At 62.2% G+C, this 56,769-nt stretch carries 52 protein-coding genes (2 of these 52 only partly in view); 26 read left to right on the top strand and 26 right to left on the bottom strand.

Features of this window, described 5'->3' with window-relative positions; genetic code table 11:
* A protein-coding gene (locus tag AC1RMG_RS13815) for a hypothetical protein (protein ID WP_011062706.1) crosses the window boundary here: on the top strand, positions 1-50 show its 3' portion. The gene continues 139 nt to the left of window position 1, outside the view; only the last 50 of its 189 coding nucleotides appear in the window; its start codon lies off the left edge, out of view; its stop codon occupies positions 48-50.
* 101 nt (positions 51-151) lie between these two features.
* Here the strand turns inward: AC1RMG_RS13815 and AC1RMG_RS13820 are convergent, their stop codons facing one another.
* The 7 genes from AC1RMG_RS13820 to AC1RMG_RS13850 form a co-directional block, all read right to left on the bottom strand.
* The gene (locus tag AC1RMG_RS13820; RefSeq protein WP_011062707.1) at positions 152-691 is read right to left on the bottom strand and encodes a DUF2058 domain-containing protein; all 540 of its coding nucleotides are present in this window, start codon (positions 689-691) and stop codon (positions 152-154) included.
* A 26-nt stretch (positions 692-717) separates the two neighbouring features.
* On the bottom strand, positions 718-1,551 hold the full coding sequence (gene mazG / locus AC1RMG_RS13825; protein ID WP_011062708.1) for a nucleoside triphosphate pyrophosphohydrolase: 834 nt from the start codon (positions 1,549-1,551) through the stop codon (positions 718-720).
* Between the two features lie 24 nt (positions 1,552-1,575).
* Complete coding sequence (gene relA, locus AC1RMG_RS13830; RefSeq protein ID WP_011062709.1) at positions 1,576-3,819, bottom strand: GTP diphosphokinase; 2,244 nt, start codon at positions 3,817-3,819, stop codon at positions 1,576-1,578.
* Between the two features lie 122 nt (positions 3,820-3,941).
* Positions 3,942-5,294, bottom strand: a complete 1,353-nt coding sequence (gene rlmD / locus AC1RMG_RS13835) for a 23S rRNA (uracil(1939)-C(5))-methyltransferase RlmD (RefSeq protein ID WP_493169431.1) — start codon at positions 5,292-5,294, stop codon at positions 3,942-3,944.
* Positions 5,294-6,196 (bottom strand): cysteine synthase CysM, encoded by a 903-nt coding sequence (gene cysM, locus AC1RMG_RS13840; RefSeq protein WP_011062711.1) that lies wholly within the window; start codon positions 6,194-6,196, stop codon positions 5,294-5,296. Before cysM ends, rlmD begins: the two co-directional genes overlap by 1 nt.
* 117 nt (positions 6,197-6,313) lie before the next feature.
* A complete protein-coding gene (locus AC1RMG_RS13845; RefSeq protein ID WP_011062712.1) occupies positions 6,314-7,669 on the bottom strand; it encodes a sensor histidine kinase in 1,356 nt (451 codons plus the stop codon).
* Positions 7,656-8,378: a response regulator transcription factor gene (locus tag AC1RMG_RS13850; protein WP_011062713.1), complete on the bottom strand. Its 723-nt coding sequence runs from the start codon at positions 8,376-8,378 to the stop codon at positions 7,656-7,658. The genes AC1RMG_RS13845 and AC1RMG_RS13850 overlap by 14 nt, the downstream gene beginning before the upstream one ends.
* Before the next feature lie 219 nt (positions 8,379-8,597).
* On the opposite strand from AC1RMG_RS13850, the gene AC1RMG_RS13855 reads away from it, so the two are divergent.
* From AC1RMG_RS13855 to AC1RMG_RS13870, 4 genes are all read left to right on the top strand, one after another.
* Positions 8,598-11,351, top strand: coding sequence for a response regulator (locus AC1RMG_RS13855; protein WP_011062714.1), 2,754 nt, complete (start codon positions 8,598-8,600; stop codon positions 11,349-11,351).
* Between the two features lie 63 nt (positions 11,352-11,414).
* Positions 11,415-12,404, top strand: a complete 990-nt coding sequence (locus AC1RMG_RS13860) for a 2-hydroxyacid dehydrogenase (protein WP_011062715.1) — start codon at positions 11,415-11,417, stop codon at positions 12,402-12,404.
* Between the two features lie 90 nt (positions 12,405-12,494).
* Positions 12,495-12,932, top strand: a complete 438-nt coding sequence (locus tag AC1RMG_RS13865) for a hypothetical protein (protein ID WP_011062716.1) — start codon at positions 12,495-12,497, stop codon at positions 12,930-12,932.
* Positions 12,929-13,333 carry an META domain-containing protein gene (locus tag AC1RMG_RS13870; RefSeq protein ID WP_019094589.1) on the top strand — a complete coding sequence of 135 codons (405 nt, stop codon included), beginning with the start codon at positions 12,929-12,931 and terminating at the stop codon, positions 13,331-13,333. Before AC1RMG_RS13865 ends, AC1RMG_RS13870 begins: the two co-directional genes overlap by 4 nt.
* A gap of 143 nt (positions 13,334-13,476) precedes the next feature.
* Here AC1RMG_RS13870 and AC1RMG_RS13875 read toward each other — a convergent pair whose 3' ends face one another.
* Positions 13,477-13,941 (bottom strand): TlpA disulfide reductase family protein, encoded by a 465-nt coding sequence (locus AC1RMG_RS13875; RefSeq protein ID WP_011062718.1) that lies wholly within the window; start codon positions 13,939-13,941, stop codon positions 13,477-13,479.
* Positions 13,942-14,080: 139 nt separating this feature from the next.
* On the opposite strand from AC1RMG_RS13875, the gene arsC reads away from it, so the two are divergent.
* The 7 genes from arsC to AC1RMG_RS13910 all read left to right on the top strand — a co-directional run bounded on the left by arsC (position 14,081) and on the right by AC1RMG_RS13910 (position 20,988).
* The gene (arsC, locus tag AC1RMG_RS13880; protein ID WP_041119496.1) at positions 14,081-14,434 is read left to right on the top strand and encodes an arsenate reductase (glutaredoxin); all 354 of its coding nucleotides are present in this window, start codon (positions 14,081-14,083) and stop codon (positions 14,432-14,434) included.
* Entirely contained in the window at positions 14,431-15,036 is a 606-nt protein-coding gene (gene wrbA / locus AC1RMG_RS13885; protein ID WP_041752480.1) for an NAD(P)H:quinone oxidoreductase, read from the top strand. Before arsC ends, wrbA begins: the two co-directional genes overlap by 4 nt.
* A complete protein-coding gene (locus AC1RMG_RS13890; protein ID WP_077934632.1) occupies positions 15,029-15,451 on the top strand; it encodes a DUF2069 domain-containing protein in 423 nt (140 codons plus the stop codon). Before wrbA ends, AC1RMG_RS13890 begins: the two co-directional genes overlap by 8 nt.
* Positions 15,452-15,554: 103 nt before the next feature.
* A complete protein-coding gene (locus AC1RMG_RS13895) occupies positions 15,555-16,226 on the top strand; it encodes a DNA-3-methyladenine glycosylase I (protein WP_011062722.1) in 672 nt (223 codons plus the stop codon).
* A 452-nt stretch (positions 16,227-16,678) separates the two neighbouring features.
* Positions 16,679-17,344, top strand: a complete 666-nt coding sequence (gene pmrG / locus AC1RMG_RS13900; protein WP_053159789.1) for a lipopolysaccharide core heptose(II)-phosphate phosphatase PmrG — start codon at positions 16,679-16,681, stop codon at positions 17,342-17,344.
* Between the two features lie 243 nt (positions 17,345-17,587).
* Complete coding sequence (gene arnT, locus AC1RMG_RS13905) at positions 17,588-19,339, top strand: lipid IV(A) 4-amino-4-deoxy-L-arabinosyltransferase (RefSeq protein WP_401026836.1); 1,752 nt, start codon at positions 17,588-17,590, stop codon at positions 19,337-19,339.
* 113 nt (positions 19,340-19,452) lie between these two features.
* Positions 19,453-20,988 carry an ArnT family glycosyltransferase gene (locus tag AC1RMG_RS13910; protein ID WP_342400506.1) on the top strand — a complete coding sequence of 512 codons (1,536 nt, stop codon included), beginning with the start codon at positions 19,453-19,455 and terminating at the stop codon, positions 20,986-20,988.
* A gap of 44 nt (positions 20,989-21,032) precedes the next feature.
* Here AC1RMG_RS13910 and ttcA read toward each other — a convergent pair whose 3' ends face one another.
* Positions 21,033-21,857, bottom strand: a complete 825-nt coding sequence (ttcA, locus tag AC1RMG_RS13915) for a tRNA 2-thiocytidine(32) synthetase TtcA (protein ID WP_011062726.1) — start codon at positions 21,855-21,857, stop codon at positions 21,033-21,035.
* 291 nt (positions 21,858-22,148) lie between these two features.
* Between ttcA and AC1RMG_RS13920 the strand changes: the two genes are divergently transcribed.
* Positions 22,149-22,751, top strand: coding sequence for a Yip1 family protein (locus AC1RMG_RS13920; RefSeq protein WP_011062727.1), 603 nt, complete (start codon positions 22,149-22,151; stop codon positions 22,749-22,751).
* 151 nt (positions 22,752-22,902) lie between these two features.
* Positions 22,903-23,397, top strand: coding sequence for a SprT family zinc-dependent metalloprotease (locus AC1RMG_RS13925; RefSeq protein WP_011062728.1), 495 nt, complete (start codon positions 22,903-22,905; stop codon positions 23,395-23,397).
* Between the two features lie 33 nt (positions 23,398-23,430).
* Here the strand turns inward: AC1RMG_RS13925 and AC1RMG_RS13930 are convergent, their stop codons facing one another.
* Both AC1RMG_RS13930 and AC1RMG_RS13935 read right to left on the bottom strand, forming a co-directional pair.
* Positions 23,431-24,612 carry a CaiB/BaiF CoA transferase family protein gene (locus tag AC1RMG_RS13930; protein WP_493169435.1) on the bottom strand — a complete coding sequence of 394 codons (1,182 nt, stop codon included), beginning with the start codon at positions 24,610-24,612 and terminating at the stop codon, positions 23,431-23,433.
* A 147-nt stretch (positions 24,613-24,759) separates the two neighbouring features.
* Entirely contained in the window at positions 24,760-26,091 is a 1,332-nt protein-coding gene (locus AC1RMG_RS13935; RefSeq protein WP_011062730.1) for a dicarboxylate/amino acid:cation symporter, read from the bottom strand.
* A gap of 333 nt (positions 26,092-26,424) precedes the next feature.
* On the opposite strand from AC1RMG_RS13935, the gene AC1RMG_RS13940 reads away from it, so the two are divergent.
* Positions 26,425-27,423, top strand: a complete 999-nt coding sequence (locus AC1RMG_RS13940) for an AraC family transcriptional regulator (RefSeq protein ID WP_041752486.1) — start codon at positions 26,425-26,427, stop codon at positions 27,421-27,423.
* A gap of 4 nt (positions 27,424-27,427) precedes the next feature.
* Here AC1RMG_RS13940 and AC1RMG_RS13945 read toward each other — a convergent pair whose 3' ends face one another.
* The 3 genes from AC1RMG_RS13945 to AC1RMG_RS13955 all read right to left on the bottom strand — a co-directional run bounded on the left by AC1RMG_RS13945 (position 27,428) and on the right by AC1RMG_RS13955 (position 30,170).
* Positions 27,428-28,774 (bottom strand): ATP-binding protein, encoded by a 1,347-nt coding sequence (locus AC1RMG_RS13945; RefSeq protein ID WP_011062732.1) that lies wholly within the window; start codon positions 28,772-28,774, stop codon positions 27,428-27,430.
* On the bottom strand, positions 28,771-29,448 hold the full coding sequence (locus AC1RMG_RS13950) for a response regulator (protein ID WP_011062733.1): 678 nt from the start codon (positions 29,446-29,448) through the stop codon (positions 28,771-28,773). Before AC1RMG_RS13950 ends, AC1RMG_RS13945 begins: the two co-directional genes overlap by 4 nt.
* Positions 29,449-29,567: 119 nt before the next feature.
* Entirely contained in the window at positions 29,568-30,170 is a 603-nt protein-coding gene (locus tag AC1RMG_RS13955) for an outer membrane beta-barrel protein (RefSeq protein WP_015636661.1), read from the bottom strand.
* Between the two features lie 145 nt (positions 30,171-30,315).
* Between AC1RMG_RS13955 and AC1RMG_RS13960 the strand changes: the two genes are divergently transcribed.
* Together AC1RMG_RS13960 and AC1RMG_RS13965 are read left to right on the top strand one after the other, a co-directional pair.
* Positions 30,316-31,107, top strand: a complete 792-nt coding sequence (locus AC1RMG_RS13960) for a dienelactone hydrolase family protein (RefSeq protein WP_053159795.1) — start codon at positions 30,316-30,318, stop codon at positions 31,105-31,107.
* Positions 31,108-31,200: 93 nt separating this feature from the next.
* Positions 31,201-31,926, top strand: coding sequence for a 4'-phosphopantetheinyl transferase family protein (locus AC1RMG_RS13965; RefSeq protein WP_053153285.1), 726 nt, complete (start codon positions 31,201-31,203; stop codon positions 31,924-31,926).
* 13 nt (positions 31,927-31,939) lie between these two features.
* On the opposite strand, the gene AC1RMG_RS13970 is transcribed toward AC1RMG_RS13965, so the two are convergent.
* Together AC1RMG_RS13970 and AC1RMG_RS13975 are read right to left on the bottom strand one after the other, a co-directional pair.
* Complete coding sequence (locus AC1RMG_RS13970; RefSeq protein WP_019094599.1) at positions 31,940-33,550, bottom strand: ATP-binding protein; 1,611 nt, start codon at positions 33,548-33,550, stop codon at positions 31,940-31,942.
* Entirely contained in the window at positions 33,547-34,269 is a 723-nt protein-coding gene (locus tag AC1RMG_RS13975; RefSeq protein ID WP_011062738.1) for a response regulator, read from the bottom strand. The genes AC1RMG_RS13970 and AC1RMG_RS13975 overlap by 4 nt, the downstream gene beginning before the upstream one ends.
* Before the next feature lie 786 nt (positions 34,270-35,055).
* Between AC1RMG_RS13975 and AC1RMG_RS13980 the strand changes: the two genes are divergently transcribed.
* On the top strand, positions 35,056-37,947 hold the full coding sequence (locus AC1RMG_RS13980) for a ribonucleoside-diphosphate reductase subunit alpha (protein ID WP_011062739.1): 2,892 nt from the start codon (positions 35,056-35,058) through the stop codon (positions 37,945-37,947).
* A 259-nt stretch (positions 37,948-38,206) separates the two neighbouring features.
* Here AC1RMG_RS13980 and flgE read toward each other — a convergent pair whose 3' ends face one another.
* The 6 genes from flgE to AC1RMG_RS14010 all read right to left on the bottom strand — a co-directional run bounded on the left by flgE (position 38,207) and on the right by AC1RMG_RS14010 (position 43,233).
* On the bottom strand, positions 38,207-39,550 hold the full coding sequence (flgE, locus tag AC1RMG_RS13985) for a flagellar hook protein FlgE (protein ID WP_011062740.1): 1,344 nt from the start codon (positions 39,548-39,550) through the stop codon (positions 38,207-38,209).
* 29 nt (positions 39,551-39,579) lie between these two features.
* A complete protein-coding gene (gene flgD, locus AC1RMG_RS13990; protein WP_011062741.1) occupies positions 39,580-40,308 on the bottom strand; it encodes a flagellar hook assembly protein FlgD in 729 nt (242 codons plus the stop codon).
* A 15-nt stretch (positions 40,309-40,323) separates the two neighbouring features.
* The gene (gene flgC / locus AC1RMG_RS13995) at positions 40,324-40,767 is read right to left on the bottom strand and encodes a flagellar basal body rod protein FlgC (RefSeq protein ID WP_011062742.1); all 444 of its coding nucleotides are present in this window, start codon (positions 40,765-40,767) and stop codon (positions 40,324-40,326) included.
* Between the two features lie 3 nt (positions 40,768-40,770).
* Positions 40,771-41,178, bottom strand: a complete 408-nt coding sequence (gene flgB, locus AC1RMG_RS14000; RefSeq protein ID WP_011062743.1) for a flagellar basal body rod protein FlgB — start codon at positions 41,176-41,178, stop codon at positions 40,771-40,773.
* A gap of 251 nt (positions 41,179-41,429) precedes the next feature.
* Positions 41,430-42,257 carry a protein-glutamate O-methyltransferase CheR gene (gene cheR / locus AC1RMG_RS14005; protein WP_011062744.1) on the bottom strand — a complete coding sequence of 276 codons (828 nt, stop codon included), beginning with the start codon at positions 42,255-42,257 and terminating at the stop codon, positions 41,430-41,432.
* A gap of 43 nt (positions 42,258-42,300) precedes the next feature.
* The gene (locus AC1RMG_RS14010) at positions 42,301-43,233 is read right to left on the bottom strand and encodes a chemotaxis protein CheV (protein ID WP_011062745.1); all 933 of its coding nucleotides are present in this window, start codon (positions 43,231-43,233) and stop codon (positions 42,301-42,303) included.
* A gap of 75 nt (positions 43,234-43,308) precedes the next feature.
* Here AC1RMG_RS14010 and flgA point away from each other — a divergent pair, with 75 nt between their 5' ends.
* The 4 genes from flgA (at position 43,309) to AC1RMG_RS14030 (ending at position 45,898) form a co-directional block, all read left to right on the top strand.
* The gene (flgA, locus tag AC1RMG_RS14015) at positions 43,309-44,070 is read left to right on the top strand and encodes a flagellar basal body P-ring formation chaperone FlgA (RefSeq protein WP_011062746.1); all 762 of its coding nucleotides are present in this window, start codon (positions 43,309-43,311) and stop codon (positions 44,068-44,070) included.
* A 151-nt stretch (positions 44,071-44,221) separates the two neighbouring features.
* Positions 44,222-44,539: a flagellar biosynthesis anti-sigma factor FlgM gene (gene flgM / locus AC1RMG_RS14020; RefSeq protein ID WP_011062747.1), complete on the top strand. Its 318-nt coding sequence runs from the start codon at positions 44,222-44,224 to the stop codon at positions 44,537-44,539.
* A gap of 48 nt (positions 44,540-44,587) precedes the next feature.
* The gene (locus AC1RMG_RS14025; protein WP_011062748.1) at positions 44,588-45,055 is read left to right on the top strand and encodes a flagella synthesis protein FlgN; all 468 of its coding nucleotides are present in this window, start codon (positions 44,588-44,590) and stop codon (positions 45,053-45,055) included.
* Positions 45,056-45,151: 96 nt separating this feature from the next.
* Positions 45,152-45,898 (top strand): flagellar brake protein, encoded by a 747-nt coding sequence (locus AC1RMG_RS14030; RefSeq protein WP_123431321.1) that lies wholly within the window; start codon positions 45,152-45,154, stop codon positions 45,896-45,898.
* 60 nt (positions 45,899-45,958) lie between these two features.
* Here AC1RMG_RS14030 and AC1RMG_RS14035 read toward each other — a convergent pair whose 3' ends face one another.
* Complete coding sequence (locus AC1RMG_RS14035) at positions 45,959-47,332, bottom strand: MFS transporter (protein WP_011062750.1); 1,374 nt, start codon at positions 47,330-47,332, stop codon at positions 45,959-45,961.
* A gap of 72 nt (positions 47,333-47,404) precedes the next feature.
* Positions 47,405-48,646, bottom strand: coding sequence for a glutamine synthetase family protein (locus tag AC1RMG_RS14040; protein WP_169892267.1), 1,242 nt, complete (start codon positions 48,644-48,646; stop codon positions 47,405-47,407).
* A 319-nt stretch (positions 48,647-48,965) separates the two neighbouring features.
* Between AC1RMG_RS14040 and AC1RMG_RS14045 the strand changes: the two genes are divergently transcribed.
* Positions 48,966-49,910, top strand: coding sequence for a LysR family transcriptional regulator (locus tag AC1RMG_RS14045; RefSeq protein WP_161466145.1), 945 nt, complete (start codon positions 48,966-48,968; stop codon positions 49,908-49,910).
* Here the strand turns inward: AC1RMG_RS14045 and AC1RMG_RS14050 are convergent.
* Both AC1RMG_RS14050 and AC1RMG_RS14055 read right to left on the bottom strand, forming a co-directional pair.
* Complete coding sequence (locus tag AC1RMG_RS14050; RefSeq protein WP_493169438.1) at positions 49,898-50,587, bottom strand: sensor histidine kinase; 690 nt, start codon at positions 50,585-50,587, stop codon at positions 49,898-49,900. The genes AC1RMG_RS14045 and AC1RMG_RS14050 overlap by 13 nt on opposite strands.
* Complete coding sequence (locus AC1RMG_RS14055; protein WP_015636670.1) at positions 50,584-52,188, bottom strand: tetratricopeptide repeat-containing response regulator; 1,605 nt, start codon at positions 52,186-52,188, stop codon at positions 50,584-50,586. The genes AC1RMG_RS14050 and AC1RMG_RS14055 overlap by 4 nt, the downstream gene beginning before the upstream one ends.
* 538 nt (positions 52,189-52,726) lie before the next feature.
* Here AC1RMG_RS14055 and AC1RMG_RS14060 point away from each other — a divergent pair.
* The 3 genes in view from AC1RMG_RS14060 to AC1RMG_RS14070 are tightly spaced (at most 7 nt apart) and all read left to right on the top strand, a layout consistent with a single transcriptional unit that may run on beyond the window.
* Positions 52,727-55,051 carry a hypothetical protein gene (locus AC1RMG_RS14060; protein ID WP_492575165.1) on the top strand — a complete coding sequence of 775 codons (2,325 nt, stop codon included), beginning with the start codon at positions 52,727-52,729 and terminating at the stop codon, positions 55,049-55,051.
* Positions 55,042-56,283: a hypothetical protein gene (locus AC1RMG_RS14065; protein ID WP_123472880.1), complete on the top strand. Its 1,242-nt coding sequence runs from the start codon at positions 55,042-55,044 to the stop codon at positions 56,281-56,283. Before AC1RMG_RS14060 ends, AC1RMG_RS14065 begins: the two co-directional genes overlap by 10 nt.
* Before the next feature lie 7 nt (positions 56,284-56,290).
* Positions 56,291-56,769: the 5' portion of a DUF1266 domain-containing protein gene (locus AC1RMG_RS14070; protein ID WP_072442765.1), read on the top strand. 181 nt of this gene lie beyond the right edge of the window; only the first 479 of its 660 coding nucleotides appear in the window; its start codon is at positions 56,291-56,293; its stop codon lies beyond the right edge, outside the window.

The raw sequence follows: 56,769 nt of genomic DNA on the forward strand, positions 1-56,769 counted from the left end.
AGGCTGAATTGGAAAAACTCGAGCAGAACCGCGCGCCCCAGAGCTCCTGACTCGACCTCAGTGCCGGAGTGCCGGGATCTCCACGCGGATCAACGGCCTCCCCCACAAACGACAAACCCCGCCATGAGCGGGGTTTGTCGTTATTCAAGGCTTACCACATCAGATCGTCGGGGATCTGGTAGGCCGCGTACGGATCATCTTCATCCGGCGCCTCGGTGGGCGTATTGAGCTGCACGATACGGCGCGGGTCGCGCTCCTGGATCTTCAGCGCGGCTTCCCGCGGAATCACCTCGTAGCCGCCGCCATGGTGGACGATGGCCAGGGAGCCGCTGCTCAGCTTGTTGCGCATGAGGGTATTCACCGACAGGCGCTTGACCTTCTTGTCGTCGACGAAGTTGTAGTAGTCCTCGGTGTTCAGCTTGGGCAGCCGCGACACTTCGATCAGTTGCTTGACCTGCGCCGCGCGGGCTTTCTGCTCGGCCTTTTCCTGTTGCTGACGGTTGAGCTCCTGGTCGCGCTTGACCTTCTCGGCCATGGCTTCCTGGGCCGCACGCTGCTGGGAGTCATCGAGTTCGATCTGGCCTTTGTGGGCCAGACGCTGCTGCTTCTGCTTGTCTTTGCTGACCTGCTTGGCCTGCTTTTGGTTGACCAGCCCTGCTTTGAGCAACTGGTCGCGAAGGGAAAGGCTCATGGTGCTTACTCACTTAGGCAACGGCCTCAGCCGCAGCTGGGCAAATTCTTTTCCTGACGTTTGGCTTCGCCCCACAGGGCATCCAACTCTTCGAGGGTGCAATCTTCCATGGGACGGGCAGTGTCGCGCAATGCCTGCTCGATAAATCGGAAGCGTCGGTCGAACTTGGCGTTGGCACCGCGCAGGGCGGTTTCCGGGTCGACCTTGAGGTGCCGGGCCAGGTTGACCACGACAAACAGCAAGTCGCCGATTTCATCGGTGATCGCCGCCGCATCGTTGTCGGCCATGGCTTCCAGCACTTCATCCAGCTCTTCACGAACCTTGTCCACCACCGGCAGGGCTTCGGGCCAGTCGAAACCGACCTGGGCCGCACGCTTTTGCAACTTGGCGGCGCGGGACAAGGCCGGCAAGGCCACCGGCACATCATCGAGCAAGGACAACTGCTGGGGAGCCTCGGACTTCTCCGCGCGCTCCTCGGCCTTGATCTGCTCCCAACGCTCCTTGACCTGGTCTTCATCGAGCCGCGGGATGTCCAGCGGCGCGTACAGGTCCCCGGTGGGAAATACATGGGGATGCCGGCGGATCAGCTTGCGCGTGATGCCGTCCACCACCGCGTCGAACTCGAAACGCCCCTCCTCCCGGGCCAGCTGGCTGTAGTACACCACCTGGAACAGCAGGTCCCCCAGCTCGCCCTGCAAGTGGTCGAAGTCGCCGCGCTCGATGGCGTCGGCCACTTCATAGGCCTCTTCCAGGGTATGGGGGACGATGCTGGCGTAGTTCTGCTTGATGTCCCACGGGCAGCCGTACTGCGGGTCGCGCAGGCGCGCCATGAGGTGGAGCAGGTCTTCAAGGCTGTACATCAGTTCATCCATTTCATACAGGCATCAGGGGGTCCGGTTGCGCCGGGTCTCGATGATGTTTGGCAACTGGGAAATCCGCCCCAACAGGCGACCCAACGCGTCCAGCCCCGGGATCTCGATAGTCAGGGACATCAACGCGGTGTTGTCCTCCTTGTTCGAGCGGGTGTTGACCGCCAGCACGTTGATCCGCTCGTTGAGCAGCACCTGGGACACATCACGCAGCAGGCCGGAACGGTCGTAGGCGCGGATGATGATATCCACCGGATAGGTCAGCACCGGCACCGGCCCCCAGCTGACCTGGATGATCCGCTCCGGCTCGCGCCCGGCCAATTGCAGCACCGAGGCGCAGTCCTGGCGGTGAATGCTCACGCCGCGGCCCTGGGTGATGTAGCCGACGATCGCATCCCCCGGCAATGGCTGGCAGCAGCCGGCCATCTGGGTCATCAGGTTGCCCACGCCCTGGATCTGGATGTCGCCACGCTTGCCCGGCTTGTAGCCGGCAGCCTTGCGCGGAATCAACTCCAGTTGCTCGTTGCCCCGCTCCGGCTCCACCAGTTGCTGGGCCAGGTTGACCAGTTGCGCCAGGCGCAGGTCGCCCGCGCCCAGGGCGGCGAACATGTCCTCGGCGATCTTCATGTTGGCCTTCTCGGCCAGCTTGTCGAAATCCACCTGTGGCAGGCCGAGTCGGCTCAGTTCGCGTTCCAGCAGGGTCTTGCCGGCGGCGACGTTCTGATCGCGGGCCTGGAGCTTGAACCAGTGGACGATCTTCGCCCGCGCCCGGGACGTGGTGACATAGCCCAGGTTCGGGTTCAGCCAGTCGCGGCTCGGCGTGCCGTGCTTGCTGGTGATGATCTCCACCTGCTCGCCGGTCTGCAGGCTGTAGTTGAGCGGCACGATGCGCCCGTTGATCTTCGCGCCCCGGCAGTTGTGGCCGATCTCGGTGTGCACCCGGTAGGCGAAATCCAGCGGCGTGGCGCCCTTGGGCAGGTCGATGGCGTGACCGTCGGGGGTGAAGATGTACACCCGGTCCGGTTCGATATCCACCCGCAGCTGTTCGGCCAGACCGCCGATATCCCCCAGTTCCTCGTGCCATTCGAGCACCTGGCGCAACCAGGAGATTTTCTCTTCGTAATGGTTGGAGCCGGACTTGACGTCGGTGCCCTTGTACTTCCAGTGCGCGCAAACCCCCAGCTCCGCCTCTTCGTGCATGGCGTGGGTACGGATCTGCACTTCCAGCACCTTGCCCTCAGGGCCGATCACCGCCGTGTGCAACGAGCGGTAGCCGTTCTCCTTGGGGTTGGCGATGTAGTCGTCGAACTCTTTGGGGATGTGCCGCCACAGGGTATGCACGATGCCCAGCGCGGTGTAGCAATCGCGCATTTCCGGCACCAGCACCCGCACCGCGCGCACGTCGTAGATCTGGCTGAATTCCAGGCCCTTGCGCTGCATTTTGCGCCAGATGGAATAGATGTGCTTGGCCCGCCCACTGATGTCGGCGTTGACCCCGGTGGCCTTCAGTTCGTTCTGCAGCTGGTTCATCACGTCGCTGATGAAACGCTCGCGATCCAGGCGCCGCTCATGCAGCAGCTTGGCGATCTGCTTGTACTGCTCGGGCTCCAGGTAACGGAAGGACAGGTCTTCCAGCTCCCACTTGATATGCCCGATACCCAGGCGGTGAGCCAGGGGTGCGTAGATGTCGAAGACTTCCCGGGCAACCCGGTTGCGCTTCTCTTCGTCGGCGCTTTTTACCGCTCGAATCGCACAGGTACGCTCGGCCAGCTTGATCAGTGCAACCCGCACGTCATCTACCATGGCCACCAGCATCTTGCGCAGGTTTTCCACCTGGGCCTGGGTGCCCAGCACCAGGGACTGACGGGGGCTGAGGCTGGCGGTAATGGCCGCCATGCGCAAGACGCCATCGATCAGCTTGGTGACCACCGGACCAAACCGCTGGCTGACCGCCGGCAACTGGATCTGGCCCTCGCGGACACCCCGGTAGAGTACCGCGGCAACCAGGGAGTCCTGATCCAGCTTGAGATCGGCGAGGATCTCGGCGATCTCCAGGCCCGTGCTGAAACTCGACACGTCCTCGGGGCTGAGATTCTTCGTTGCTATGTGCTGCAGTTCCGCCTCGCGAGCGAACTCGCAGGCTTCTTTCAAGGCTTCACGGTCCAGTGCCATGTCGACGCTGACCGTATGATCGAGCCATGCCTCGAGATTGATACTGCCGTCGGTGTTGATCGGCTGGTGCGCTCTCACCTGTACCATCTTGCTTTACCTTCCCTACGACGCACATTCAATGCGTCAAATCGCTGACCTTCAACGCTCGGGTGCGGCTCGCAGGGCCAGCGCGCCACTCCCGAAAGACCAGTCGGATTAGACAAGCCATCCTAGCTCGCTTCAAATAACGCCATGGCCTCGACATGCGCCGTCTGAGGAAACATATCGAGGATCCCGGCACGTTTTAATCTATAGCCCTGCTTGATCAGTTCGACCGTGTCACGAGCCAAAGTTGCCGGATTGCATGACACGTACACCAACCGCTTGGCACCCAGGGTCGCCAACTGGCGGACCACCTCGAAAGCACCGTCGCGGGGTGGGTCCAAGAGTACCGCAGAAAAGCCTTCATCAGCCCACTCGGCAGCGCTCAGAGGTTGGGATAAATCGGCTTGAAAAAAGCGCGTGTTATGCAAATTGTTGCTGGCGGCATTCTCCGCGGCGCGCGCCACCATGGTCGCCACGCCCTCTACCGCCACCACTTCCCGCACCTGTCGGGCCAACGGCAAGGCGAAGTTGCCCAGGCCGCAAAACAGGTCCAGCACCCGCTCATCAGCTTGCGGCGCCAGCCACTCCAGGGCCTGGGCGACCATCGCTTCATTGACTCCCGCATTGACCTGGATGAAGTCACCCGGCCGATACGCCAGGTGCAGGTCCCAGGTCTCCAGGCGGTAGCCCAGAGCCTGCGATGGATCAAAGGGTTGCGGCTCGCCTTCACCGTGCAGCCACAATTGCGCCTGATGGAAATCGCAGAAGTCCTTGAGGATCGTCAGGTCGCTGTCGGACAACGGCGCCATGTGGCGCAACAGCACCGCCAGGGCCGAACCGCTGAACAACTCCACATGCCCCAGTGCCTGAGGCTTGCTCAAGCGTCGCAGCATGGCGGGCAAACGGTTCATGACAGGTTGCAAGGCCTGTACCAGCACCGGGCAATCGTCGATGGCGACAATGTCCTGGCTACCGGCAGCGCGAAAACCCACCTCAAGTTGCTTGCCCTTGGCGTCCCAGCGCACCGCCACCCGGGCGCGGCGCCGATAGCCGAACTCGGGACCGCTCAAGGGGGCGGCCCAGGCCTCGGGCTCGACACCCGCGACCTTGGACAACTGCTCGGCGAGCATGCGCTGTTTCAGGGCAAGCTGTTCGTCATGGGGCAAATGCTGGACACTGCAACCGCCGCAACGCCCGGCATGGGCACAGGCCGCCGGGCGACGCAGATCACTGGCGTTGAAGATACGCTCGGCACGGGCCTCCACCACTTTGCCGTGGCTGCCCAACACCCGAGCTTCGACTTCTTCACCGGCCAGGGCACCGCTGACAAACCAGGTACGCCCTTCGACAAAGGCAATGCCACGGCCGTCGTTGGCCAGACGCTGAATCGTCAAACGCTGCTTCTTGCCCACTGGAATCTGCGGCGCCCGGCTACCGCCCGCCGGCTGGAAGCGCAGGCCTCTCTCGTGCTTAGCCATCAATTGGGCGCATCGAAAATGCCGGTCGACAGGTAACGATCGCCACGGTCGCAGATGATCGCGACCATGACTGCGTTTTCCACTTCCCGGGACAGGCGCAGCATCGCTGCCACCGCACCGCCGGAAGAGACGCCACAGAAGATCCCTTCTTCACGGGCCAGGCGCCGAGTCACGTCTTCGGCCTCGCTCTGGGCCATGTCGACAATCCGGTCGACCCGACTGGCCTGGTAGATCTTCGGCAGGTATTGCTCGGGCCAGCGGCGAATGCCGGGAATGGCCGAGCCTTCCATCGGCTGCAGACCGACGATCTGCACCGCCGGGTTCTGCTCCTTCAGGTAACGCGAGGTGCCCATGATGGTGCCGGTGGTGCCCATCGAGCTGATGAAGTGAGTAATGCTGCCCTGGGTCTGGCGCCAGATTTCCGGGCCGGTGCCGCTGTAGTGGGCCTCAGGGTTGTCGCCGTTGGCGAACTGGTCGAGCACCTTGCCGCGGCCTTCGGCCTGCATCCGCTCGGCCAGGTCACGGGCGCCTTCCATGCCTTCTTCCTGGCTGACCAGAATCAGCTCGGCGCCGTAGGCGGTCATCGCCGCCTTGCGCTCGGCGCTGGAGTTGTCGGGCATGATCAGGATCATCTTGTAGCCCTTGATCGCCGCAGCCATGGCCAGGGCGATGCCGGTATTGCCCGAGGTCGCTTCGATCAGGGTATCGCCGGCCTGGATCTGCCCGCGCAACTCGGCGCGGGTGATCATCGACAGTGCCGGACGGTCCTTGACCGAACCCGCCGGGTTGTTGCCCTCGAGCTTTAGCAGCAGGGTATTGCTGGTGGCGCCGGGCAGGCGCTGCAGGCGGACCAGGGGGGTGTTGCCGACGCAATCGGCGATGGTTGGGTACTGCAAGGTCATGGCGTATTCGCAATCCAGACTGCGGGGGCGCCTATCATACCGGCAAACGACCGAGCGCCATATCACGCAAAGTGCGAGCCTTATGGCTTATTGGAATAAGGCAGCCCAGGGCAAGCCTCAGGCCGCCAGCAGGCGCACGTGGATGCGCAAGCCCTGGGCCAGGTTCTGCGCCCACAACTGCCCACCCTGACGCCCTACGGCATTGCGGGCGATGCTCAGGCCCAGGCCGAAACCGCCATCCCCCGGTCGCGACCCATCCAGACGAGTGAAGGGGGCGAAGATCCTTTCCAGATCCTCTTCAGCCACCCCCGGCCCTTCGTCATCCAGCCACAGGTGCCAGTACTTGCCGTCGCGCTGGCCTCCGAGGCTGACCCGTGCTCCGGCCGGAGAATGCCGAATAGCGTTGCGCAGGATGTTTTCCAGGGCCTGGGCCAGGGTATTGAGGTGCCCGCGAACCCAGCAATCGGCCTCCAGCTCGCAACGCAGCTGCTGCGCGGACCAGCCACTCTCGAAGCAGGCATTTTCGCTGAGCATCTCCCACAACGCCTGGACCTGGATCTGCTCTTGCGGCAGTGGCGCACGCTCGGTGTCCAGCCAGGCCAGTTGCAGGCTGTCCTCCACCAGGCGCTGCATGCCGTCGACCTCCCGCGCCAAGCGTTCGCGCAGCGCGGCAAGATCACGCTCGCCATCGCAGGCCACGCGCAGGCGGCTCAGGGGGGTGCGCAACTCGTGGGACAGGTCCCGCAACAACTGCTGCTGCACCGCCACGGTACTCTGCAGACGTTCGGACATCTGATCGAACGCCCGTCCCAGTTCGCCCAGCTCGTCCCGACGCTGGGTGGTTTCACTGGACAGCCGCACGTTCAACTGCTCCGCCCGCCAGGCGTTGGCCTGCTCGCGCAACTGGTTCAGCGGCACCACCAGCAAGCGATACAGGCCGACACACAGCAACAAGGTGAACAGCCCGGGAATCACCCCATTGGTGATCACCTGCCAGAACACCCGGTAGCGCCCCGGCATGAAACGTTGCGGCAACTCGATCACCAGGCTGCCCAGGGACGGATCCTCGGGAAAGGGTACTTTCAGCCACGGCAGGCCCCGGGCGTGCCGGCTCACCGGCCAGTCGGCACCGCGCAGGAAGGTCAGGCGCTGGGCCTCCGCCGGCGTCAACGGGTAGCTGCTCAGGGATTGCAGGTCACTGCCAATCACGCCGATCCAGGTTTTCTCGCGGCTGGCGATCTGCTGGATCCAGGCATCGACACCGGCACTCTGGCCGCCCTTCCAGGCCTGCTCGGCCTCGCGGGCGTAGCTGCCCAAGGTGGCTCTGGCCTCATCGGAGAGGTAGAGGTTCTTCTGCTCCACATAACGCCCCCAGGACCAGCTCAGCCAGATCATCAACAGGCAGAAAGCTACCAACAGGCACGCCAGCTTCCAGAACAGCGAATGCCGCCCCGGCAGATCAGACCAGTTCATCTAAGGCGCTCAGCACATAACCCTTGCCCCACACGGTTCGCAGCTCACGCTCGCTGTAGCCCAGCGCCTTGAGCTTGCGACGGATCTGGCTGACATGCATGTCCAGGCTACGGTCGTGGGCCGCATAACCGCGTTGCAGTACATGCTGATAAAGGAAGGCCTTGCTCAACACCTCGTCGCCATTGCGGTGCAAGGTATCCAGCAGGCGGTATTCACTGCGGGTCAGGCCGGCCCATTGCTCGGCAAAGAACACGTCGCTGCGCTCATCGTCGAAGCGCAGGCTCTGGGCCAGGCTGACGGGTACCGGCGGCATCGGTCGCCGGTCCAGGGCGACCCGGCGCAGGATGGCCTCGATGCGCACACGCAGCTCGGCCATGCTGAATGGCTTGGGCAGGTAATCGTCGGCCCCCAGGCGGAAACCGCTGATTCGGTCGGCTTCCGCTCCCAGGGCGGACATCAGCAGCACCGGCGTGGAATGGCTCTGGCGAAAGTGCGTGAGCACTTCCAGGCCATCCATTCCGGGCAACAGGATATCCAGCAGCACCACATCGAAAGGTCGGCGCCGGGCAATGCCCAGCCCTTCCGGGCCGTTCTGGCACCAGGTCACGGCAAAGCCACAATGCTCCAGTTGCTCGCGCACATAGGCACCCAGCACCGGGTCATCTTCAATGGTCAGAATACGTGGTGGCTCAACAGATACGGGAGTCATTGACTTCTGCAAGTGATTCTCAGTTGGGCGATTATTCAAGATTGCCCGGATCGCGGCAACCAGTGCCTTGGTCGCAGCCCGGCTTCAGGCATTTCAGGCGACGGCCGCCCTGGCGCAATTTGCCAAGATCAGCCCCCGGCAAATCGTTACACTGCGCAGGTGGCGCATCACGGACGTGCCCGTAGACCTTTCAAAACAGCGTGGAAGCAGGAGAGTTGCGTGCTCAAGAAACTGGGAATCAAAGGCCGCGTACTGTTGCTGACCTTGTTGCCAACCAGCCTGATGGCTTTGGTGCTGGGCGGCTACTTCACCTGGATGCAGCTCTCGGACCTGCAGACCCAGCTCCTGCAGCGTGGCGAGATGATCGCGGAACAACTGGCCTCCCTGGTGGCCCCGGCCATGGGCAACCACAACACCCAGATGCTCGAGCGCATTGCCACCCAGGCGCTGGAACAGCAAGACGTGCGCGCCGTATCGCTCCTTGCCCCGGATCGCAGCCTGCTGGCCCATGCCGGCCCCAGCATGCTCAACCCGCCTCCCGCCGGTAACAGCAGCCACATGATGCAACGCTCCGGCAGCGACGCGACCCGCTATCAACTGCCGGTCTTCGGCCGGCACCGCAACCTGGCCGGCGACCTGATTCCCGATGAGTCCGACCGCCTGCTGGGCTGGGTGGAACTGGAGCTGTCCCACAGTGGCATGCTGCTGCGCGGCTACCGCAGCCTGTTCGCCAGCCTGCTGTTGATTGCCGCCGGGCTGGCCGGCACCGCCCTACTGGCAGTGCGCATGGGCCGCACCATCAACAACCCGCTGACCCAGATCAAGCAGGCCGTGGCGCAACTCAAGGACGGCAACCTGGAAACCCGCCTGCCACCCCTGGGCAGCCAGGAGCTGGATGAGCTGGCCTCGGGCATCAACCGCATGGCCAGCACCCTGCAGAATGCCCAGGAAGAATTGCAGCACAGCATCGACCAGGCCACCGAAGACGTGCGCCAGAACCTGGAAACCATCGAGATCCAGAACATCGAGCTGGACCTGGCGCGCAAGGAGGCCCTGGAGGCCAGTCGGATCAAGTCGGAATTCCTGGCCAACATGAGCCATGAAATCCGTACACCGCTCAACGGCATTCTCGGCTTCACCCACCTGTTGCAGAAAAGCGAGCTGACACCACGCCAGCTGGACTATCTGGGCACCATCGAGAAATCCGCCGACAGCCTGTTGGGCATCATCAACGAGATCCTCGACTTCTCGAAAATCGAAGCCGGCAAACTGGTGCTCGACAGCATCCCGTTCAACCTGCGGGACTTGCTGCAAGACACCCTGACCATCCTCGCCCCGGCCGCCCACGCCAAGCAGCTGGAACTGGTGAGCCTGGTCTATCGCGATACGCCGCTGTCGCTGGTGGGCGACCCGCTGCGGCTCAAGCAGATTCTTACCAACCTGGTGAGCAACGCCATCAAGTTCACCCGCGAAGGCACTATCGTCGCCCGGGCCATGCTGGAAGAAGAACACGAAGACAGCGTGCAACTGCGCATCAGCATCCAGGACACCGGTATCGGCCTGTCGAACCAGGATGTGCGCGCCCTGTTCCAGGCCTTCAGCCAGGCTGACAACTCGCTGTCGCGGCAACCCGGCGGCACGGGACTTGGGCTGGTGATTTCCAAGCGCCTGATCGAACAGATGGGCGGCGAGATCGGTGTCGACAGCACCCCGGGCGAAGGTTCGGAGTTCTGGATCAGCCTCAACCTGCCGAAAACCCGCGACGACGCCGAGGACCTGCCCGGCCCGCCGCTGCTGGGGCGGCGCGTGGCGGTACTGGAAAACCACGAGCTGGCGCGCCAGGCCTTGCAACACCAGTTGGAGGACTGCGGCCTGGAGGTGACCCCGTTCAATACCCTGGAGGCCCTGACCAACGGCATTACCGGCGTGCACCAGAGCGAACAGGCCATCGACCTGGCGGTATTGGGCATCACCACCAACGACATGTCGCCGGAACGCCTGAGCCAGCATATCTGGGACCTCGAACACCTGGGCTGCAAGGTCCTGGTACTGTGCCCGACCACCGAACAGACACTGTTCCATCTGTCGGTGCCCAACCCTCACAGCCAGTTGCAGGCCAAGCCCGCGTGCACCCGCAAGCTGCGCCGGGCCCTGTCCGACCTGGTGACCCCGCGCCGGGCTCGCAGCGAACCGGAGGAAACCCTTTCCAGCCGCGCGCCGCGAGTGCTGTGTGTCGATGACAACCCGGCCAACCTGCTGCTGATCCAGACCCTGCTGGAGGACATGGGCGCCAAGGTGCTGGCGGTGGACAACGGTTACGCCGCGCTGAACGCGATCCAGACCGAACCCTTCGACCTGGTAATGATGGACGTGCAGATGCCCGGCATGGACGGCCGGCAGAGTACCGAGGCGATCCGCCAGTGGGAAAGCGAGCGACACGGTACGCCGCTGCCCATCGTCGCCCTTACCGCCCACGCCATGGCCAACGAGAAGCGCGCCCTGCTGCAAAGCGGCATGGACGACTACCTGACCAAGCCCATCAGTGAGCGCCAACTGGCCCAGGTGGTGCTGAAATGGACCGGCCTGGCCCTGCGCAACCAGGGCCCGGAGCGGGCCAGCGAGCGCCCGGAACTGGGGCTGGAACTGCAGGTACTGGATCAGGACGAAGGCCTGCGCCTGGCCGCCGGCAAGGCCGATCTGGCGGCGGACATGCTGGCCATGTTGCTGGCGTCCCTGGACGCCGACCGCGAAGCCATCAAGGCAGCGCGGGCCGCCAATGACCAGAACGCCCTGATCGAACGGGTCCACCGCCTGCACGGTGCCACCCGCTACTGCGGTGTGCCGCAATTGCGCGCCGCCTGCCAGCGCAGCGAGACCCTGCTCAAGCAGGAAGATGCCAAAGCCTTTGCCGCCCTGGATGAACTGGACCACGCCATCGGCCGCCTGGCTGCCGAAGCGCGGACCAACGCCTGACCCAGGGCAAGACCTGCCCGGCGCCCAGCCGCCATGCTGGGCGCCCCGAACAAGGATGCAGCCATGCGTACGATTCTTTTCAGCAGCCAGAACTACGACCGCGAGAGTTTCCTCGGCGCTCAACTGCCAGCAGGCATCGAACTGCAATTCCAGGCCGCACGCCTGAGCCTGGATACCGCCGCCCTGGCTGAACGCCATGAAGTGGTCTGTGCCTTTATCAACGACGACCTCAGTGCCCCGGTACTGGAACAGCTGGCTGCCGGTGGCACCCGCCTGATCGCTCTGCGCTCGGCCGGCTACAACCACGTCGACCTGAGCGCGGCCCAGCGCCTGGGGCTGGATGTGGTACGGGTCCCGGCCTATTCCCCCCATGCGGTCGCCGAACATGCCGTGGCCCTGATCCTGGCGCTCAACCGCCGCCTGCACCGGGCCTACAACCGCACTCGCGAAGGCGACTTCACCCTGCACGGCCTGACCGGCTTCGACCTGGTGGGCAAGACCGTGGGCATTGTCGGCACCGGCCAGATCGGCGCGACCTTCGCCCGGATCATGGCCGGCTTCGGCTGCCAGCTGCTGGCGTACGACCCCTTCCCCAATCCCGCCGTAGAAGCCCTCGGTGCCCGTTACCTGGACCTGCCCGAGCTGCTGGCCCAGTCGCAGATCATCAGCCTGCACTGCCCGTTGACCGAGGACAGTCGTTACCTGATCAACCAGCAGAGCCTGGCCCACATGCAACCGGGAGCAATGCTGATCAACACCGGGCGTGGCGGCCTGGTGGACACCCCAGCGCTGATCGAGGCGCTCAAGAGTGGCCAACTGGGCTACCTGGGGCTGGATGTCTATGAAGAAGAGGCGCAATTGTTCTTCGAGGACCGCTCCGATCTACCCCTGCAGGATGACGTGCTGGCGCGGCTGCTGACCTTTCCCAACGTGATAGTCACTGCGCACCAGGCGTTCCTGACCCGCGAAGCCCTGGCGGCCATCGCCGAGACCACCTTGCACAACATCGCCAGCTGGGCAGCTGGCCAGCCGCAGAACCGGGTCCACGGCTGAAATCCGCGCCACGGGCTGATCGAAGGTCACCTGCCCGCAACCTGCGCCGCAGGGGCCCGTGCTAGCATACGCGGCAGATTTGGAGGACCCATGGTCGAACACGATTTCCGCTACAACCTGATGAACCCGCAACACACCCTGATCGAATGCCGTGCCCTGGTGCCCGGCCGCTATCAAGTCACCGGCAACGGTGGCTCGATCCGTACCGACGACGTGCTTCTGGTCACCCTCAAGGGCAGCAAGGACCTCTCCATGCGCCTGACCGTGGACACCGTGCGCCACTTGATCAACCCCGTCGGCCAGTGGGTCGCCGTGGCGCGTGGCCCGGTATTCGGCGAACTGGCGATCCACCAGTGGCAGGTCAATTGCGACAGCTGCGACGCCACCCTGGACTTCGAGTTCGCAGTGGATGCCAAGCTGGGCAGCAAGGCCCAGAAGCCTGCCGCCAGCGCGCGCATTGCCGAGCTCGGCTGGCGTAGCGAGGGTGAGCATCACCGCTGCCCGAAATGCCAGCAGGCCGGCCAATGAAACGCCTGATACTGACTGCGGCGCTGGGGGCCGGCCTGCTGGGCTGCGCCGCCGAGCCGCTGAAGTTGCAGCAGGATCGCAGTTACGTCCTGGAATGGATTGGCGAGCGTCCGCTGATCGATTACAGCCACCTGACCATCACCCTCGGCGAGGACGGTCGGGCCTATGGCAATGGCGGCTGCAACCACTGGTTCGCGCCCTACACCCTGGACGGCGAAAAACTCAGCTTCGGCAAGGTCGGCAGCACCCGCAAACTCTGTGCACCGGCGTTGATGGAGCAGGAGCGGCGCTTCCTTCAGGCGCTGGAAACCGTTGAGCGCTGGGACATCTCGCCGATCGAGCAGGTGCGGTTCTGGCCTGCCGAGGGCAAGCCGTTGCGCTGGTGGCTGGAAGAAGGCTGATAGTGCGCTAGCCGCTGCCGAGCCCGCGAGGCTGCGAACGGGACTCCAGGATGTTCCTGGATGAATCTCTGGCGAGTTTCAGGCCCCCCGCGTCACTTGAGGGCGCTCGCACTGCGCGGCAGCGGCTCCAGATCCTCGCGCCCTCAATGCCCGCGCAAGGCCTGCAGTTTCGCCAGCACACCGGCTGCAGTCTGCTCGCCCATCATCTGCTCACGTACCTTGCCCTTGTCGTCGATGATGTAGGTCACCGGCAGCGCCTCGCTGCGTGGCAGATCGAAGAGCTCCGCGGGGTTCCGTGCCAGCACGGTGAACTTGATCCCCAGCTTCTCGCTGGCGCTCTTTAGCTCTTCACCCTGCACATTGTCGAAGTTGACCCCCATCACCGATGCCGACTGCCCCTTGAGCTGCTCGTTCAGGGCGTTGAGTTCCGGGATCTCGGTACGGCAAGGCCCGCACCACTCGGCCCAGTAGTTGAGCACCAGCCACTGCTTGTCGATACGCTCGGCGGCGACTTTCTGGCCATACTGGTCGACCCCGTAGTCATTGCCACAACCGCCCAGCAGCAGGGTTGTGATGATCGCCAATACCGCCGCCAATTGCCTTGCCATGCGCTGTTTCCTGTCTTGAAAGATGTCTTGAAAAATAACCGTCGACCCAGGGTCGCTGCGACCTAACGACTCCCAAGGTTCAGGAGTGCCCGTCGCGCGGGTAGAATAGCCGCCACCTTACGCAAGATGCGACCCGCACATGACCGATCTGACGCTTTATCACAACCCGCGCTGCTCGAAATCCCGCGGTGCGCTGGAACTTCTGGAACAACGCGGCCTGGCCCCGACCGTGGTCCGCTACCTGGAAACCCCACTGGATGCAGCCCAGTTGCGCAGCCTTCTGGCCAAGCTCGGCCTCAGCGCGCGCCAGCTATTGCGCACCGGCGAGGACGAGTACAAGACCCTCAACCTGGCCGACCCGAGCCTCAGCGAAGAGCAACTGGTCGCCGCCATTGCCCAGCACCCGAAACTCATGGAGCGGCCGATTCTCGAAGCCGGCGACAAGGCCATCATTGGCCGGCCGCCGGAGAACGTGCTGGAGATCCTGCCTTGAGCGCGCCCTATATCCTGGTCCTGTACTACAGCCGCAACGGCTCGACCAACGAGATGGCCCGGCAGATCGCCCGCGGCGTCGAGCAGGCCGGCCTGGAGGCTCGTCTGCGCACTGTCCCGGCGATCTCCGCGGAATGCGAGGCGGTCACCCCGGACATCCCCGACAGCGGCGCCCTGTACGCCAGCCTCGACGATCTGAAGCACTGCTCAGGCCTGGCCCTGGGCAGCCCGACCCGCTTCGGCAACATGGCAGCGCCGCTGAAGTATTTTCTCGACGGTACCAGCAACCTCTGGCTGACCGGTGCCCTGGTGGGCAAGCCTGCCGGCGTGTTCACCTCGACCGCCAGCCTGCATGGCGGCCAGGAAGCCACCCTGCTATCGATGATGCTGCCGTTGCTGCATCACGGCATGCTGATCACCGGCCTGCCCTACAGCGAGTCGGCCCTCCTGGAAACCCGCGGTGGCGGCACCCCGTATGGCGCCAGCCACCATGCCGGAGCAGATGGCAAGAGCCCACTGGACGAACACGAGATTGCACTGTGCCGGGCCCTGGGCCTGCGTCTGGCGAAAACCGCCCTGCGACTGGAGAACGGCCGTGGCTAAGAAGCCGAAGATCCTGCCCCCGGTGGAATGGCTGGAGCCCCGGGTCCGCCTGATGCGAATCCTCAGCCTGGTCTGCTTCTTCGGCCTGGTGGGGCTGCTTTGCGGGTATTACCTGCTGGTGGCCGATCTGCACGGTGCCCGCCCCTGGGTCATCCTGCTGATCGAGCTGGTGCCGCTGCTGCTGATGGCCCCCGGCATGCTCAGCGGCAGTGCCCGTGGCCATTCGTGGATGTGCTTCGTGGTCAACCTGTACTTCATCAAGGGCGCCCTGGCGGCCTACGACCCGAACCGCCAAATGTTCGGCCTGCTGGAGATGTTCGCCAGCCTGGCCGTGTTCACTTCGGCGTTGCTCTACGTGCGCTGGCGCTTCCAGCTTAATCGCCGGCTCGCGGGCGAAGGCGCCAGCCCGGCCTGAATACGCCCCAGGTTCCCCGGCCCCCGGGGAACTTGTAATGCCGCCAAAGGCCCCAACCTTGGTCAACAGACTTTCCGACCCTCCCGACCGTCCCGGAGCAGGCATGCACGATTACAAATGGCTGAATGAATACTGTCTCAACCGCTTCGGTTCCGCTGCGGCTCTGGAAGCCCAGTTGCCCACCCCGGCCAGCGACGACTACCTGCGCGCATTGAGCGCCGACCGCTACCTCTCGACCCTGGCCCTGCGGGTTTTCCGCGCCGGCCTCAAACACAGCCTGGTGGACGCCAAATGGCCGGCGTTCGAGCAGGTGTTTTTCGGCTTCGATCCGGACAAGGTGGTGCTGATGGGCGCCGAGCACCTGGAGCGGCTGATGCAGGACACGCGGATCATCCGCCACTTGGGCAAGCTCAAGAGCGTGCCGCGCAACGCGCAGATGATCCTCGATGTGCAAAAGCAGCACGGCAGCTTTGGCGCCTTCATCGCCGACTGGCCGGTGCAGGACATCACCGGGCTCTGGCAGTACCTGGCCAAACATGGCAACCAGATGGGCGGGCTGTCTGCCCCGCGCTTCCTGCGCATGGTGGGCAAGGACACCTTTATCCCCACCTGGGACGTGGTCGCGGCCCTCAATGCCCAGAACATCATCGACAAGGTGCCCAGCAGCAAACGCGACCAGGCCCTGGTGCAGGAAGTATTCAACCAATGGCAGCAGGAGAGCGGCCGGCCACTGTGCCAGCTGTCGGCAATGCTGGCCTACACCGTCAATCACTGAGCCGCCCGCTCCCCGGCATCACTTCCTGCCCGAAACAACGGGCAGGAAAACCTCCCTTCTCATGCCCGCCCTCCAGCCCAAGCTGACAATAAGCTGAACTAAACGCGAGGATTTTTCATCCGCTGTTTTTTATCGGATAAAGTTCGCCTCGCACTTGCCTCAACGATAAAAACGAAACTCCGGGAATAACCTCCCGAAGCCATCTGACGTGCATAACCGGATAACAAAGCAGCGTTCGGGCCAACAACCTGAACAAAGGCTGTCCGGTTTTAAAAGAACTGCCGTCGCCCATTCGTTTTTTTCACATTGCTTTCACTCTTCGCCCACCTGGCCCGACCTAAATTGGCCCCAGTTGCAGTGCGGGTTCCAGTGACTGCATGTCGTTCGTCTTCAACGCACCAGTTCCAACCCGAATACCCAACACTCGGCAAAAACCTACTCAGGTACACCACGTGCTCAACACCGCTGAATCCGGCACTGGCAACAAGCCCCCCCGAACCTGGCGAATCGTCGGTGGCGTCTGTGCGGCGGCCCTGGCAATCCTGGTCAGCGGCTTTGTCCTGTGGCCCATCACGCCTCGCGACCTGGGGGTCGGCAACCAGATGCAGCAGGCCAACATCTACCGTCACTGGCAAGGGGGCGAAGTGATAGTCCTGGTCCGCCATGCCGAGCGTTGTGACCGCTCCGCCAACCCCTGCCTGGGGCCCGCCGATGGCATTACCCAGCTCGGAAGCCACAGCGCCAGCGACCTGGGACGAGCCTTTCGCACCCTGGGCATGGCCGCCACCGATGTCATCAGCAGCCCCGCAACCCGCACCCGGCAAACGACGGAATTCATGTTCAACGGTGCGGCGCAGACCCAGGACTGGCTGGCCACCTGTGACGAGCATTTCCAGCAGACGATCAAGGCGCACAAGTCACTCAAGCGCAATCTGATCCTGATAACCCACAGCGACTGCATCAGCAGCCTGGAACGCCAGCTGGGCTACCCGCACGCCCTGGCCAGCGAATACACCAGCTCGCTGTTTATCACCCTGGATCCGCAAGGCCACATGCAAGTACTGGGAACCCTGGATGCGGGCAGCTGGCAGCACGTACTTGATCAACCCCTTGAGTAACTTGTAACTATTTTTAACAACATGCCAACAGACTTTATTAGGGGAAGCGACACACTTGCCGGCTAATTAATTGACTTAACAAGTTTCTGTACTAATAAGAAACGGACAGCCGCATTTATAAAAAAATTCTCAAACAAATGAATGCTGCCCGCTGAAACTTCGCGAACTTGGAAAAGCCAGCAGGTCGACAAAATTGACGCTTTGTCAGCAACCCCCAGCAAATAACGAAATCGCTATCGGCCAATGACTTCGAGGATACAAATGCACCGCACTTCGCCGCCCCCCGCTTATGGAACAAGCGCCCCGCCGTCCGGCTTTACCCTCGGCGCAAGTACAACCAGCACTCTCCAGCGCTGGGCACTTCCTCTGTTGCTCGTGGCCTTCGGCCTGTTCTACCTGCTACCTCTGACCAGCCACGGCCTGTGGATTCCCGACGAGACCCGCTACGCCCAGATCAGCCAGGAAATGCTACTCAGTGGCGACTGGGTGGCGCCACACTTCATGGGCATCCGCTACTTCGAGAAGCCCATCGCCGGCTATTGGTTGATCGCCATCGGCCAGGCGGTCTTTGGCGACAACCTGTTCGGCGTGCGCATTGCCTCGGCCCTGAGCACCGGCCTGAGCGTACTGCTGGCCTACCTGATCACCCGTCGCATGTGGAGCGACCCGCGCAAGAGCTTCGCCGCCGCCTTGCTTTATATGAGCTTCGGCCTGATTGCCGGGCAAGCCGGATACTCCAACCTTGATCCGCAGTTCACCTTGTGGGTCAACCTGAGTCTGGTAGCCCTGTGGTTCGCCCTGGACGGCCGAACCACCCGCGAACGCCTGCTGGCATGGGCCGGGCTGGGCGTCGCCTGTGGCATGGGCTTCATGACCAAGGGTTTCCTGGCCTGGCTGTTGCCGGTACTCATCGCCCTGCCCTACATGATCTGGCAACGCCGTCTGGGCGAACTGCTGCGCTACGGGCTGGTGGCCGTGCTGGTAGCGATCGGCATCAGCCTGCCCTGGGTACTGAGCATCCACGCCCACGAGCCCGACTTCTGGCGCTTCTTCTTCTGGCACGAGCACATTCGCCGCTTCGCCGCCGACAACGCCCAACATACCCGCCCCTGGTGGTTCTACCTGCCGCTGCTGGTGGCCTCCAGCCTGCCCTGGGCAGCCCTGTTGCCGGGCACATTCATGCAAGCCTGGAAAGACAAGCGCCAGGCTCCGACCGGATTCCTGCTGCTGTGGTTCCTGCTGCCCCTGGCATTCTTCAGCCTGAGCCGCGGCAAGCTGCCAACCTACATCATGCCGTGCCTGCTGCCGCTGGCCGTGCTCATGGGCAGCGCCCTGATCGACCGTATCAACGCCAGCCAGGGCCGGAGCATCCGCATCAACAGCCTGCTCAACCTGCTGATCGGCGTGGCGGCCATGGTGGCCCTGCTGTACATCCAGCTCACCCGGCCGGTCTACGGCCACAACGAGATGCTCAGCCTGTCCCTGGTGTTCATCATGCTGATGGGCTGGATCATCGCCAACCTGCTGCCGGCCGCCCGTCCGCTGCAGTACTGGGCGGCCCCGGCCCTGGGCATCTGGTTGCTGGTGGCCCTGCTGCCGGCGGGCATGCCGGGGTTCATCGTGCATAACCAGATGCCGGACCAGTTCATCAAGGAACATATCGAGGAGCTCAGGCAGACCAAGACGCTGCTGAGCAATGACCTGGGCGCCGCCTCGGCCCTGGCCTGGCGCCTGCAACGCCCGGAGGTGACGCTGTACAACACCGAGGGCGAATTGAAATATGGCCTGGCTTATGCTGATTCGGCGCAGCGCAAGGTAAGCATGGCCGAGGTCGGGCAGTGGGTCAGCGAGGCCCGCAAACAGGGTTCGGTGGGTGTGGTGATGCGGGTCAAGGACGTGGTGGAAAGCGAGGAAGTGGCGCTGCTGCCGCCCGGAGGCAAGCGCTATGAGGAAGGCAATATGCTGGTCCTGATCCTGCCACAAAGCCAACCCTGACCCTGGGTACCCTTGTAACGACAGCGCCGACCACGGTTGGCGCTGGCTTTTCTTCACGCTTCGATGCCCTGGATGGCTGCGACTTTTCCCACCGCCGCTCTGGAAATCCATCTATGAATCTGTTTCGCAGCGAACGCGGGGCCCTGGCCCTGCTGCTCGGCGTGTCTGCCTTGATCCTGCTGCTGGGCCTGGGCTCCCGTGAACTCTGGGGGCCGGAGACCCGCTGGGCCAACATCGCCTTGCAGATGTTGCAGAGTGGCGACTATTTCGACCCTTACCTCAAGGGCGCTCCCTACTACGACAAGCCCCTGCCCTCCTACTGGCTGATTACCGCCAGCGCCTGGCTGATGGGGGGCCTGGGGCACTGGTCGCTGCGCCTGTCCTCGGTGATCGCCGCATGGCTGAGCATCTGGCTGGTTTACCTGATCGGCGAGCGGCTGTTCCACAAAGGCACTGGGCTGATCGCCGGCTGGATGCTCGCCACCACCTTCTATTTCGCCTTCTGGGCGCGGGTGGCCACGGCCGACATCCTGACCGTCTGTGGCGTATTGGCTGCAGTGTGGTGGTACTGGCGCGGCCCGGAAGATACCCGCCTGGGCCGCTATACGGTGTTCTTCCTGATACTGGCGGCGACCTCGCTGCTCAAGGGGCTGATCGGCTTCGTCCTGCCGGGGCTGATCCTGTTGCCACACCTGCTGAGCCAGGGGCGCTGGAAACGCCACCTGAACCTGCGCCTGTTGCTGGCCTTGAGCATCGCCGCGCTGTTCTACATGGTGCCCTTCGTTCTCTCGCACCTGTACGGCGCTCCCAGCTACGGGGAAAGCGGCCTGAGCCTGGTGTTTCGCGAGAATGTGGTGCGTTTCTTCAACCCCTTCGACCATGTCGGGCCGATCTACACTTACCTGATCTACCTGCCGGCCTATACCTTGCCCTGGGCGCCCTGCTGGATCCTCGGTCTATGGCTGGCGGCCCGGCACTGGCGCCAGTTGCAACCCAATGAACGCTGGCTGGTGTGGGCCCTGGGGCTGCTGTTCCTGTTCTTCACCGCCAGTGGCAGCCGGCGCAGCTATTACGTTCTGCCCCTGGTGCCCTTCGCTCAGTTGCTCGGTGCCTGGTGGCTCAACCGTCGGCTGCAGCTACGCCAGGCCGCCGGCAAACCCGTTTCCCGTGGCTGGCCCCTCGGCTTCTCCTGTGCGGCCCTGGTCATGCTGCTGGTGCTGGGGGTTGCCTACCCCTGGAGCAACAGCGGCGGGGGGGTGATGCAGTTCAGCGCCGATACCCGGGCTGCCGCGAGCCGGATCGCTCCCTGGAATCAATGGCGGATGGTCATGGTGGAAATCGATAACAAACTGCCGATGTACCTGCAGAACCAGGGCGCACCCTTCTACTACGTGGCAGAAACCGCGGACTTCCCGCGCAACGGCAGCAGCGCGGACTTCATGGCCTGGCTGGACAAGACCAGTGGCCAGCACTGGGACCCGCAGCGCACCCTGATCTTCGTCCAGCAGAGGCACGATGAACCGCTGATGCTGGGGTATCTGGGCGAGGATCATCAACTGGTCCGCACCATCCCGACCAACGGTGAGCGCCTGGCCAAGAAACCGGCGCAAGGCAGCGTGGCCTTCATTCCCCGCATGCCGGGGAGCTGAATGACCGGGCTGCGCAAGCGCAGCACGGATTCACCAGGATCGGATCAGAGGTTCACCACATTGACGAAACGCGGCGTGGCGCTGTCGTCGATGCGCAGGCTGGTGAAGTCGAACAGATTGCGGTCCGCCAGTTGCGAGGGGATCACGTTCTGCAGGCCGCGGAAGATGCTTTCGGTACGCCCTGGAGTCTTGCGCTCCCATTCCTGAAGCATCTCCTTGACCACCTGGCGTTGCAGGTTCTCCTGGGAACCGCAGAGGTTGCACGGGATGATCGGGAACTGCTTGAGGTCGGAATAGGCCTGGATGTCCTTCTCGCTGCAGTAGGCCAGCGGGCGGATTACCACGTTGCGCCCGTCATCGGCCAGCAGCTTGGGCGGCATGGCCTTGAGCGAACCGTTGTAGAACATGTTGAGGAAGAAGGTCTCGACGATATCGTCGCGGTGGTGACCCAAGGCCATCTTGGTGGCGCCTATTTCGTCGGCGAAGGTGTACAGGGTGCCGCGACGCAGGCGTGAGCACAGCGAGCAGGTGGTCTTGCCTTCCGGGATCAGCTCCTTGACCACCGAATAGGTGTCCTTCTCGACAATGTGGTACTCGATCCCCAGTTCCTTGAGGTAGGCCGGCAGCACGTGCTCGGGAAAGCCGGGCTGTTTCTGGTCCATGTTCACCGCGACGATCTCGAACTTGATCGGCGCCACCTTCTGCAGGTGCAGCAGCACGTCGAGCATGGTGTAGCTGTCCTTGCCGCCGGACAGGCAGACCATGACCTTGTCGCCCTCTTCGATCATGTTGAAATCGGCGACCGCCTCGCCCGCCTGGCGGCGAAGACGTTTCTGCAGTTTGTTCTGGTTGACCGTAAGAGTGCCCATGGCTCTTGAAATCCGCGAGGTATGTGACGAAAAGCCGGACATTTTACGCAAAAACCCCAGCCCCGTGAAAGCGCCGCAGAGCAGCGGTGCCGGGGCCGCAATGACAGATGCAGCAGCGATTAGCCCGGGGGTTTACAGCGCAATTTGCTCTAAAGGTGCGCACATCTGCGGAAAACTCCTCCCTATACTGCGACATAAGGTCGCATGCACATATAGACCTATACTGACTGTGCCACTTGGCTGTAAGCGCTCCGTTGGGGGGCGATGGCAACAATAAAGGAGTGACTGACCATGATTCATCATGTCGTAGGACTCTTCACCCACCCCGATCAGGAATGGCGAGACATCCGTGGCGATGCCGAGGAAAGCATCAGCCACATGTACCTCACCCATACGCTGATCCTCGCGGCAATCCCCGCCATTTCGGCTTTTATCGGCACCACCCAGGTCGGCTGGGTCATCGGCAATCGCGCGCCGGTGATGTTGACCATGGAAAGCGCCCTGTGGATGACCATCATGTCGTACCTGGCCATGCTTGGCGGCGTGGCGGTGATGGGCGCGTTCATCCACTGGATGGCCCGGACCTATGACGCCAGCCCGAGCCTGGCACGTTGCGTGGCCTTTGCCACCTACACCGCCACACCGCTGTTCGTCGGTGGCCTGGCGGCGCTGTACCCGCACATGTGGCTGGGCATGATCGTCGGCACTGCCGCCATCTGCTACACGGTCTACCTGCTGTATGTCGGGCTGCCGACCTTCATGAATATCCCGTCGGACGAGGGGTTCCTGTTTTCCAGCTCAGTGCTGGCAGTAGGCCTGGTGGTACTGGTCGCGATCATGGCCTTCACCGTGATTGTCTGGGGCCTGGGCGTCGGCCCCGTGTACACCAACTGACGCCGCACCAATAATAATCCTCTGTCTGCCAGCACAGGCCGCCGCAAGGCGGCCTTCTTATGGGCGCGGGGTGGATGACCATTCGGCGCCTGGGCGATTCGGAATCCCCCCTGTTTGCGGCATACTCACTCCCTCTGGAGAGCCGTTAAGCATGCCCGAGCAACTCAATACCCGCGTCGAAGATTGTTTCCAACTCGCTGAATCCTTTTTCAAACGTCCTTTCAAACGCCCGGTGGTCAGCCTCAAGTTGCGTGGCCAGAAAGCCGGTGTCGCCCATTTGCACGAGAACCTGCTGCGCTTCAACCCGCAGCTGTACCGGGAAAACACCGAGGACTTCCTCAAGCAGACCGTGGCCCACGAAGTGGCACACCTGATCGCCCACCAACTGTTTGGCGAACGTATCCAGCCCCACGGTGAAGAGTGGCAACTGATCATGCGCGGGGTGTACGAACTGCCGCCCAATCGTTGTCATACCTACGACGTCAAGCGTCGCAGCGTGACCCGCTATATCTACCGCTGCCCCTGCGCCGAGAGCGATTTCCCGTTCTCCGCCCAACGCCACAAACTGGTGGCCCAGGGGCGTCGCTATCTGTGCCGGCGTTGTCGGCAAACCCTGGTCTACAGCGGGGAAACCAGGGTCGAGTGACAGTTTTAAAGCACTGCCTCGGCAAACCCGCAGCTACGCGATGACCCGCTCGCGCCGCAGTGCCTCGATGCGCTCGGCGCTGTAGCCCAGTTCCTCCAGCACCTGATCGGAATGCGCCCCCAACCTGGCGCCAATATTCCGCGGCTCTGGCAGCCCCTCGGAAAACTTCAACGGGCAGGCCATCTGCGCCTGCCGGCTGCCGTCTTCACGGGGCACCTGGCTGACCAGTTGCCTGGCCTGCAACTGCGGATGTTCCAGGGCCTCGCCCAGGCTCAGCACCGGCTCGACGCAGGCATCGAAACCAGCGAACAGCTGGCACAACTCGGCGAAATCGTGTTTCTCGAATTCGACCTGCAAGGCCTGCTTCAGTGCCTGTTGCTGTTCGGGCAAGGGAGACAGGCCCTGGGCCACCAGCTCCGGGCGGCCCAGGGCCTGACACAACTGCTGCATGAACACCGGTTCCAGACTGCCCACCGACAGCCAGCGCCCGTCCCGGCTGCGGTAGTAGTCATAAAAGCTGCCACCATTGAGCACCTGCTGCTCCATTCCGGGCTCGACCCCACAGGCCAGGTAGCCGGCACCGGCCATGGCGTTCAGGCTGAACACGCAGTCGGTCATGCTCACGTCCAGGTACTGTCCCTGGCCGCTGTGCTGGCGCGCGATCACCGCCGCCAACAGGCCGATCACCCCATGCAGCGAGCCCCCCGCGATATCCGCGGCCTGGATGCCCAGGGGTAATGGTCCCTGATCGCGGCGGCCGGTCTGGCTGGCCAGCCCGGCCAGGGCCAGGTAGTTGATGTCATGCCCGGCGCGGTCCCGGTAGGGGCCGGTCTGGCCATAGCCGGTAATGGAGACGTAGATCAGCCGCGGGTTGATCGCCTTCAAGGCCTGGTAACCCAGCCCCAGGCGCTCCATCACGCCCGGGCGGAACTGTTCGAGAACAATGTCGTAGTCCTGCACCAGTTGCCGCACCACCTCCAGCGCTTCGGGACGCTTGAGGTCCAGGGCCAGGCTGCGCTTGTTGCGGTTGAGATAAGCGTGGCTGGCGGAAACCCCGGCATCGTGGGGCGGCAACACCCGCAACAGATCCATGCGGGTCGGCGACTCGATGCGCAGGACCTCGGCGCCCATGTCCGCCAGCAGCAACGAGGCGAAGGGCCCCGGCAGCAGGGTGGAGAAATCCAGTACCTTGAGTGACGCCAACGGCCCTTGCATAGCCCTCTCCTCTTGATCGGCAGCCCACAGAGTAGGCAGCCGCGACGCCCGCAACAATCACCGCAACAGTCAGCCGGGCTGACCGTTGCGCTCAATCGCCAGGCAATAAAAAACCCGCCGAAGCGGGTTCCTTATATAGCTCAAGGCTTACTTGATGCTCGGTGCCGGGCCTTCGGCCACACCCAGGTCATCGGTTTCACGGGTGTCGGTAATCGGCCGGCCACCGGAAGCCAGCTCGGATTGCAGCTTGTCTTCGTCCAGCTCCTTGACCCACTTGGCAACCACTACGGTAGCCACGGCGTTGCCCACCAGGTTGGTCAGGGCGCGAGCTTCGGACATGAAGCGGTCGATACCCAGGATCAGCGCCAGGCCGGCCACCGGCAGGTGACCCACGGCCGACAGGGTCGCGGCCAGGACGATGAAGCCACTGCCCGTCACACCGGCAGCGCCTTTGGAAGACAGCAGCAGCACCAGCAGCAGGGTGATCTGGTGAGTGATGTCCATGTGGGTATCAGTGGCCTGGGCAATGAACACCGCAGCCATGGTCAGGTAGATCGAAGTACCGTCGAGGTTGAACGAATAACCGGTAGGGATCACCAGGCCGACCACCGACTTCTTGGCGCCCAGGCGTTCCATCTTGATCAGCATGCGCGGCAGGGCCGATTCCGAGGAGGAAGTCCCCAGCACGATCAGCAGTTCTTCACGGATGTAGCGGATCAGCTTGATCACGCTGAAGCCGTGGGCGCGGCAGATTGCCCCCAGGACCACCAGCACGAACACCACGCAGGTGATGTAGAAGCAGATCATCAGTTGGCCCAGTTGCACCAGGGAACCCACACCGTAGGCACCGATGGTGAACGCCATGGCGCCCAGCGCACCCAGGGGCGCGAGCTTCATGATCATGTTGATGATGTTGAACATCACATGGGCGAAACGGTCGATGAAATCCAGCACCGGCTTGCCGTAGGCGCCCAGGCGATGCAGGGCGAAACCGAACACCACGGAGAACATCAGCACCTGCAGGATATCGCCATTGGCGAAGGCGCCGACGATGGTGGCCGGGATGATGTTGAGGATGAAGCCGACGATGCTCTGGTCATTACCGGCAGTCACGTAGGCTGCAACTTTCGAGGCGTCCAGGGTCGAAGCGTCGATGTGCATGCCGGCCCCCGGCTGCACCACGTTGACCACGATCAGACCGATCAGCAGGGCGATGGTGGAGACGATTTCGAAGTACAGCAGCGCATAGCCGCCGGTCTTGCCCACCGACTTCATGTTCTGCATGCCGGCGATACCACTCACCACGGTACAGAAAATGATCGGAGCGATGACCATCTTGATCAGTTTGATGAAGCCGTCACCCAGGGGCTTGAGAGCCACGCCGGTCTGAGGGTAGAAGTGGCCGAGCAGGATGCCAATGGCGATGGCAACGATCACCTGGAAATACAGGGATTTGTACAGTGGCTGACGAGTCGTCATTGCAAGTTTCCTCAAGAGCCCCGGCATGCACTTTCCGTCGATGCATGCGGTGCCTAAAGTGCGAACCCTCCTGCGCTGGAGGGATTTGTTGTGTCGAGCTGCGTGCTGGCAGATCTTCCGGCTCTATCGCAAAGCCCGTGCCACCTTGTGAAAAAGCCTTGCAGGCCTTTAGACATCAGGGGTGCGAGCTGATCCTTGCATCCGTTGCGCAGGTTGAAGCTGGCGGATTTCCGCCCACTCACCCTCTCTCGTCCTACAATTTGGCGGATATCCGCCTTGTTCCCTTCCTGGGGGCTGGCTAAGATCCGCCACTCAATGGACGGACCTGCCTGCATGCGCGAACGCACCATCGCCAGCCACTTTGCCCGTGCCGCCTTGGGCGGAGCACGCCGGCACGGCTATGACTACGCGCCCCTGCTGCATCAGTTGGGCATCAGCCCCGAACTGCTGAACCAACCCAAGGCCCGTATCGCCCCCGAGCAATTCACCCGTCTGTTGCAGCAACTGTGGCTGGAGCTGGATGACGAGTACCTCGGGTTCGGCCATGGCCCCAGCAAGCGCGGGACCTTCGCCATGATGTGCCACGCGCTGATCCACTGCCGTACCTTGGAAAAAGCACTCAATCGCGGCTTATTATTTTATAGCCTGTTTCCGGAAGCCCCGCGCCTGAGTCTGACGCGTGAAGGAGAAATGGCCCGGCTGAGCCTGGATGATTCCGAGCTATGGGATCCCGAGCACTTTCTCAGCGAGAGCCTGCTGGTGATCTGGCATCGCCTCGGCAGTTGGTTGATCGGCCAGCGCATCCGCCTGGAGCAGGCCTGCTTCAGCTACCCCAAGCCCGATCACGGCGCGGAATACGACCTGCTTTTCCCTTGCCCGCTGCAATTCACCCAGGAGCGCAGCAGCCTGCTGTTCCACAGTCGCTACCTGGGCATGCCGCTACTGCAGGACGAACGCACCCTCAAGCACTTTCTCGAACGCTCTCCCGCCGACCTGTTGTCGCGCCCGGATGAAGGCGACAGCCTCAGCAGCCAGCTGCGCCGCCTGCTCAGTCGCGACCGCGAGCACTGGCCCGACCTGGAAAGCGTCGCCCAGCACCTGCACGTCAGCCCGCAGACCCTGCGCCGGCATCTACGCGAAGAAGGTTCGAGCTTTCAGGAGCTGAAGGATGAGCTGCGCCGCGACATTGCCATCTACCACCTCGGCCGGGCCGACCTGTCATTGCAACAGATCGCCGAACAACTGGGCTTTTCCGAGCCCTCGGCTTTTCACCGGGCGTTCAAGAAATGGACCGGCCTGACCCCGGGCGCCTATCGCGCCCGGGAACAGTAGCCCCCTACAGGGCCGGAAAGTGAATCCGGAAGGCCGCCCCCCCCAGGGCCGAATCCCCCAGGGTCAGTTGCGCGCCGTAGCTCTCGATGATGTCCTTGACCACCGCCAGGCCGATGCCCTGCCCCGGGTGCTGGCGATCCAGGCGCTCACCGCGCTGCAGAATCCGCGCCCGTTGATCGGGTGGCACGCCGGGGCCGTCGTCTTCCACACACAACTCGGAGCCTTCCAGGGTCTCACGCACGCTGATGCGCACTGAGCTCAGGCACAGGCGATAAGCGTTCTCCAGCAGGTTGCCGAGCAACTCCAGCAAGGCGCCGTGCTCGATCGGCAGGTAGCAGCGTTCCGGCAAGTCGAAGGACACCCGTACCTGCTTGTCGCGATAGACCTTGTCCAGGGTGTCGCAGAGGCTTTGCAGCACCGGCCGCAGCCGCACCTGGTGGCGCACAAGACCGCTCTTGCGCAGGCTGGCGCGCTGCAACTGGTAACTGATCTGCTGGCTCATGCGCTCGATCTGCGCCTGCAGCACCCAGGCCTGCTCACGATCCTGGGGCCGTTGCGCCATGTCCTCGCTCACGCCCTGCAACACCGTCAACGGGGTTTTCAGGCTGTGGGCCAAGTCATCCAGGGAGTCACGATAGCGGCTGCGCTGCTCACGCTCGCTTTGCAGCAGGCGGTTCAACGAGCCCGTCAGGCGCAACAGCTCGCGCGGGTGCTCCTCACTAAGGCTCTGGCGGGTGCCGCTTTCGATCTGGTCCAGCTCCTGGCTCAAGCGTCGCAAGGCTTGCAAACCCCAGGTCAGGCCGAGCCAGAGCAGTGCCAGGAGCACCAGCAAGGCCGCGCCGAACCCCAGGTAGAGGTTTTCCCGAACGCCTTCCAGGGTTTGCTGGTACTCACGCACCGGCTGCAGCGCGACGATACTGAAGGCCGCGCTCTTGCCCCCCAGCAGCTTGATCTCGACGTCGTAGACAAAGAACTCCTGGCCGTTGGCTTCGCGGATCCTGGCGAACTCATTGCCACGCCCGTCGTACCGCGGCCGGTAGTTGATGTTCTCTTCCTGGGTCGCCCGCGAGCGCCAGACCAGGTGCCCTTCGCGATCGTAGATGTAGCCCAGCAGGCGGCTGTCGGCGAGGTTGAAGCGCTCGTCGGGCAATTGCGCCGGCATCTGCAGGCGGTTGTTCTCGATCCGCGCCGCACTGATCAGGGTGGTGACATCGGAAGCCAGGCGCTGCTCGATAGAGTCCTGCAACGCCAGGCTGAACGCCCCCTGCATGGCTGGCAGCAGGGCCAGCATGAACAGCACCGCCAGGGTCGTGGCGGCCAGCATCAGGCGCAGGCGCAGCGATCGAATCATCGGCAACGCTCGTTGAACAGGTAGCCCAGGCCACGCACCGTATCGATCGGCTTGAAGCCCGACGGCCCCTCAAGCTTGCGCCGCAAGCGGCCCACCAGCACTTCGATGACATTCGGATCGCGCTCGTCGTCGTCCGGGTACAACTGCTCCATGAGCCGGTCCTTGGCCACCACTTGCTGATGATGACGCATCAGGTATTCGAGAATCCGGTACTCATAGGCCGTCAGGGCCAGGGGCTGCTCATCCAGGGAGGCCTGCTTGCGATTCAGGTCCAGCAGCAGCGGCCCGGCAATGATGGTGGACTGGGTGAAGCCACTGGAGCGCCGCAGCAACGCATTCAGGCGCGCATCCAGCTCTTCGAACTGGAATGGCTTGACCACATAGTCGTCCGCACCGGCCGCCAGGCCCTCGACCTTGTCCTGCCAGTTGCCACGGGCCGTGAGGATGAGGATCGGGAACGTCTTGCCACGGTTGCGCAACTGGCGGATCAGGTCCAGCCCGCCCATGCCGGGCAGGCCCAGGTCGATCACCGCCAGATCGTGGTTGAACTGCTCGGTCTGATACAGCGCCTCCTCGGCGTTGGCCACGGACTCGACGACATGACCGCTGTCGGTGAGGCGGGTTTGCAAATGATGACGCAACAGCGCCTCATCTTCGACGACCAGCAACTTCATAACGCTCTCCCAGGCAAAATTCGACATCTCCAGGGGCGCCCCTGCGCCCTGATGATTAATGCGCCAACGCCGGACCGTGCCCAAGGCACGATCCGGCGCGGTCCAGGCCAGGCCGCTTATCAGAAAGCGTAGTTGGCCGACAGGTAGGTCTGGGCGCTGCTGGTAAGGCTCAGCGAACCCTGCTTGCTGCCACCGCGCTCGCTCATCTCGGTCCCGGCATTGCTGCGCAGGTAACGGTAGCCGAGCTCCACCGAGGTGTTCTGTGAAACCTGTTGCAGGACGCCGGCCTGTACGCCCACCGCGTAACCAATGTCGCTGTCACGGCTGAAGCCCGGAGACTCCTGAGTCAGCTTGGTCAGGCCAGCCGTGCCGCCGCCAAAGAGTTTGGTGCTGCTGGTCACCGGCAGGAACATATCGTAGCTGCCCAGCAGGTTCTGCTGGCGCAGTTTAATGCCGTTGTGGGAGCCAGACACATAATCGTAGGTAGCGTAGTAACGACCCTGGTCATTCTGTTGACCGGCGCGTATGCCCCAGGTGTTGTCCTTGCCGATCACGCCATCGGCGTTCGGGTGGCCCAGGTTGCTGTTGAGCTGGCTGGACTTGTTGATCTTGTCGCTGGTCTGGCCAAAGGACAACCCAACGAAGTTGCTGTCAGCGGCTTGGGCAGCGGCGCTGGCGCCGAAGACGGTAAAGGCCAGGAACAGTTTTTTCAATGAAGTCATAGGAAGTTTCCTTTGCGCTAATGGCTTTTTGGGTACGGGGCTAGAGTAAACAGCCCGCCCTGAACTCCCCCTGAACACACCCTTAACCTCGCCTGAACCAGATCGACTAGGCTGTGCTGACACCTTTTCAACCGGAGTTCCCCTCATGCGCATGCTCGTCGCATTGGTCCTGTTAACCCTCGGCAGCCTCAGCCAGGCCGCCATCAAGACTCAGGAAATTCCCTATCGCAGCACCGACGGCACTCAGTTGATCGGCTACTACGCCTACGACGACGCCCTACAGGGCCCGCGCCCGGGCATCGTGGTGGTGCATGAATGGTGGGGCCTCAACGACTACGCCAAGCGCCGGGCCCGGGACCTTGCCGCCCTTGGCTACAGTGCCCTGGCCATCGACATGTACGGCCAGGGCAAGCACACCGAACACCCGGCGGACGCCATGGCCTTCATGCAGGCCGCGCTGAAGGACAGTGCCGCTGCCAGTGCACGTTTCAACGCCGGCCTTGAGCTGTTGAGACAGCAACCGCAGACCGATCCGCAGAAACTCGCCGCCATCGGCTACTGCTTTGGCGGCAAGATTGTCCTGGACGCCGCGCGCCAGGGCCTGCCCCTGGCCGGCGTGGTGAGTTTCCACGGTGCCCTGGCCACCGCCACACCGGCTACCCCCGGCAGCGTCAAGGCCAAGATCCTGGTGGAACATGGGGCCCAGGACAGCATGGTGACGGCGGACAACGTCACCACCTTCAAAGCGGAAATGGACAAGGCCGGCGCCGACTACCGCTTCGTCAGCCTGGAGGGAGCCAAGCACGGCTTCAGCAACCCCGATGCCGACCGCCTGAGCCATGGCGAACACGGCGGGCCGGACATCGGCTACAACAAGGCCGCCGATGAGCGTTCCTGGGCCGACATGCAGGCATTCTTCAAAAAACTGTTTGGCTAGCCGCCGTACCTGGGTTGCCGTCAGTGCGCTGCGGCAGCCCTTTGCGCATCACCCGACTACCCTCCAACGCAGCAACCCGGCACACTAGCGGCCATGAATGCTCTCCCCCCCCTCCCCGCTTGCTGCACCCCTCTGGACGCTGCCTGGCCGCTGCCGAACGTCCTGCCCCAAGCCCTCTGGCTGAGTACCCGGTTCGATCCCGGGCAACTTGCCGCGGATGATTTTCAGCGCAGCGGCATCGAGGCACCGCCAAGCATCCAGCGTTCGGTGGCCAAGCGTCAGGCCGAATTTCTCGCTGGACGCCTGTGTGCCCGGGCCGCCTTGCAGCAACTGCAACGACTGGACTGGGTACCGCCCATTGGCGATGACCGAGCGCCAATCTGGCCCGAACACATCTGCGGTTCGATCACCCACAGCAGCGGACGCGCCGCGGCCATCGTCGCCGACAAGCAACACTGGCGTGGCCTGGGAATGGACCTGGAACACCTGCTCAGTGCAGAACGTGCGGCCAAACTGGCGGAGCAGATCCTGACCCCGGCCGAACTGCAGCGCCGCGACCAGTTGCCGGCCGAGCTGCATGCACTGGCGGTAACCCTGACCTTCTCGATCAAGGAAAGCCTGTTCAAGGCCCTGTACCCGCTGGTGCACAAACGCTTCTATTTCGAACACGCCGAAGTCCTGGAATGGTCTGCCGAAGGGCCGGTGCGGATGCGCCTGCTGACCGATCTGTCCGGGGAATGGCAGCACGGCCGCGAACTGCAAGGGCAGTTCGCCGTGCAAGACGATCACCTGCTGAGCCTGGTGGCCATCAAGGCCTGAACCGGGGCCGCCCTCAGCGGGGTTCCTGATGCCGTGGCCAGCTCAGGCTGAAGCAGGCACCGCCCAGGTGCTTGCTCTTGCTGATCAGGGCACGGCCCTCGTGCCAATGGATGATCCGCCGCACAATCGACAGCCCCAGCCCATGCCCGCCGGAAGCCCGGGTGCGGCTGTCATCCAGACGCAGGAATGGGGTGAAGATCTTTTCCCAGGCATGTTCCGGCACGCCGGGACCGTCATCTTCCACATCCACCCGGCAGCGCAACTGCCCTACCTGATAGCTGACCGTCACCTGGGACTCGGCATGACGCATGGCGTTGCCCACCAGGTTCTGCAAGGCCCGGTGCAGGTAGCGCGGCTCGGCCTCGACCCACGCACCGTCACACTCGGCGGCAGACAGGCACAGGCCACGCCGGACCTTGAGATTGGCCCGCAGTGGCGCCAGTTCGCTGATCACCTGGTTGATTAGCGCATCCAGGTCGATACGCTGGAAATTCAGGGCCGGCGAGCCCTGCTCCAGACGGGCGTAGGTCAGCATTTCGTCCACCAGCCGGTCGAGGTCCTGAATGTCGTTGTCCATGCCGTCCAGGTACTTCTGCCGGGCCTGATCGGTGCTCGCCGAAGCAATCATCTCCAGGCCGAAACGCAGCCGCGCCACGGGTGTGCGCAACTCATGGGACACCGCACGTACCAGCTCGCGCTGAATCGCCAGCAGGCGCTGCAAGTGCTCGGCCATGCCATTAAAGGCCGCCGCCAGGCGCCCCACCGAGTCCGCGCCACGGGCCGGCACGCGGGTTTCCAGGCTGCCCTTGGCGATCCGCGTGGCCGCCGACTCCAGGCCGCTGAGGCGCCGCTCCAGCTGGCGCACCAATAGATAGACGATCAGGCCGATCAGGCTCAGGCCCAGCACGGCAATCAGCACCAGCCATTGCGGCGGATAGGGATTCATCTGATACAGCGGGCCGATCTCCAGCACCCAGGGCGTGCCCACCAGGCCGGCGAAGACCCGGATCGAATCGCCACCCTTGCCCAGGGCCATCACCGTGTCGCCCTCCGCCACCCGGCGCCGCTGATCCTCGTCCATGTCGGCGGCGTCCAGAGTCGACAACTGCATATCGAAGCCGAACCCCTTGGCTTCCTTGAGTGCAGCCAGGCGCTGGGGTTGCTCTGCCACCGGATAACGCACCAGCTCATCCGCCAGCAGGTAGATAGTGGCCCGGGCCAACTGCTCGCTGATCTGCTGGACCTCGGCACTGAGCAGCAGCTGTTCCTTCTCGCTGACCAGGCGATAGACCCGGGCGGCGAAGGGGCCGGTCTGCTCCACCAGCGCCTGGCCGCGCAGCACCCGACCGCGCTGGCTACTGTCCAGGTCGGTCTGGCTGAAGGTCTTGAGACTCAGGGGAATGCCCAGCAAGCGCTCCCACACCGCCAGCGCCCGGCGACGCTCGATCTCGCTCATCGGCTGCAGGTTGTCCGCCATCAGCGAAAAAGTGCCGTGGGCCAGCCGCTCGCGGTACTGCTCGCTGCGCACCTGGTTCAACAGATGCAGGGCCAGGACCCCAAGCAACGCCACGAGGATCAGCGCGGCGCACATACCGCCGTAGATCCGCAGGAAGATCGAGTTCACGAGCGCATGTCGGCGGCGGCTTCGGGGACGAACAGGTAACCCTTGCTGCGAATGGTCTTGATCAGCCGCGGGTGCTCCGGATCGTCACCGATCTTCGGGCGGATGCGCGAGATCCGAACATCGATGGAGCGGTCCTGGCCGTCATAGCCGATGCCGCGCAGGGCGGTGAAGATTTCTTCCCGGGACAGGATCCGCCCGGCATTGGCCACCAGCAGCCACAGCAGGTCGAACTCGGCACTGGTCAATTCGATCCCGGCATCGCTCAGCCAGGCCTCGCGCAGGGCATTGTCCACCACCAGCGGGCCGAACTGCAGGCGGCGGGTTTTCTCCACCGCCGGCTCCGGCGCTTCGCTACGGCGCAGCAGGGCCTGGATGCGCGCCAGCAGCAACCGCGGGCGCACCGGCTTGCAGACATAGTCGTCGGCACCCAGGTCCAGGCCCATGATCTGGTCCATGTCATCGGTACGGGCGGTGAGCATGAGGATCACTCCGTCATAACGATCCCGAACCTTGCGGCAGATGCTCAGGCCGTCTTCACCGGGCAGCATCAGGTCGAGGATCACCAGATCCGGCTGCTCGGCAATGATCCTGGCCGCGGCCCGGGCACCGTTGCCCTCGATCGCCACCTGCAGGCCATTGCTTTCGAGATATTCACGGGTCAACTCAGCCAGACGCTGGTCATCCTCGACAATCAGTACCTGCCAGGCTTCCTGTTCCACGCACGACCTCTTCTTGTTCTATTGCCAGTCCACCTTGAGCAGGAAAGCCCCCGTCTTTCTGTCATGAAAAAGGCGGATAACACGCTCTGGGAAAGGTGGCTGGTTTGCCATGGGAAAGGCCGGGAAACCCCAGCCGATCGCTGCCGATTGTAGCAACCGGCACAGGCGCCGACACAAGCGGCTAAAACGACTCGGTCAGGGCGTTTTTTTGTGATAGGGTTCGCGCCCGCAAAAATCCGCCCAAGGCAATTTTCGACGGTAAAAAACAGTGACAAACGGTTCCATCCACTGGGACTGCGGGCTGCGTGAGTTTTACCCAGTCCATACACAATTTACGCACAACCTTATCCACAGGCAGTACGTTGCAATCAGCCCCCCAAACGCATTATCTTGTAGCCCGGCGGCTAAAAACCCCTATATCTAGGGTTTTGCGCAAAAAACCAAACACAATTCAGCCAAGAAACTCAAGCCCTTTTCTTGCCCCGTTTGGTGGAACCAATCGCTGTTTCAGAAGACCAAGACCGCGCGTGCGGATGGCATCGTTTTCCACCCTGTCCAGGAGAAAGCGGTACGGGTGTTGCAGCAACAAGACTGTCACCCACCAGGAATAAGGTGCCGAGCCCCGGCTCGGCACCCATGACTTCGGCATGGAAGCGGCGCCTATAGCCCCCTTCCTGAACTGTCCCGAAGTCGTTATGCCCGGCCTCTGCCGGCTGTAGTGCTTCAGGACGGAACGGTGGGCACCCAAACGGTGCCCAAACAAACATAGAGAACGTGGAGACACCCATGCAAACCGACACAACTCGCGAGAACTCGCAGGCCAATGCGCCGCAGGCCGCCGATTCCACTCAGGATCTGTCTGCTACCGCACCTGGCCAATTGCGCGTGATCAAGCGTAACGGCACTGTCGTTCCTTATACCGATGACAAGATCACCGTCGCGATCACCAAAGCGTTCCTCGCAGTTGAAGGCGGCACCGCCGCTGCCTCGTCGCGAATCCACGACACCGTGGCGCGCCTGACCGAACAGGTCACCGCAACCTTCAAGCGTCGCATGCCTTCGGGCGGCACCATCCACATCGAAGAGATCCAGGACCAGGTCGAACTGGCCCTGATGCGCGCCGGCGAGCAGAAAGTCGCCCGCGACTACGTGATCTACCGTGACTCCCGCGCCAAGGAACGGGCTACCCGCTCCACCAGCGAAGAGCCGGTACAAGCCCACCCTTCGATCCGCATCACCCGCACCGATGGCAGCTTCGCGCCCCTGGACATGGGCCGCCTGAACACCATCGTCAGCGAAGCCTGCGAAGGCCTGGAAGAAGTCGACGGCGACCTGATCCAGCGCGAAACCCTGAAGAACCTCTACGACGGCGTGGCACTCAAAGACGTCAACACCGCTCTGGTGATGACTGCCCGCACCCTGGTCGAGCGCGAGCCGAACTACTCGTTCGTGACTGCCCGCCTGCTGATGGACACCCTGCGTGCCGAAGGCCTGGGCTTCCTCGAAGTAGCCGAAAGCGCCACCCACCACGAAATGGCCGAGCTGTACGCCAAGGCGCTGCCGGCCTACGTCGCCAAGGGTATCGAGTTCGAATTGCTGAACCCGGTACTGGCTGAGTTCGATCTGGAAAAACTCGGCAAGGCGATCAACCACGAGCGCGACCAGCAGTTCACCTACCTGGGCCTGCAGACCCTGTACGACCGCTACTTCATCCACAAGGATGGCGTGCGTTTCGAACTGCCACAGATCTTCTTCATGCGCGTGGCCATGGGCCTGGCAATCGAAGAGAAACAACGTGAAGACCGCGCCATCGAGTTCTACAACCTGTTGTCGTCCTTCGACTACATGGCTTCGACCCCGACCCTGTTCAACGCCGGCACCCTGCGTCCACAGCTGTCGAGCTGCTACCTGACCACCGTTCCGGACGACCTGTCGGGCATCTACGGCGCCATCCACGACAACGCCATGCTGTCGAAATTCGCCGGCGGCCTGGGCAACGACTGGACTCCGGTACGCGCACTGGGCTCCTACATCAAGGGCACCAACGGCAAGTCCCAGGGCGTCGTGCCCTTCCTGAAAGTGGTCAACGACACCGCGGTAGCCGTGAACCAGGGTGGCAAGCGCAAGGGCGCTGTCTGTGCCTACCTGGAAACCTGGCACATGGACATCGAAGAGTTCATCGAGCTGCGCAAGAACACCGGTGATGACCGCCGTCGTACCCACGACATGAACACCGCCAACTGGATCCCCGACCTGTTCATGAAGCGCGTCTTCGACGACGGCAAGTGGACCCTGTTCTCGCCATCGGAAGTGCCTGATCTGCACGACCTGACCGGCAAGGCCTTCGAAGAGCGCTACGAGTACTACGAAGCCCTGACCGAGTACAACAAGATCAAGCTGTTCAAGACCGTCCAGGCCAAAGACCTGTGGCGCAAGATGCTGTCCATGCTCTTCGAGACCGGCCACCCATGGCTGACCTTCAAGGACCCGTGCAACCTGCGCAGCCCGCAGCAGCACGTGGGCGTGGTCCACAGCTCGAACCTGTGCACCGAGATCACCCTGAACACCAACAAGGACGAGATCGCAGTCTGCAACCTGGGCTCGATCAACCTGCCGAACCACATCGTCGACGGCAAGCTGGATACCGCCAAGCTGCAACGCACCGTGAACACTGCCGTGCGCATGCTCGACAACGTGATCGACATCAACTACTACTCGGTGCCGCAAGCGAAGAACTCCAACTTCAAGCACCGTCCGGTCGGCCTGGGCATCATGGGCTTCCAGGATGCGCTGTACCTGCAGCACATCGCCTACGGTTCCGACGCAGCCGTCGAGTTCGCCGACAAGTCCATGGAAGCGGTCAGCTACTACGCAATCCAGGCTTCCTGCGACCTGGCCGACGAGCGCGGCGCCTACGAGACCTTCCAGGGTTCGCTGTGGTCCAAGGGCATCCTGCCGCTGGATTCGCAACAGATCCTGATCGAAGCCCGTGGCCAGAAGTACATCGATGTGGACCTCAACGAATCCCTGGACTGGGCACCGGTTCGCGCCCGTGTACAGAAAGGCATTCGTAACTCCAACATCATGGCCATCGCACCGACCGCCACCATCGCCAACATCACCGGCGTGTCGCAGTCGATCGAACCGACCTATCAGAACCTCTATGTGAAATCCAACCTGTCGGGCGAATTCACCGTGATCAACCCGTACCTGGTTCGCGACCTGAAGGCTCGCGGTCTGTGGGACTCGGTCATGATCAACGACCTGAAGTACTACGACGGTTCGGTACAGCAGATCGAGCGCATCCCGCAGGAGCTCAAGGAGCTTTACGCGACTGCCTTCGAAGTGGAAACCAAGTGGATCGTCGACGCCGCCAGCCGTCGCCAGAAGTGGATCGACCAGGCTCAGTCGCTGAACCTGTACATCGCCGGCGCTTCGGGCAAGAAGCTGGACGTGACCTACCGCATGGCTTGGTACCGTGGCCTGAAAACCACCTACTACCTCCGCGCCCTGGCCGCCACCAGCACCGAGAAGTCCACCATCAACACCGGCAAGCTGAACGCTGTTTCCAGCGGCGGCAACCACGGTGACGACTCGGTCCTCGCGGCTCCAGCAGGCCCAGCTCCTGTACCTAAGGCTTGCGCCATCGACGAGCCGGATTGCGAAGCTTGCCAATAAGCTGAGCCGACAGGTGCCTGCGGGCACCTGCCCCAACCCCCGATAGACCTCCGGTTTATCGGGGGTTTTCTTTTGCCCGCAACAAAGCTGCAGGAGCCTGCTTGCCAGCGAAGAGGCCCGAAGCCTTGCACTGCACCGAGAGCGCCTTCGCTGGCAAGCCAGGCGGCAGCGGTTCTTGCAGAGCGAACAGCACTATCGAACAGGCACAAAAAAGCCCCTCGAGGAGGGGCTTTTCGTAAAGCGTTTCAGCCAACCAGCATCAGGTCATCTGGATGATGGTCTGCATGATGGTGCTCTGGGTGGAGATGGTCTTGGCGTTCGCCTGATAGTTGCTCTGGGCCTTGATCAGGTTTACCAGTTCGTTGGTCAGGTTGACGTTGGACTCTTCCAGGGAGTTGGACTGAATCGCCCCCAGGGTGCCAGTCTTCGGCGCGTCATAACCAGGAATACCGGACGAGTAGGTCTCTTTCCACTGAGTGCCGCCTACCGGCTGCAGGCCCTGCTCGTTGGTGAAGCTGGCCAGGGAGATCTGACCGATCGGCTTGGTCTGCTCGTTGCTGAAGTTGGCCAGCATCACACCGGTGCCATCGATGGTCAGGCTGCTGATCTGGCCAGTGGAGTAGCCGTTCTGCGCGATCACCGAGCGGGTGCTTTCGCCAAACACCGAACCGGTTTTGGTCATGTCGATGCTGACACCGTTAGGTGCAGGCTTGGCGCCATTGGGAGTGAACACGCCGTTAGTGACGGTACCCGGGGTCCAGGCCGCAGCCGACATGACAATGCTGTTACCGGTAATGGTATACGGCGTGGTCCCAGGCGCAGCTGGCGGGGTCATGCTGCTGAGCTTGCCCGACGAGTCGAACTTCATGGTGATCGGCGACTGGTTGGCCATGGTGAACGCAGTACCGTCCGGGTTGCGACCATCAATCAGCGTGTAGGTTTGCCACTCATTGGCGTTCGGCGTCTTGATCATGTACTGATCCATGACGTGCTTGTTGCCCTGGGTGTCATACACAGGCGTGCTGAACTGCTTGGTGTAGGTGGTGTTGTCGGTCGGATTGAACACATAGGCCGGAGTGGTCGCACCCACATCGATCGGCGTCGAATCGGAGTTCAGGTTGATCGTCGAGGAGATCGAGTCGGTTGGCTTTGGCGCCAGGTTCGAAGTATCGATCCGCAGGTCGGTCAGCACACCGTTGATGATCTTGCCGTTGGCATCGACCGCATAACCTTGCAGGCGGGCAGTGCCGTCACTGTTGGTGATGTAGCCTTCCTTGTCGGTCTTGAAGGTACCGGCACGGGTGTAGGTCAGGGAGCCATTGGTACTCAGCACGAAGAAGCCCTGGCCCTGGATGCCCATGTCCAGCACATTACCGGTGTTGTTGATATCACCGTTGGTGAACTGCTGGGAAACGTTGGCCAGGCGCACACCGTTACCAATCACCTGGGTACCGCTGCCCAGCTTGGTGGCCGAATAGACGTCGGCGAATTCCGCACGGGAGGATTTGAAGCCGGTGGTAGCGACGTTGGCGATGTTGTTGCCGGTAACGTCCAGCTGTTTGTTGGCAGCGTAGAGACCGCTAAGGCCGATATTGAAAGACATATTCCACTCCTTGTGCCGGTTAGTCGGCTCTAGATACCAATGGTTTGTACTTTGGACAGGGCAATCGGGCTGCTCATGCCGGCGAGGTTCAACATCAACTCGCCGCCGGTTTGGCTGATGGTCACGCTATTGACCGTGGCCGGCAGGTAGGTGATCAGATCAGTGCCCTTGCCATCGATGGTGGTGCTGGCCTTGAAGGTGTAGTTGCCCGGATCCGCCTTGGTGCCGTCAGTCTTGGTGCCATCCCAGACAAAGCTGGCGTTGCCGGCCTTCTGGCTGCCCATGTCGATGGTCTTGACGGTATTGCCGTCCTTGTCGGTGACGGTCACGGTGACCGAGTTCACGCTGGATGGCACGGTGACCGAGCCGGTCATGCTCTTGCTGGTGTCGACCTGGGTAGTGCCGGTCTGCACGATGACCGAGCGCCCCACCAGGGACGAAGCCTGCAAGGCCTGGGAAGACTTGTAGTTACCCGTGATCGCATTCACCGAGGAGTTGAGGGTGGTGATGCCTTCCAGGGTGGAGAACTGCGCCAACTGCGCAACGAACGCACTGTTGTCCTGCGGATCCAGCGGGTTCTGGTTGTTCAGCTGGGTTACCAGCAGCTTGAGGAATGCGTCCTTGCCCAGGCTCTGTTTGCCGGTGGCGCTGTTGGTCGCCGCGGCCAGGCCGTCGGCGCTGGTATTGCTCGTCGTTTTCGACGAATTCGCCAGGATATCCTTGAGGGATGGGGCGTTGGTGGTATCAGTAACGCTCATGGTCTTCGCCCCTTATCACTGACCCAGGGTCAGGACCTTCTGCATCATGGTTTTGGCGGTGTTCATCATTTCAGCGTTGGTCTGGAACGAACGGCTGGCAGAAATCATGTCGGCCATTTCTTCCACCACGTTGACGTTGGGGTAGTAGACATAACCCTTGGCATCAGCGGCGGGATGGTTCGGCTCGTAACGAGCTTCGAGGTTGCTCTGGTCTTCGACCACACCCAGTACCTGCACGCCCTGGCCGGCAGCGTCCTGGTTCTGGAACAGCGAGTCGCTGCCGCCGCTTTGCGCACCCTGGAACATGGTGGCAAACACCGGGTGACGAGCGCGGTAGGTCTGGTCGATGCTCGACGAGACGCTCTCGGCGTTGGCGATGTTACTGGCGACGGTGTTCAGACGGGTGGTCTGGGCGCTCATGCCACTACCGGCAATATTGAAAACACTGGCGAGGGACATGGATTACTCTCCGCGCAGGGCTGCTACCAGCCCTTTGAATTTGCTGTTGAGCAGCGTGAAGCTGGCCTGGAAATCCACCGAGTTCTGCGCGTAGCTCGATTGCTCCAGCTGGGCGTCCACGGTGTTCTGGTCGATCGAAGGTTGCATCGGGGTGCGATACAGCAGCGACTCATCACCACTGCTCAAGCCCTGGGCTTCGATATGCCGGTTGTTGGTCATGTTCAACGCGAAGGTACCGTTCTGGGCCTTCTGATTCTGCTCGGCAAGCACGGCAGAGAAGTCCAGGTCCCGAGCCTTGTAGTTCGGGGTATCGGCGTTGGCGATGTTGTTGGCCAGAACTTCGGCACGCTTGGCGCGAAAGCCAAGGGCCTGTTCGTGGATACCGAGCGCTTTATCGAAGCTGATGCTCATGGCGGAAACCTTTGGGTGACCTGATTTTTCGTAACTCGGATATAGCAAGCTGCGTGCCAAGTCATCAAACCCCGTATTTCAAGGGTTTGCCGGCGACGGCAAGGCGGCAATGCCAGAAAAGCGGCAATGGATTTCCGCGAAACACCGGCAAAGCGGCAACCACTCTGCCGCTTTCAGCCGGCGCGCCAGATAATTGCAGGCACAAAAAAGGAGGCCCAATGGCCTCCTTTTTCGGTACGACGATCTGCTGGCTACTTGGCCTGGTAGATGATGCCCGGACTGCATTGCACCATCTGATAATGATCCGGCAGCCCATTGAGGGCTTCGGAAGCCCCCAGGAACAGGTAGCCGCCAGGCTTCAGGGTGCTATGAATGCGCATCAGGATGTCCTTCTTGACCTCCGCCGAGAAGTAGATCAACACATTGCGACAGAACACGATGTCGAACTTGCCGAGACTGGCGTAGCTGTCCAGCAGGTTGAACGAGCGGAACTCCACACGGCTCTTGATCGGCGCCTTGACCACCCAGCGCCCCGGCCCCTTGGGGTCGAAGTAGCGCTGCAGGCGCTCGGCCGACAGGCCACGCCCAATTGCCAGGCTGTCATATTCACCGGTCTTGCAGTTGTTGAGCATGGTCCCGGACAGATCAGTGGCAACGATCTGCACCCCCATCTTCAACTGCCCCATGTTGCTACGCTCGAACTCATCGATGGACATCGACAGCGAGTAGGGCTCCTGCCCCGACGAACAGGCCGCCGACCAGATGCGCAAGCGTTGGTTGGGGCTGGCCTTGATGGCTTCGGGAAGCACCTTGTTCTTCAACACCTCGAATGGGTAGGTGTCGCGAAACCACAAGGTTTCGTTGGTCGTCATGGCATCCACGACCATCTCGCGCAAACCACTGCGGGGCTGGGTCTGAATCCGCTGGACCAGCTCACCCAAGGTTTTTATCCCTTGCTGCTCCATCAGTTTGTTGAGACGGCTCGAGACTAGATATTGCTTATTTTCCCCGAGCAAAATACCACAGGCTTTTTCCAGGAAGACCCGGAACTGTTCAAAATCCAAATTACCCGTAGACAATGCTGCCGCCTCTTAAATCTTATGTCCGCCAGGGCGAGTGCCCTTAGCTGTGATCTGCTGCTTTGATCCGGTCGACTACCCGGGATGCCAGGTCATCAGGGCGGAACTTGGCAAGGAAGTCATCGGCACCGACCTTCTTCACCATCGCCTGATTGAACACCCCTGACAACGAAGTATGCAGGATGATATGCAGCTTTTGCATGCGTGGATCATTACGTATCTCGGCCGTGAGGGTGTAACCGTCCATTTCGGGCATCTCGATGTCGGAAATCATCATGAGGAATTCCTCTTCCGGCTTCTTGCCCTCGTCCACCAGTTTGCGCAAGTAATCCAGCGCTTGCCGGCCATCATTCAATGCCACTACCTCGACACCTACGGTTTGCAGGCAACGGGTGACCTGTTTGCGTGCCACCGACGAGTCATCGACGGTCAGCACCCGCAGGGAAACAGCCTTGTGCTGGGTTTCGACATCCACCACTCCTGCCGAGATCGCCTCCGAGGTCGGCGCGACTTCCGCCAGGATCTTCTCCACGTCGATGATTTCCACCAACTGGTTGTCCACCCGAGTGACCGCCGTCAGGTAGTGATCGCGTCCGGTCCCCTTGGGCGGCGGATGGATCTCTTCCCAGTTCATGTTGACGATGCGCTCCACCGAGCGCACCAGGAAACCCTGGGTCTTGGTGTTGTACTCAGTGATGATGACGAACGGATTGCTCTGGTCCTGCAGGCCACCAGAACCCGTAGCCATTGCCAGATCCAGGATCGGAATGGTTGCCCCTCGTATATTCGCGACACCGCACACCACAGGACTGGATTTGGGCATCAGGGTCAGCTTAGGGCATTGCAGCACCTCGCGAACCTTGAATACGTTGATCCCGTAGAGCTGCCCACCGTCCAGACGGAACAGCAACAACTCTAGTCGATTCTGCCCAACCAATTGCGTGCGCTGGTTCACCGAATCCATTACACCAGCCATGCCCAGACTCCCCAAAGCTTTAAGATCCGACGCACGCTCATTGCTAAACGGCACGGCGCTTGCTTTTTAACTGTTATGAACGCCAAAACGACATTTTTCCGACGCCTGACATCCCGCTACCGCACTTTGCTGTGCGGGCTGTCGGCTCTGTGCATTTTAAACCCCGGCAACCCTGCCGTTGCTGATTCGGTCACCCTGCCTGATCTTCTTATCGGCGTCACTCAAGGGTTTCTTGAATTCACGGTAGAAGACTACCTGGCCACCAGTCAAACGGAAGGTCGCTATGAAATCCAGGTCAACCAGCTGGACCCGCGCATGCGCATGCCCAATTGCGACAAGGAATTGACAGCCAACCTGGAAAGCCCGGCCCAACCGCTGGGGCGGGTCACCGTCAAAGTGCGCTGCGAAGGCGCCTCGCCATGGACGGTATTCGTGCCGGCGCAGGTCAAGCTGTTTCGCGAGGTGGTCACCACTGCACGCCCGCTCAAGCGCGCCGGCATCATCGAACCGGAAGACGTGGTGCTGCGCGAACGGGACATCAGCCAGAACAATCAGGGCTACCTCACCTCAGTGGACCAAGCCATTGGTCAGAAACTTGTCCGACCAATGGTCGCCGACCAGCTCGTTACCCTGGCCCATCTGGAGCAGGCGGAAGTCGTGCGCAAGGGCGATCAAGTGGTGATATCGGCACGCAGCGGCACGTTGAATGTACGGATGCCGGGCGAGGCGCTGTCCAACGGCGGCATGAGCGAACAGATCCGGGTCAAGAATCTCAATTCGCAACGAGTGATCAAGGCCCGCATCACGGCGCCAGGGCAAGTGGAAGTGGCCATGTAGATAGCTGGCGCTCAAGCCGTGCGTTCCCTAAACTGTGGCCGATAAAGGGTCGCAGATACCTGACCTGGTTTGTCGACAATCGAGCCTAAAGTTTTTCAGGGTATGGCCGAAAACATGGCAAGCGTCCAAATACCCAGAGGTTTACTTCATCATGGTCATCGACTTCAGCCGTTTAAACAGCTCCCCTTCACTGACAGGCAGTACGCGTACCAGCACCAGCAAGGAAACCGGTGATGCCGGCAAATCCACGCCGCTGACAACCGCCGCCGAGACCAGCAAAAGCGGGGAATCGGTACACCTGAGCAATGAGGCTCAACAGTTGCAGAAAGTCACTGACAAGCTGCGTGATCAGCCTGCCGTCGACAAAGCCCGGGTGGCCGAGTTGAAGCAAGCGATTGCCGATGGCAGCTATAAGGTCGACAGCAACCGCGTAGCCAGCAAACTGCTTAACTTCGAAGCCCAGCGCTAGCCCCAGGCTTGCGCCAGGCTTTTGGACGCTTAATCCCCAAGGCCAGCCATGCACGACACCAACCTACTGCAATTGATCAACGATGACCTTGCTCCAGCGCAACACTTGCTGGAGCTGCTACGCGCCGAGTCTATTGCCCTCCACGGCCGCGACATGCCGCTGCTGGAAGACATCCTGGCGCAGAAGCAAGCCTTGGTCATTTTGCTGGAACAGCATGGCCGTAAGCGCACGCAAATTCTTGCCAGCCTGAACCTGCCGACCAACCGCGAGGGGCTCGAGCAACTGGCCAGCCACTCCAGCCTGGGCGCGCAATTGCTCGAACAGAGCAATGTCCTGACCCAATTGCTTGCCGAGTGCCAAGCTGCCAACGAGCTCAATGGTCGCTCGATCCAGATCCAACAGGCCACCACCGCCAACCAGCTGAAAATCCTCAATGGTGGCGAACCTCCTGCCCTATACGACGCCCGCGGCTCTACCTCAATGCTTGCGAAGCCACGCCCACTCAGTCAGGCTTAAACCCAAAAAATGAGCGCGCGCTACCAAGCCGTGAAACATGCTGGCAAAATGCTGGCTCCTGCGTGTAGTTGTATTTTGTCTGGAGATTGATGAACCGTGTTCAACGCCTCAAATGCGGAAGATACTCCGCAGCCACCCAAGGTGCTCACCACTGCGTTGGAGATATCTTCCAACCTGCGGTTGCTGCAAGAGAGCCATGACCCGCTGATCATCACTTTCCACGAGCGTAGCCAGCGCTTCCAAAGCTATCTGGTGGAAGTGGACCGCGATAGCAACATGATCGCCCTCGACGAAATGATCCCCCGCGACGGTGAACGCTTCCTGCTCGCAGGCGAACCGTTTCGCGTTGAAGGCTTTCATGAAGGCGTACGTATCGCCTGGGAAAGCAACGGCTTGCCCACCCTCGACGAATCCAACGGCGGCCGCTGCTACCGCACCACCCTGCCGGACGAAGTGGTCTACCACCAGCGCCGCAACGCCTTTCGTGCCGCCCTGAAGCTGGCACAACTGGTAGACATCGAACTGAGCGGCGAGAAACTCAAATCGCCCCTCAGCGGCAAGCTGCTGGACATTTCCGCCACCGGCTGCAAATTGCGTTTCGACGGCGATATTTCCTCACGCCTGCAACTGGGCCAGGTTTACGAGCGCTTTATCGCCGCCCTGCCCTTCGGCAGCATGACGGCCCCGGTGGAACTGCGTTACCTGCACCACGAAGAACGCATCGACACCACCTTTGCCGGCGTACGCTTCCACAACATGAGCGGCCTGGTACAGCGCCAGGTCGAACGCTTCGTCTATCAACTGCAGCGTGAAGCGCGGCGCTTCGATAAAGACGACATCTGATTCAAAGGCATCAATGAAAACGGGCAGTGCCTTGCGGCAACTGCCCGTTTTTTTTTGCGCCTAAGGCCTGGCCCCGCTGAGGTGTTCCCGGGCGCACTCCTCGGCAGGCGGTTCGTCCGCAGCCTGCGGAGTATCCGGTACAGACTCATCAGGCGCAGCTTCCGGCGCGGGCGCGCTCTGCATCTGGTCCTGAACCACCTGTTCGTCAACCCGCGGGTCCAGAGCCGCCACCAACGGTGAACTGGACATGCTGTCCGGCATCGCCACGTGATGCAGTGGCGCATCGTCGACCTGATGCAGATTGGTCACGGCCTTCGGCCGAATCCGCCAGACCAGCACCAGTGCAAAGAAACTGAAGAAGGCGTAGAGCATTTGGCTACCGAACAACTTCATCAGCACCCCTGCCGCCAAAGGACCAATACTCGCACCCACGCCATAGGTCACCAGCAGCATCGCCGTCAGCGAGACCCGTCGATCCCCTTCCACATGGTCATTGGAGAACGCCACCGCCAGTGGATAGAGACAGAACTGCACCAGGGAACACAGGAAGCCCAGAACAAACAGGACCTCCAGCGGCACCGAAGGCAGGATCGCCAGGGGCAGGGCCACCACTGCCAGGAACAAGGCAAAACAGCGGATCAGCAGCGCCCGGTCATAGCGGTCGGACAGCCAGCCCAGCGGCCACTGCACCACCAGCCCGGCGAAAATGCAGCTACCCATGAACAGACCCACCTGCTCGGTGCTCAAGCCCTGTTGCGAGGCATAGAGCGGCGCCAGACCGTAGAACGAACCGACGATCAGCCCCGAACCCAATACCGTGCTCAGCGATTGCGGTACACGCTTGATAAAGAAGCGCGGCTCCATGGGTGCAGGGCGCAAGGGTGCCGGGTGAATGCGCCGGGTCATGGCCACCGGCACCAGGCACAGGGCAAAGCACAGCGCCACCAGCATCAGCAGCTCCAGGCCCAGGGCCGGGTGCATGACCAGTATCAACTGCCCCAGCACCAGGCCCAGGTAAGAGGCAATCATGTAGCCGCTGAACACCAGCCCGCGCTGCTTGGCGTCGGCCTGCTCATTGAGCCAGCTTTCGATGACCATGTACTGGCACATCATCCCCAGGCCCACGATCATCCGCAGCACCAGCCAGGCCGGCAACCAGTCCACCAGGCCGTGGCCCAGCACTGCCGCGCCGACAATCCCGGCACAGGTGGCGTAGGCACGGATATGCCCGACCCGGGCAATCAGTCGGTGCCCCAGCTTGCCCCCCAAAACCAGGCCGAAATAGTTGGCCGCCATCAAGGCCCCCACCCATAGCCCGTCGACATGATCGGCGGCCAGGCGCAGGGCCAGATAAGTGCTGAGCAGGCCAGAGCCGATCAGCATCATCAGCGACGCGAAATAAAGCGCTCGAAAGGATTTCCAGATTTGGCGCATCGGCGTTCCGAGCGGCTCCTTGAATGAGGTATCGAGCCCCGGCAAACCGGGGCCCGACCAGCGACGGTTCGGTTATGCCTGGGCCGCTAACACACGCCGCTCCCAGGGAGTAATTTCATCAAAGAAACTGGTCAACTCCATGGTCTTCGAAGCGATGTAGCCTTCGATGAACTCGTTGCCGAACAGTTCCCTGGCCAACTGGCTACGTTTCAGACGCTCCAGGGCCGCATGCAAGGTACAGGGCAACGAAAGATTGTCCGGCACTTCGAACTCACCCTGGATGGCAGCGGTTGGCTCCAACTCGTTCTCGATGCCATGCAAACCTGCTGCCAGGCTCGCGGCGATCGCCAGATAAGGATTGGCGTCCGCCCCCGGCAGACGGTTTTCCACCCGTCGCGCCACCGGTGAACTGGCCGGAATCCGCAGGCCTGCGGCCCGGTTGTCGTGGGACCAGCACGCATTGTTCGGCGAAGCGTAAGGATGACACAAGCGCTGATAGGAGTTCACATTGGGGGCGAACAAGGCGGTGAAGTCGGCGAGGCCGGCCTGCAGGCCGCCAATGAAATGCCGGAACATCGCCGTAGGTTGCCCGGCGTCGTCACTGAAAACGTTACGGCCGTTACCCATCTCCACCAGGCTCTGGTGTATATGCATCGAGCTGCCCGGCGTGTGAGCCAAGGGCTTGGCCATGCAGACCACGATCAGGCCGTGCTTGAGCGCCACCTCCTTGAGCAGGTGCTTGAACAGGAAGGTCTGGTCCGCCAACAACAGCGGGTCACCGTGCAACAGGTTGATTTCGAACTGGCTGACGCCCATCTCGTGCATGAAGGTATCGCGGGGCAGGCCCAGGGCGGCCATGCCTTCGTAGACCTCCTTGAAGAATGGCCGCAGACCATTGTTGGAACTCACGCTGAACGCCGAATAGCCTTCCTCCCGGCGCCCATCCAGGCCGACCGGCGGCCGGAAGGGCTGCGCTGGATCGTCATTGGCCGCGAACACGAAGAACTCGAGCTCGGTGGCCACCACCGGCGCCAGGCCCAGGGCGGCATAACGGGCGATTACCTGCTTGAGCTGCCCACGAGTGGAGAGCCGCGAACTCTCGCCGCTGAGCTCATCGGCGTCACAGATAGCCAGCGCTCTGGGCGTTTCGCTCCAGGGCAGGCGGTGGATCTGCCGGGGGTCGGCATTGAGCGCCAGGTCGCCGTCGTCGCTGCCGTAGAAACGTGCTGGCGGATAACCGCCCATGATGCATTGCAGCAGCACCCCCCGCGCCATCTGCAAGCGCCGCCCTTCGAGGAACCCCTCGGCGGTCATTACCTTGCCCCGCGGCACGCCATTGAGATCCGCGGTGACACATTCGATCTCATCAATGCCCGTCAATCGCTCGGCGAGTGAACTGTGGCCATCGGTTGTCATGACTCAATCCTTGTTGTTATACGAGCCGCGAACGGCGACCCGTACAAAATACGCACCACCCGTTCAGGATTTCAAGCAGGCGTGAGTAAAATCCCCGGCCCTGCCCCCACTGGCGGGGCAAGCAGGCCGCCAGCCTTGTTACAGGTCCATGGTGTCCATCAATCAGGACAAGGGAGTAGGCTCGACACGTCGCCTACGCCAACTTGAGGGAGCGCCCATGCTGGGAAGCCTTGCCGATATTGATTTGCGGATGCTGCGGGTGTTCTGCGCCATCGTTGATGCCGGCGGGTTCACCGCAGCCCAGGCACGGCTCAACACCAGCCTGTCGCGACTGAGCGTGGTGGTCCGGGACCTTGAGGAGCGCCTGGGCTACTCCCTGTGCAGGCGCGGCAGCAGCGGATTTCAGCTGACCGATCAGGGCCAGGAGCTGTTCGAGGCAGCACAGTTGCTGTTCGCCGACATCGAGCGCTTTCGCCAGCACGCCAACCGCCTCGGCCCCATCACCCGCGAGCAGTTGCAGATCGGCAGTGTCGACAGCCTGATCAGCCTGCCCTATGCCCCCCTGTCCCTGGCCCTGGGCCATCTGCGCCGGCGCCTGCCCCAGGTACGGCCGAACCTGCACCTGATGCGCCCCGACGAACTGGAACAGGCCGTGCTCGATGAACGCCTGCACCTGGCCATCGGCGCTTTCCACCATCAACTGTCGGGGTTGCACTATCAGCACCTGTTCGAGGAGGAACAGAACCTCTACTGTGCCAGCAGCCATCCGCTGTTCCCGCGCACCGACGAAACACTGACCCTGGAAGATATCTGCGCCGCCGACTATGTGAGCCGGGGCTACATGGCGGAGCACCAGCGCCCCCATGACCTGCACTTCAACCAGAGCGTCAGCGCCTACGCCATGGAGGCCATCGCCACGCTGATTTTCTCCGGCACCTACCTGGGTTACCTGCCCAGCCACTATGCAGCGGCCTGGGTGGCCAAAGGCCAACTGCGCGCCTTGCTACCCGAGCGCCTGGCCTACCGCTCGCACTTTCACTGCATCACCCGCCAGGGCCAGGAACCCAAGGTCGCACTGGCAACCTTTCTGGAATGCCTGGCCCTGGCCGGGCGGCAACTGGGCGAGGCACACCTTCAACCACTCGCGGCTCAGGGCAAGTAGAGCTTGAACAACCCGCCGCCCAATGGGCCGCCGTTGCTGATCCGAGTGTGGCCGCACACGCCATTGCGCTGATGCAATTCGGCAATGCGCCCGGCAAAGTACAGGCCCAGCCCGGTGCTGCCGCTGCTTTGATTGATGCCCTGCACATAGTCGGCCTGACGCTCGATCATCCCTTGGGGATAGCCTTCGCCATCGTCGTTGATGGACAGCACCACCTGCCCTTCCTCATCACTGACGCTGATCAGCAGGGCATGACGTGCATGGCGAATGGAATTGTTGATGCAATTGGCCAATACCGAGGCGATCAGCTCACGATCGAAGAACCCCAGGGGGCTTAGCGGATCGACTTCATAGGCGGCGGAAATGCCACGGCTCTTGAACACGTCCTGGTGGCTCACCAGTTGCGCTTCGATGAAGTCATCCAGTTCGTGGTAGGCCGGCTGCAACGGCAGCTGGTTGATCCCCAGCTTGTACAGCCCCAGCAGTTGCACCAGCATGCCGTTGAGGTGGGCGAACTGATAGTCGATCACCCCCTGCTCTGGCGCATTCTGCTGCTCGGGCAAGCGCGCCAGCCACTGGGCGTGAGCCTGCATCAGCATGGCCAGGGAGTTCTTCATGTCATGTACGGTGGAGGCGATCACCGTGGAAAAGTCGAGCACCTGTTGCTTTTCGATCATTGGCCAAACGCCTTGCTTCGCAGCTTCTGATAGCGCGGATAACGCGCGTCGGTATCGGGCATCATGCCCACCAATTTAAGGCACGCCCGGCATTCTTCCAGGAGTGCCGCGTCCGGATTGGCGTCGGCGCCGTGCAGCAGCGACTGGGCCATGTTCAGGGCAATACTGATGTTCTTCGGTTGCATGGCCAGGGCCTTGCGGAACAACTCCCGCGCTTCCGCGAGGTTGCCGCCCTTGTAGCTGCGCACGCCCTGACGGTTGATATCGGCGGCGGCATTGGAAGAACTGAGGATAGTCGGGTCGTCGGTCAGCTTGGCGATGTTCTGCATGACCTTCGGATCGTCACCATAGATCTCCGCACAGTTCTTGAGCATCGAAGCACCGGCACTGGCCTGCCCCAGCATCTGCAGTTGCTTGGCCACCAGCAGCGCCGCTTCGGGGCTCATGAACTGCTCCATGCCGTCCAGGCGCAACAGCGCCTGCTCGGTGAGTTTTTCCGCGGTCTCGGCATCATTGAGCAACAGGCTCGTGGCCTTCATCAGCCGCGCGCGAATCTGCAGGCCCGGGTCAGTGGGATTCTCCTTGGCCACGGCACTCAGGGTCTGGTTGATTTCCAGCCGGGTGCGCGTGTCCAGGCCCCTCTCGCTGCCCTTGCTGATCAGGGCATGGGCCAGCCCGAGGTTGCTTTCCGGGTCCTTGAAACGCGACTGCGCGCCCTGGGACACCGCTTGGCGATAGGCCCGGGAGGCGCTGTCAAAGTCTTCGTTGGCCATGGCCAGCTTGCCCAGCAATGCCTGGCGCCGCACGGCCAGGGGAGAAAGGCGCACCGCCTCTTCCAGCACGTTCTGGGCCCGCTGGGTATCGCCTTCGGCTACCAGCACCTCTGCCAGCCCGTCATAGAGGCCCGGCATCATCGGAAAGGCCTTCAAGGCCTTTTCATAAACCGCCTTGGCCTCGCCAACCTGCCCGCGCTTGAACAGCAGGCGCCCCAGCCCGACGTAGGCCCAGGGCAGCGGCCGGTCCGCCAGGATGCTGTTGTACAGGCGCTCCAGGGCCTCGTTCTGATGCATGTCGCGCAGGGCATCGGCGCGGTAGCGCAAGCATAACGGCGCGTAACGCGGGTCCTGCTTGCACAGGGCGATGCAGGCGTTGAGCACCTCCACCGGCTTGCCCCGGTCAAGGGCCTGGAGAATGGGTTTGAGCAACGTCTTGCGCTGCTGCAGGCGCTCCAGGCGCTGGGCCAGACCGGAGCGGTTGAAAGGCTTGGTCAGGTAGGCATCGGGCTCATGCTCCAGGGCACTGAGCACCATGGCCTGGCTGCTCTCGGCGGTGACCATGAGGAACACGCTCTCATGGCTGATGAGCTTTTCCAGCATCAGGTCTTCGAGCACCTGCTGGCCGTTTTTCTTGCCGTCGCCCAGGTGATAGTCCTGGAGGATGAAGTCGTAGCGCTTCTGCGCGCACATGCGCAGGGCCTGCTCGCCAGTGTCGGCGGTGTCTACATCCTTGACGCCCAGCTCACGCAGCATCGAACGCACCGAACTGCGGAAGTCCGAGAAATCATCGACGATCAAAAAGCTCTTTTGGTGGTACGCCAGCATCGAAGATTCCAGGCAAGTAAGAAGATCAATCCAAAGACAGCAGGACCCACCCGGCTTCGCAGCCTGTTTTTGGCGCGCAGATAATAGCTGCTGGCCACGGGCTATCAAGCACTTTCCGGTCGGCCTGTGATCCAGGCCGCCACTTGGGAACACAATTGTCCACTGAGGTTATCGGCCGGATTACGCATTCCCTTATAGCCGACGGGCGGCATTTCACCGCGGATTACACAAGTCTCGACCAGCCCGTGTACTCAGCCGTAAAAGAGGCCCGTTTGCACGCTCAAACCTTGGATTCTGAAACATCACCTGATAGCGTGCAGCGCCTCACAGCCTCGATCGTTTCTTGCCGGAAATGCCCCTGCATCGCAGAGGGTCTGCCGCGCAATAAAGGGTCCATCAGTCGCAAGCGTCTCAGGCTTGCGACCCGGGTGTCGAAGGATCGGCATGACACCCCACGGAGGTACCAACGACGAGGAAGTGCCGGTCTGCCAGGCAGTGCATCACGTGATGCGCAGGTCATTATCAAATGGAGTTAACGATGGCGCATAACAGCAGTGCGATAACCGGCATTGAACTGGAACAGTTCATGGACCGCCTGGAGGCGCAACAGCAAGAACAGGAAACCGATGCCCTGCTGGCTCAGTTGCAGGCACAACCGCTGCAGGCCGACTCCCTGGCGTCCATCGACCGCCTGCACACCCTGTGGATGCAGGCCGGTGATTCAGCGGCAGCCCGGGCCGTCATCGATCGGGATGGCGACGCTCTTGTACAAGCCGCCCCAGAGTCGGCCCGCGCCGAGCTGATGATGAACCTGGCTATCCTGCGCCTGCGGGTCGCCAACTACCTCGATGACGAGCCAACCCTGATCGAAGTGCTCGGACAGCTCGAACAGATGGCCACGCAAACCCTGGATTTCAATGTCGAGCATTACCGCCGCTATCGGATCTTCGACGATCTGGAACGCGCTAGTTGTGAAATAGCACTGAAAACCATCGAAGTGCGCTACGCCCTGACCTTGGGCAACCCTGCCCGCGCGGCCCTGCGTGCCTGGGATGCCGCCGATCAGTATCAGCGCCGCGCCCGAGTCCTGGCCTACCACGACCGCAATGAAGAGGCCCGTAGTGCAGCCCTGGAGGCGGTCAACGCCGTACGTACCGCCGGCCCGGACCAGGATATCGATGAAGGCGACTGGCTGTGGTTGGGCAACTCGCTGATCGAGATCATTCCGCTGCGCCTGGCACTGTTCGAGCAACCCATCGCGCAACTGACCGCTGGCCGCTCCCTGCCCCAGCGCCGCGAATGGGAAGTGCGCACTGCACGCTTGGCGGCCCGCGCCCTGCACGCCCAGGGCGACCTGGCCGGCGCCCTGAAGATCTGCAATGCCGCAGCCCTGAGCCTGGATTCCGACGGGGGCAACAACTTTATCGAATACGAATTGCCCTGGCTGATGGAAGCTGGCCGCATCGACGAAGCCGGATTTCGCGCATTCATCGATGTCTATGACCGGCAAACCGAGCTATGGCCAGCCACCGCCCGCCTGGTACTCGATCGCCTGCAGGACCCTGATGAGCGCAGTGCCTGGTGGCCGATTTGCGTGATGCGTGCCTGTATCACCGAGGAAGTGCTGCAGAGCTTCCTGCAAGCACTGCCAAGTATCGAAACCAGCGAGTCTGCCACGCCACTGCTGGCCGCCCTCTCCCTGGCCATGGAGGACCTGCAAGCTGGCGACGCGCTGTATACCGAAGCTCGTGCAGAAGCGGTGCGTCGTGCGCCCGATCACCCCTGGATCACCCGCCTGGCAGCCGTGCATGACGCTGAGCACGGCCTGATCGATGCGGCCACTGAAGTCAGCCTGCTGCAAACCGCCATCCAGGCGGGCCGCATGCAAGACAACCGCAGTGCGTTTTCGCTGTTTGCCGCTCGGATCAACAGCCAGGGGATTATCGAGGCACTCAAAGCGCCCAAGCCCGTCCTGTCCTGCGGCAAGCACGCCTACAACTACGCACTGGGCATTGAAGATCTGGCCGAAGCAGAAGCCGACAAATTGCCCCCGGACGCCCGGGACCAGGCCTATGCGTTGCTGCGCGAAGCCCAGAGAGATGCCTACGAGCAGGGCCAGGCCCATATGGAGCGCTATTTCGCCAGCGGCAGCGGCCACCCCTACGATGCCTGCGCGCACCTGTATTCCATGCTCTGCAACAACCTGGCGATCAACTACCGCTACTACAACCCGATTCGCTACGAAGACGCCATCGAACTGCATACAAGGGGCATCGCCGCCAGCCCGTTCGCCGAACACTACAACGGGCTGCTCAGTGCGCGTATCAGCCTGGAGGATCTGCCCGGCATTATCGATGCCGCGGAACAGCTTTGGCATTATTCGGCCGAGTTCGGCTACAGCCGCCACAACCCGGATGAATACGTAGCCTCGGTGGCGTACGCCCTGTACAAGCTCGATCGCGACAATGAGATCCTCATCTGGCTCGAACGCCTGCTCAAGTGGCAGGAAGAGCAAGGCGTCAGCGATCAGCAACTCGACAGCTCGGCGCTGTTTGCCCGGATCCAGGTCGCACGCTACCTGGCCCATGCCCATCCGGACAACGCCGACAGCCTCTGGCAGCGTTACCAGCCGGCGGTACTGTCCCTGAACGAGGTCTCGGTCATGTCCGCCTCGGTGGACTTCCTCAAGGCCCGGGGGCGCGCCGCCGAAGCCATTGACTACTGCGCACGCACCCTGGCCCTGTGTGCCCCGGACGATGACTACGACATCCGGTGCCGTGCCCGGATCGAGCAAATTCTGAGCGAGCTGCAAGCCCCGGCTCAACCGGCTGGCAAGAAAAACTGGTGGCAGATATGGAAGTAAGCGCCGACAAGCGCAGCCCCAGCTACGCCCCGCGCAACCTGCTCAATGCCGATGAACAGAAACGCGGTATCACCCAGCGCAGCCAGCAGCGCAGGGACGAGCAAGCAGTGCAGGGTTGGCTGTTGAACCACTTCTATCGCCATCTGGTAGGCAACTTCGAACCGGCACGACGCATCCAGTCCCTGGATGACGCCTGTACGGCCCTGGGTAGCGACTCGGTGCCGGCCTGGGTGAACGGCTATTTCGAGCGCGCTGCCAAGGCGCAATCCGAAGACCCCGCCAAAGCCCTGGCGCCCCTGGTCTGGATCGACCCGCAGGAGCCGCAGCTGCTGCACCAGGAAGCCCAACTGGTGGAGTTCCTGACCTCACGCAAAGGCACGGCTCTTGAGGGCAAGCTGGATCGCATCACTTGCCCGCAAGCGCTGGCATTGTGGGAAAGGGAGCATGCACAAATGGCGGCCCGGGTCGATCAGGGATGGCGCCAGAGCTCTGCCCAAGCCCTGACCGTGACCCTTACCTGTGCCGAGCACACCTGGGTCGAACTGCGCCCGCAAAGCCCGCTGTTGCGGGCCGAGATGGCTTTTGAAAGCTACGTGATGCGCCATTGCCTCGGGCAGTTCGCCGACCGTCGGGCCCTGACCGGCGGCTACGGAGAGCGTTACGCCGAAGCGGTGGAACAGCAGAGCATGCGCGTGTTCAGCCTGCGCGATGCTCAAGGCCAACCCCACATCACCGTCAGCCTGATCATCCAGGACGACGGTGCACTGACGGTGGAGCAGGTCAAAGGCAAGCAGAACCGCCCGCCCGTCGAACGTTATTTCCACGACCTGCTGCGCTTTCTCAACACCCTGGGTACCGACCAACAGACCCCGGCCGACTGCATTGCCATCGGCATAGTGCGTACCGAGGCGGGTTGGCTGCGTATCGAAGAAGTCAGTGATCCTCAAACCCAGACCCGTCTGGTGGCCCGTTACCCACAGTTGTTCCGACGGCTGGAAGCCCCTTCGGCCATGGTCGAGTGGCTGGTCGCGGCACGCCAGTCCGACCTGCTGCTGGAGGTCGCGCCCCAGGCGCCGACCGTCAAGTACGCCACCCGTCACATCTTCAAGAAAACCCCCTTGCCACCACGTCAGGCCGAGGACCCGCAGTATCGGACCGAAGGCGTGCCCTGGTCAGATATGTCCCCATCCCTGGCCGAAGAAATCAGCACATGGCAAAACAGAAGCAGGTAATACGCAGATGATGACGGTAATTGTCGTGCTATTCGGCGCCTGGCTGGGCTGGCGTCACTTTCGCCGCCCGTCGGGAACATCCCTAGTGGTATTCACACCACGTAAGCGTTGGGCACTAACACTGGCACAACCCATGGTCGATGCCACCGGAATGACCGGTTTCTACGACCCCGATACCACCCACTTCATGGATCAGGCGAAAAGCACCCTGCGGGCCTCGTTGCTGCACCAGATCGGTTTTCGCAGCAACGCCACCGACGACGAAGTCTGCGTCCACCTCAATGGCACCCTGGAGCGCCAGTGGTTTCGTATTGACCTGCATGGCCTGAATCCCAGCGACGACCCGCGAGCAGCCATGGCCTTCGCCTGCGTGCGCAGCGCATTTTTTGTCCGTTGCGCCATGTTGATGAGCTGGCTCGAACCTGAAACAGGGTGGCGCATCATGCTGCTCAACGCCCAGCGGGCCCAGGACTGCTTCAACGATTG

The sequence above is a fragment of the Pseudomonas sp. GW822-FHT04H02 genome, assembly GCF_058800645.1.

What these genes read in the sequence shown, in the direction of transcription:
- arnT (WP_401026836.1), top strand. Translation starts at nt 17,588, where the DNA reads ATGACTTCGAGGATACAAATGCACCGCACTTCGCCGCCCCCCGCTTAT.
- AC1RMG_RS13910 (WP_342400506.1), top strand. Translation starts at nt 19,453, where the DNA reads ATGAATCTGTTTCGCAGCGAACGCGGGGCCCTGGCCCTGCTGCTCGGC.
- AC1RMG_RS14025 (WP_011062748.1), top strand. Translation starts at nt 44,588, where the DNA reads ATGCACGACACCAACCTACTGCAATTGATCAACGATGACCTTGCTCCA.
- flgE (WP_011062740.1), bottom strand. Translation starts at nt 39,550, where the DNA reads ATGTCTTTCAATATCGGCCTTAGCGGTCTCTACGCTGCCAACAAACAG.
- AC1RMG_RS14045 (WP_161466145.1), top strand. Translation starts at nt 48,966, where the DNA reads ATGCTGGGAAGCCTTGCCGATATTGATTTGCGGATGCTGCGGGTGTTC.
- AC1RMG_RS13955 (WP_015636661.1), bottom strand. Translation starts at nt 30,170, where the DNA reads ATGACTTCATTGAAAAAACTGTTCCTGGCCTTTACCGTCTTCGGCGCC.
- AC1RMG_RS13940 (WP_041752486.1), top strand. Translation starts at nt 26,425, where the DNA reads ATGCGCGAACGCACCATCGCCAGCCACTTTGCCCGTGCCGCCTTGGGC.
- mazG (WP_011062708.1), bottom strand. Translation starts at nt 1,551, where the DNA reads ATGTACAGCCTTGAAGACCTGCTCCACCTCATGGCGCGCCTGCGCGAC.
- AC1RMG_RS13925 (WP_011062728.1), top strand. Translation starts at nt 22,903, where the DNA reads ATGCCCGAGCAACTCAATACCCGCGTCGAAGATTGTTTCCAACTCGCT.
- AC1RMG_RS13965 (WP_053153285.1), top strand. Translation starts at nt 31,201, where the DNA reads ATGAATGCTCTCCCCCCCCTCCCCGCTTGCTGCACCCCTCTGGACGCT.
- AC1RMG_RS13960 (WP_053159795.1), top strand. Translation starts at nt 30,316, where the DNA reads ATGCGCATGCTCGTCGCATTGGTCCTGTTAACCCTCGGCAGCCTCAGC.
- AC1RMG_RS13935 (WP_011062730.1), bottom strand. Translation starts at nt 26,091, where the DNA reads ATGACGACTCGTCAGCCACTGTACAAATCCCTGTATTTCCAGGTGATC.
- AC1RMG_RS13895 (WP_011062722.1), top strand. Translation starts at nt 15,555, where the DNA reads ATGCACGATTACAAATGGCTGAATGAATACTGTCTCAACCGCTTCGGT.
- AC1RMG_RS13860 (WP_011062715.1), top strand. Translation starts at nt 11,415, where the DNA reads ATGCGTACGATTCTTTTCAGCAGCCAGAACTACGACCGCGAGAGTTTC.
- AC1RMG_RS13980 (WP_011062739.1), top strand. Translation starts at nt 35,056, where the DNA reads ATGCAAACCGACACAACTCGCGAGAACTCGCAGGCCAATGCGCCGCAG.
- AC1RMG_RS14055 (WP_015636670.1), bottom strand. Translation starts at nt 52,188, where the DNA reads ATGCTGGCGTACCACCAAAAGAGCTTTTTGATCGTCGATGATTTCTCG.
- AC1RMG_RS14035 (WP_011062750.1), bottom strand. Translation starts at nt 47,332, where the DNA reads ATGCGCCAAATCTGGAAATCCTTTCGAGCGCTTTATTTCGCGTCGCTG.
- AC1RMG_RS13950 (WP_011062733.1), bottom strand. Translation starts at nt 29,448, where the DNA reads ATGAAGTTGCTGGTCGTCGAAGATGAGGCGCTGTTGCGTCATCATTTG.
- AC1RMG_RS13930 (WP_493169435.1), bottom strand. Translation starts at nt 24,612, where the DNA reads ATGCAAGGGCCGTTGGCGTCACTCAAGGTACTGGATTTCTCCACCCTG.
- rlmD (WP_493169431.1), bottom strand. Translation starts at nt 5,294, where the DNA reads ATGGCTAAGCACGAGAGAGGCCTGCGCTTCCAGCCGGCGGGCGGTAGC.
- AC1RMG_RS14050 (WP_493169438.1), bottom strand. Translation starts at nt 50,587, where the DNA reads ATGATCGAAAAGCAACAGGTGCTCGACTTTTCCACGGTGATCGCCTCC.
- AC1RMG_RS13875 (WP_011062718.1), bottom strand. Translation starts at nt 13,941, where the DNA reads ATGGCAAGGCAATTGGCGGCGGTATTGGCGATCATCACAACCCTGCTG.
- AC1RMG_RS13945 (WP_011062732.1), bottom strand. Translation starts at nt 28,774, where the DNA reads ATGATTCGATCGCTGCGCCTGCGCCTGATGCTGGCCGCCACGACCCTG.
- AC1RMG_RS13920 (WP_011062727.1), top strand. Translation starts at nt 22,149, where the DNA reads ATGATTCATCATGTCGTAGGACTCTTCACCCACCCCGATCAGGAATGG.
- relA (WP_011062709.1), bottom strand. Translation starts at nt 3,819, where the DNA reads ATGGTACAGGTGAGAGCGCACCAGCCGATCAACACCGACGGCAGTATC.
- AC1RMG_RS13870 (WP_019094589.1), top strand. Translation starts at nt 12,929, where the DNA reads ATGAAACGCCTGATACTGACTGCGGCGCTGGGGGCCGGCCTGCTGGGC.
- AC1RMG_RS14065 (WP_123472880.1), top strand. Translation starts at nt 55,042, where the DNA reads ATGGAAGTAAGCGCCGACAAGCGCAGCCCCAGCTACGCCCCGCGCAAC.
- AC1RMG_RS13865 (WP_011062716.1), top strand. Translation starts at nt 12,495, where the DNA reads ATGGTCGAACACGATTTCCGCTACAACCTGATGAACCCGCAACACACC.
- AC1RMG_RS13845 (WP_011062712.1), bottom strand. Translation starts at nt 7,669, where the DNA reads ATGAACTGGTCTGATCTGCCGGGGCGGCATTCGCTGTTCTGGAAGCTG.
- arsC (WP_041119496.1), top strand. Translation starts at nt 14,081, where the DNA reads ATGACCGATCTGACGCTTTATCACAACCCGCGCTGCTCGAAATCCCGC.
- flgB (WP_011062743.1), bottom strand. Translation starts at nt 41,178, where the DNA reads ATGAGCATCAGCTTCGATAAAGCGCTCGGTATCCACGAACAGGCCCTT.
- AC1RMG_RS13850 (WP_011062713.1), bottom strand. Translation starts at nt 8,378, where the DNA reads ATGACTCCCGTATCTGTTGAGCCACCACGTATTCTGACCATTGAAGAT.
- AC1RMG_RS14010 (WP_011062745.1), bottom strand. Translation starts at nt 43,233, where the DNA reads ATGGCTGGTGTAATGGATTCGGTGAACCAGCGCACGCAATTGGTTGGG.
- AC1RMG_RS14060 (WP_492575165.1), top strand. Translation starts at nt 52,727, where the DNA reads ATGGCGCATAACAGCAGTGCGATAACCGGCATTGAACTGGAACAGTTC.
- AC1RMG_RS14040 (WP_169892267.1), bottom strand. Translation starts at nt 48,646, where the DNA reads ATGACCGCCGAGGGGTTCCTCGAAGGGCGGCGCTTGCAGATGGCGCGG.
- flgA (WP_011062746.1), top strand. Translation starts at nt 43,309, where the DNA reads ATGAACGCCAAAACGACATTTTTCCGACGCCTGACATCCCGCTACCGC.
- flgC (WP_011062742.1), bottom strand. Translation starts at nt 40,767, where the DNA reads ATGTCCCTCGCCAGTGTTTTCAATATTGCCGGTAGTGGCATGAGCGCC.
- cysM (WP_011062711.1), bottom strand. Translation starts at nt 6,196, where the DNA reads ATGACCTTGCAGTACCCAACCATCGCCGATTGCGTCGGCAACACCCCC.
- flgD (WP_011062741.1), bottom strand. Translation starts at nt 40,308, where the DNA reads ATGAGCGTTACTGATACCACCAACGCCCCATCCCTCAAGGATATCCTG.
- flgM (WP_011062747.1), top strand. Translation starts at nt 44,222, where the DNA reads ATGGTCATCGACTTCAGCCGTTTAAACAGCTCCCCTTCACTGACAGGC.
- AC1RMG_RS13820 (WP_011062707.1), bottom strand. Translation starts at nt 691, where the DNA reads ATGAGCCTTTCCCTTCGCGACCAGTTGCTCAAAGCAGGGCTGGTCAAC.
- ttcA (WP_011062726.1), bottom strand. Translation starts at nt 21,857, where the DNA reads ATGGGCACTCTTACGGTCAACCAGAACAAACTGCAGAAACGTCTTCGC.